General features: G+C 57.1%; 45 protein-coding genes, 1 tRNA gene and 2 riboswitches (2 of these 48 running past the window's edge). Of the genes, 9 read left to right on the forward strand and 37 right to left on the reverse strand.

Features of this window, described 5'->3' with window-relative positions; all coding sequences use genetic code 11:
- The 3 genes in view from rplD to rpsJ are tightly spaced (at most 14 nt apart) and all read right to left on the reverse strand, a layout consistent with a single transcriptional unit that may run on beyond the window.
- Nucleotides 1-259 carry the 5' end (the start) of a 50S ribosomal protein L4 gene (gene rplD / locus VVR27_RS00310; protein WP_251379241.1) on the reverse strand. 365 nt of this gene lie to the left of the window's left edge, so only the first 259 of its 624 coding nucleotides appear in the window; it begins with the start codon at nt 257-259; the stop codon falls past the left edge of the window.
- A gap of 6 nt (nt 260-265) precedes the next feature.
- Entirely contained in the window at nt 266-922 is a 657-nt protein-coding gene (gene rplC, locus VVR27_RS00315) for a 50S ribosomal protein L3 (RefSeq protein WP_237202277.1), read from the reverse strand.
- 14 nt (nt 923-936) lie between these two features.
- Nucleotides 937-1,245, reverse strand: a complete 309-nt coding sequence (gene rpsJ / locus VVR27_RS00320; protein WP_168614567.1) for a 30S ribosomal protein S10 — start codon at nt 1,243-1,245, stop codon at nt 937-939.
- A 582-nt stretch (nt 1,246-1,827) separates the two neighbouring features.
- On the opposite strand from rpsJ, the gene VVR27_RS00325 reads away from it, so the two are divergent.
- Nucleotides 1,828-4,866: a hypothetical protein gene (locus VVR27_RS00325; RefSeq protein ID WP_368546582.1), complete on the forward strand. Its 3,039-nt coding sequence runs from the start codon at nt 1,828-1,830 to the stop codon at nt 4,864-4,866.
- A gap of 180 nt (nt 4,867-5,046) precedes the next feature.
- Here VVR27_RS00325 and tuf read toward each other — a convergent pair whose 3' ends face one another.
- The 5 genes from tuf to VVR27_RS00350 form a co-directional block, all read right to left on the reverse strand.
- Entirely contained in the window at nt 5,047-6,237 is a 1,191-nt protein-coding gene (tuf, locus tag VVR27_RS00330; protein ID WP_208887317.1) for an elongation factor Tu, read from the reverse strand.
- A gap of 191 nt (nt 6,238-6,428) precedes the next feature.
- Complete coding sequence (gene fusA / locus VVR27_RS00335) at nt 6,429-8,543, reverse strand: elongation factor G (protein ID WP_346923547.1); 2,115 nt, start codon at nt 8,541-8,543, stop codon at nt 6,429-6,431.
- 77 nt (nt 8,544-8,620) lie between these two features.
- Nucleotides 8,621-9,091: a 30S ribosomal protein S7 gene (rpsG, locus tag VVR27_RS00340; protein ID WP_251379244.1), complete on the reverse strand. Its 471-nt coding sequence runs from the start codon at nt 9,089-9,091 to the stop codon at nt 8,621-8,623.
- Nucleotides 9,091-9,465, reverse strand: coding sequence for a 30S ribosomal protein S12 (gene rpsL, locus VVR27_RS00345; protein WP_368546583.1), 375 nt, complete (start codon nt 9,463-9,465; stop codon nt 9,091-9,093). The genes rpsG and rpsL overlap by 1 nt, the downstream gene beginning before the upstream one ends.
- Before the next feature lie 505 nt (nt 9,466-9,970).
- Complete coding sequence (locus VVR27_RS00350) at nt 9,971-10,231, reverse strand: neutral/alkaline non-lysosomal ceramidase C-terminal domain-containing protein (protein WP_368546584.1); 261 nt, start codon at nt 10,229-10,231, stop codon at nt 9,971-9,973.
- 108 nt (nt 10,232-10,339) lie between these two features.
- On the opposite strand from VVR27_RS00350, the gene VVR27_RS00355 reads away from it, so the two are divergent.
- Nucleotides 10,340-11,245: a shikimate dehydrogenase gene (locus tag VVR27_RS00355; RefSeq protein ID WP_346872148.1), complete on the forward strand. Its 906-nt coding sequence runs from the start codon at nt 10,340-10,342 to the stop codon at nt 11,243-11,245.
- A 73-nt stretch (nt 11,246-11,318) separates the two neighbouring features.
- On the opposite strand, the gene VVR27_RS00360 is transcribed toward VVR27_RS00355, so the two are convergent.
- From VVR27_RS00360 to modA, 17 genes are all read right to left on the reverse strand, one after another.
- On the reverse strand, nt 11,319-15,212 hold the full coding sequence (locus tag VVR27_RS00360) for a DNA-directed RNA polymerase subunit beta' (RefSeq protein ID WP_368546585.1): 3,894 nt from the start codon (nt 15,210-15,212) through the stop codon (nt 11,319-11,321).
- Between the two features lie 72 nt (nt 15,213-15,284).
- Complete coding sequence (locus tag VVR27_RS00365; protein WP_368546868.1) at nt 15,285-18,785, reverse strand: DNA-directed RNA polymerase subunit beta; 3,501 nt, start codon at nt 18,783-18,785, stop codon at nt 15,285-15,287.
- A 574-nt stretch (nt 18,786-19,359) separates the two neighbouring features.
- A complete protein-coding gene (locus tag VVR27_RS00370; RefSeq protein WP_368546869.1) occupies nt 19,360-20,805 on the reverse strand; it encodes an L-serine ammonia-lyase in 1,446 nt (481 codons plus the stop codon).
- 168 nt (nt 20,806-20,973) lie between these two features.
- Complete coding sequence (gcvT, locus tag VVR27_RS00375) at nt 20,974-22,092, reverse strand: glycine cleavage system aminomethyltransferase GcvT (protein ID WP_368546586.1); 1,119 nt, start codon at nt 22,090-22,092, stop codon at nt 20,974-20,976.
- A gap of 204 nt (nt 22,093-22,296) precedes the next feature.
- Nucleotides 22,297-25,131 carry an aminomethyl-transferring glycine dehydrogenase gene (gene gcvP / locus VVR27_RS00380; protein ID WP_368546587.1) on the reverse strand — a complete coding sequence of 945 codons (2,835 nt, stop codon included), beginning with the start codon at nt 25,129-25,131 and terminating at the stop codon, nt 22,297-22,299.
- Between the two features lie 57 nt (nt 25,132-25,188).
- Nucleotides 25,189-25,306, reverse strand: a riboswitch (glycine riboswitch).
- Nucleotides 25,307-25,417, reverse strand: a riboswitch (glycine riboswitch).
- A gap of 227 nt (nt 25,418-25,644) precedes the next feature.
- A complete protein-coding gene (locus VVR27_RS00385; protein ID WP_368546588.1) occupies nt 25,645-26,868 on the reverse strand; it encodes a nitrate/nitrite transporter in 1,224 nt (407 codons plus the stop codon).
- 42 nt (nt 26,869-26,910) lie between these two features.
- Nucleotides 26,911-27,693 (reverse strand): respiratory nitrate reductase subunit gamma, encoded by a 783-nt coding sequence (gene narI / locus VVR27_RS00390; RefSeq protein WP_368546589.1) that lies wholly within the window; start codon nt 27,691-27,693, stop codon nt 26,911-26,913.
- Complete coding sequence (gene narJ / locus VVR27_RS00395; RefSeq protein WP_368546590.1) at nt 27,690-28,508, reverse strand: nitrate reductase molybdenum cofactor assembly chaperone; 819 nt, start codon at nt 28,506-28,508, stop codon at nt 27,690-27,692. Before narJ ends, narI begins: the two co-directional genes overlap by 4 nt.
- A 6-nt stretch (nt 28,509-28,514) precedes the next feature.
- Nucleotides 28,515-30,149 carry a nitrate reductase subunit beta gene (gene narH, locus VVR27_RS00400; protein ID WP_368546591.1) on the reverse strand — a complete coding sequence of 545 codons (1,635 nt, stop codon included), beginning with the start codon at nt 30,147-30,149 and terminating at the stop codon, nt 28,515-28,517.
- A complete protein-coding gene (locus VVR27_RS00405; protein ID WP_409349906.1) occupies nt 30,149-33,868 on the reverse strand; it encodes a nitrate reductase subunit alpha in 3,720 nt (1,239 codons plus the stop codon). Before VVR27_RS00405 ends, narH begins: the two co-directional genes overlap by 1 nt.
- 110 nt (nt 33,869-33,978) lie before the next feature.
- Nucleotides 33,979-35,220 carry a ThiF family adenylyltransferase gene (locus VVR27_RS00410; RefSeq protein ID WP_368546592.1) on the reverse strand — a complete coding sequence of 414 codons (1,242 nt, stop codon included), beginning with the start codon at nt 35,218-35,220 and terminating at the stop codon, nt 33,979-33,981.
- A 21-nt stretch (nt 35,221-35,241) separates the two neighbouring features.
- Nucleotides 35,242-35,739: a molybdenum cofactor biosynthesis protein MoaE gene (locus VVR27_RS00415; protein WP_368546593.1), complete on the reverse strand. Its 498-nt coding sequence runs from the start codon at nt 35,737-35,739 to the stop codon at nt 35,242-35,244.
- Nucleotides 35,729-36,235 (reverse strand): MogA/MoaB family molybdenum cofactor biosynthesis protein, encoded by a 507-nt coding sequence (locus tag VVR27_RS00420; protein WP_409349916.1) that lies wholly within the window; start codon nt 36,233-36,235, stop codon nt 35,729-35,731. Before VVR27_RS00420 ends, VVR27_RS00415 begins: the two co-directional genes overlap by 11 nt.
- Nucleotides 36,235-36,726 carry a cyclic pyranopterin monophosphate synthase MoaC gene (gene moaC, locus VVR27_RS00425; RefSeq protein WP_346872199.1) on the reverse strand — a complete coding sequence of 164 codons (492 nt, stop codon included), beginning with the start codon at nt 36,724-36,726 and terminating at the stop codon, nt 36,235-36,237. The genes VVR27_RS00420 and moaC overlap by 1 nt, the downstream gene beginning before the upstream one ends.
- An 82-nt stretch (nt 36,727-36,808) precedes the next feature.
- Nucleotides 36,809-38,164, reverse strand: a complete 1,356-nt coding sequence (locus VVR27_RS00430; protein WP_368546595.1) for a molybdopterin molybdotransferase MoeA — start codon at nt 38,162-38,164, stop codon at nt 36,809-36,811.
- The gene (locus VVR27_RS00435) at nt 38,161-38,991 is read right to left on the reverse strand and encodes an ABC transporter permease (RefSeq protein ID WP_368546596.1); all 831 of its coding nucleotides are present in this window, start codon (nt 38,989-38,991) and stop codon (nt 38,161-38,163) included. Before VVR27_RS00435 ends, VVR27_RS00430 begins: the two co-directional genes overlap by 4 nt.
- 9 nt (nt 38,992-39,000) lie before the next feature.
- On the reverse strand, nt 39,001-39,753 hold the full coding sequence (gene modA / locus VVR27_RS00440) for a molybdate ABC transporter substrate-binding protein (RefSeq protein WP_368546597.1): 753 nt from the start codon (nt 39,751-39,753) through the stop codon (nt 39,001-39,003).
- Between the two features lie 193 nt (nt 39,754-39,946).
- Between modA and moaA the strand changes: the two genes are divergently transcribed.
- The 5 genes from moaA to VVR27_RS00465 all read left to right on the forward strand — a co-directional run bounded on the left by moaA (nt 39,947) and on the right by VVR27_RS00465 (nt 44,334).
- On the forward strand, nt 39,947-41,110 hold the full coding sequence (moaA, locus tag VVR27_RS00445) for a GTP 3',8-cyclase MoaA (RefSeq protein WP_368546598.1): 1,164 nt from the start codon (nt 39,947-39,949) through the stop codon (nt 41,108-41,110).
- A 1-nt stretch (nt 41,111) separates the two neighbouring features.
- A complete protein-coding gene (locus VVR27_RS00450) occupies nt 41,112-41,378 on the forward strand; it encodes a MoaD/ThiS family protein (protein ID WP_368546599.1) in 267 nt (88 codons plus the stop codon).
- Between the two features lie 2 nt (nt 41,379-41,380).
- A complete protein-coding gene (locus tag VVR27_RS00455) occupies nt 41,381-41,977 on the forward strand; it encodes a molybdenum cofactor guanylyltransferase (protein ID WP_368546600.1) in 597 nt (198 codons plus the stop codon).
- A gap of 24 nt (nt 41,978-42,001) precedes the next feature.
- Nucleotides 42,002-43,234 (forward strand): molybdopterin molybdotransferase MoeA, encoded by a 1,233-nt coding sequence (locus tag VVR27_RS00460; RefSeq protein WP_368546601.1) that lies wholly within the window; start codon nt 42,002-42,004, stop codon nt 43,232-43,234.
- A gap of 89 nt (nt 43,235-43,323) precedes the next feature.
- A complete protein-coding gene (locus VVR27_RS00465) occupies nt 43,324-44,334 on the forward strand; it encodes a LacI family DNA-binding transcriptional regulator (RefSeq protein ID WP_368546602.1) in 1,011 nt (336 codons plus the stop codon).
- A 4-nt stretch (nt 44,335-44,338) separates the two neighbouring features.
- Here the strand turns inward: VVR27_RS00465 and VVR27_RS00470 are convergent, their stop codons facing one another.
- From VVR27_RS00470 to VVR27_RS00525, 12 genes are all read right to left on the reverse strand, one after another.
- Nucleotides 44,339-44,983 (reverse strand): N-acetyltransferase family protein, encoded by a 645-nt coding sequence (locus VVR27_RS00470; protein ID WP_368546603.1) that lies wholly within the window; start codon nt 44,981-44,983, stop codon nt 44,339-44,341.
- 166 nt (nt 44,984-45,149) lie between these two features.
- Nucleotides 45,150-47,096, reverse strand: a complete 1,947-nt coding sequence (locus VVR27_RS00475; RefSeq protein WP_368546604.1) for a sucrose-specific PTS transporter subunit IIBC — start codon at nt 47,094-47,096, stop codon at nt 45,150-45,152.
- 213 nt (nt 47,097-47,309) lie between these two features.
- Nucleotides 47,310-47,870 (reverse strand): PTS glucose transporter subunit IIA, encoded by a 561-nt coding sequence (locus VVR27_RS00480; protein WP_368546605.1) that lies wholly within the window; start codon nt 47,868-47,870, stop codon nt 47,310-47,312.
- 146 nt (nt 47,871-48,016) lie between these two features.
- Nucleotides 48,017-49,492 carry a glycoside hydrolase family 32 protein gene (locus VVR27_RS00485; protein ID WP_368546606.1) on the reverse strand — a complete coding sequence of 492 codons (1,476 nt, stop codon included), beginning with the start codon at nt 49,490-49,492 and terminating at the stop codon, nt 48,017-48,019.
- Nucleotides 49,493-49,694: 202 nt separating this feature from the next.
- Entirely contained in the window at nt 49,695-50,072 is a 378-nt protein-coding gene (gene rplL, locus VVR27_RS00490; protein ID WP_346872171.1) for a 50S ribosomal protein L7/L12, read from the reverse strand.
- A 119-nt stretch (nt 50,073-50,191) separates the two neighbouring features.
- On the reverse strand, nt 50,192-50,701 hold the full coding sequence (gene rplJ, locus VVR27_RS00495; protein ID WP_251379269.1) for a 50S ribosomal protein L10: 510 nt from the start codon (nt 50,699-50,701) through the stop codon (nt 50,192-50,194).
- Nucleotides 50,702-50,963: 262 nt separating this feature from the next.
- On the reverse strand, nt 50,964-51,971 hold the full coding sequence (locus VVR27_RS00500; RefSeq protein WP_368546608.1) for an ABC transporter ATP-binding protein: 1,008 nt from the start codon (nt 51,969-51,971) through the stop codon (nt 50,964-50,966).
- Between the two features lie 158 nt (nt 51,972-52,129).
- Nucleotides 52,130-52,825 (reverse strand): 50S ribosomal protein L1, encoded by a 696-nt coding sequence (gene rplA, locus VVR27_RS00505; RefSeq protein ID WP_368546609.1) that lies wholly within the window; start codon nt 52,823-52,825, stop codon nt 52,130-52,132.
- Nucleotides 52,826-52,962: 137 nt separating this feature from the next.
- Nucleotides 52,963-53,391, reverse strand: a complete 429-nt coding sequence (gene rplK / locus VVR27_RS00510; RefSeq protein ID WP_251379272.1) for a 50S ribosomal protein L11 — start codon at nt 53,389-53,391, stop codon at nt 52,963-52,965.
- A 244-nt stretch (nt 53,392-53,635) separates the two neighbouring features.
- On the reverse strand, nt 53,636-54,382 hold the full coding sequence (gene nusG / locus VVR27_RS00515) for a transcription termination/antitermination protein NusG (RefSeq protein WP_368546610.1): 747 nt from the start codon (nt 54,380-54,382) through the stop codon (nt 53,636-53,638).
- A 100-nt stretch (nt 54,383-54,482) separates the two neighbouring features.
- Entirely contained in the window at nt 54,483-54,746 is a 264-nt protein-coding gene (secE, locus tag VVR27_RS00520) for a preprotein translocase subunit SecE (protein ID WP_346872176.1), read from the reverse strand.
- 74 nt (nt 54,747-54,820) lie between these two features.
- A tRNA-Trp gene (locus tag VVR27_RS00525) sits at nt 54,821-54,893 on the reverse strand.
- A 265-nt stretch (nt 54,894-55,158) separates the two neighbouring features.
- Between VVR27_RS00525 and VVR27_RS00530 the strand changes: the two genes are divergently transcribed.
- Complete coding sequence (locus tag VVR27_RS00530) at nt 55,159-56,361, forward strand: pyridoxal phosphate-dependent aminotransferase (RefSeq protein WP_368546611.1); 1,203 nt, start codon at nt 55,159-55,161, stop codon at nt 56,359-56,361.
- Between the two features lie 399 nt (nt 56,362-56,760).
- Nucleotides 56,761-57,671, forward strand: the 5' portion of a protein-coding gene (locus VVR27_RS00535) for a 6-phosphofructokinase (protein WP_368546612.1). The gene runs 121 nt beyond the window's last position; 911 of the gene's 1,032 nt are visible here — the first part of the coding sequence; it begins with the start codon at nt 56,761-56,763; its stop codon lies off the right edge, out of view.

Raw genomic sequence — 57,671 nt, forward strand, 5'->3', positions numbered from 1 at the left:
TACGCGGGGTCGGGCCGTGTACAACGCCGCCACCGGTCATGTGCGGTGCGCGGATTGAGCCCTGACGTGCGCGGCCAGTGCCCTTCTGCTTGAAGGGCTTACGACCTGCACCGGAAACTTCGCCGCGGTTTTTGGTCTTGTGGGTACCCTGACGTGCTGCAGCGAGCTGAGCTACGACAACCTGGTGAAGGAGGGGTACTGATGCCTGCGCGTCAAAAATATCTGCGGGCAGGTCTACCTTTACGGTCTTGACAGCCATGATGTACTAGGCTCCCTTCACAGCGGTGCGAACCAGAACAACGCCGCCCTTAGGACCGGGGATAGCACCCTTGATCAGAAGAACGTTGTTTTCTGCGTCGACACCCTGAATGGTCAGGTTCATGGTGGTGTGGCGTGCAGCGCCCATACGGCCTGCCATGCGCATACCCTTGAACACGCGTGCGGGGTAGGATGCGCCACCGATTGAACCGGGCTTACGGTGGTTCTTGTGTGCACCGTGTGATGCACCAACACCGGAGAAGCCGTGACGCTTCATTACACCGGCAAAGCCTTTACCCTTGGTCTTGCCAACTACGTCAACCTTCTGGCCAGCTTCGAAGAGCTCAACGGTCAGTTCCTGACCGAGTGAGTATTCAGCTGCGTCTGAGGTGCGGAGTTCAACGAGGTGACGGCGAGGAGTTACGCCTGCCTTCTCGAAGTGGCCTGCCAGAGGCTTGGTTACCTTGCGAGCTTCGATGGAACCGAAACCGATCTGGATAGCTTCGTAGCCATCGGTTTCAGCGTTGCGGAGTTGGGTAACAACGTTCGAATCGGCCTTGACGACAGTGACGGGCACGAACTTGCCGTTTTCATCCCAAATCTGGGTCATACCAAGCTTGGTGCCTAGCAGGCCCTTAACCTGGCGCTCGATCTTGTTAGTCATTTAGATGCGATCCTCTACAGCTTGATTTCGATGTTTACGTCTGCCGGAAGGTCTAGACGCATGAGGGCATCAACAGCCTTAGGGGTCGGATCAACAACGTCGATCAGACGCTTGTGCGTGCGCATTTCAAAGTGCTCGCGGCTGTCCTTGTACTTGTGAGGTGAACGGATAACAACGTATACGTTCTTTTCGGTGGGCAGCGGCACCGGGCCAACTACCGTCGCACCTGCACGAGTTACTGTCTCAACGATTTTCCGTGCTGATGAATCAATGACCTCGTGGTCATATGACTTCAGACGGATGCGGATTTTCTGTCCCGCCATCTGTCGGACTCTCTTTCTGTCTACTTCCCTGTAACGGAGCGGTTGCTCCTTTATGTGATGCTTTAGGTTAAGAAACTCATAGCTTCTCTTGCACCACCTCGAACAGACTGAATCCGGTGAAACCGGGTTCCTCACCCTGCCGAGGCACCGACCCCCGAACTCGGGCGTGTCGCGTACTTTGTGATGAATTTGCGCTTCACAGCCCTTGAACTGATCGATTGGGTCATATTTGGGCTTACTCTAGAATCCAGAATCTTGAACGATTCATAGCCTGCTTAAAGCGGTAAGCGCTTGAACAACGTCTTCTATTCTACAGGCTCAGTTATCACTTGCAACCCCCAGAATTGATTAGTGCTAGCTCTCACATGAGCCCCTCGGTGAGCTCTGAACAGTACCCCCGCTCTTAACATACGGGAAAGCGTCAAAGGATCTTAGTCTGACTGGTCTAGCATGAAAAATATGAGCCTGCCATCTCCCCCACCTGAATACCCATCAAACCCGTGGGATCCGCCTGCTTCAGTGCTGGCTGCCAGAGTAAATCCGCCGGTATCGCTTCACCCGCCGCGACAGGATCGTCGAGCCTTGGAAAATATCTTCCTAAATCTCGGCCTTTACCTGGGTAGCCTTCTCATTATCAGCGCTTCCTCCCTTTTAGTGAGCTCAGTAGCAACGGCTCCTATGCAGGGTGTTCTTCTATGCGCACTCACCTTACTCGTCTACGTCGCGGGTTTGGTCAGCTACCGGTGGATTCCAAAACTACGCCTGGCGTCCTACTCTTTTACGGCGACGGGGTTGGCACTCATTCCCCTGTGCGGTCTTGCCGTTTATCACCTGATGTGGCCCCTTTCCGGGGCTTTACTCTGGCTACTGGTATCACTGGTAGGCACCGCAGCCGTCTTGGGAGCCCTGGCTCTCATGAAAGCACGGGTCATGATCTACCTGGCAATTGCCTTCATAGTCTCCGATGTACTTGCTGTCTCTAAGACAATGCAGGTGGGGCTGATTTGGTACTTTGTGTCTCTTTTGCTGCTCGCAACAGCTCTGGCCCTGACACAACGATTCGCATCAGCACAGTTACCTGTGCAGCTTACTCGCGGGATCAACGACTCTGCCCGCGTCTTTGTCCCGGTCACCATGTTTGCTTCGATGATGATAGGAACACGGTTGCATTTTTGGGAAACGGCACTCATCTTTGTGCTCGGTACCCTCTACGCGGTTACTTTTGTTGCTCTGGATCGAAGTTTTTACTTCTATGTGCAGGCCCGCGTCTATTCGCTGCTGGCTACTCTTTACTTCACGCTCTGGCTTTGTGAGTACTTGAATAACTATGTATATGTTCTGCTCCCAACTGCGATTCTGTCGCTGATATCTTGTTTCATCTTAGGTTTGGTCAATTTGCCGGCTCTACCTTGGGCGCCTTCTAAAGATCTTATGGCGACCTGGTGTCTAGCCCAGCCCCCAGTGATTTTCTCTGTTGCAGCAGTAATGGTGGATGCTCACGCGGAACCCACCTTATTCGGCAACTCTTCCGGCGGTGTGGGGGCCACTCTGGTTCTTTCCCTGCTGGTCACCCTTAATGCGGCCGCCTTAGGGTTGGTGGGCAGAAGCCGTCTAAAAACTTATATCCCAGCTTTAGCCTTCATCGTGGGAATCTTAGGTTTTATTGCTCTACCCACCATCCCATTAGTAGTTCTACTTCTTGGCCTAGCAGCACTGCACGTCATGCCTAAGCCCCTCAGTCACGGGGCACAGCTGCCTGGTGTTGCAGGCGGTTTAGCTCTCCCCGCTCTACTTCTACTGCTCTTGCAGATCACAGACTCCCACAGTTATTGGGCTCTATTATTTTTAGGTCTATCCGGTGCAGTTTGCTACCTCTATAGTGAGCTGGCAACCCCCAAGACGGCAGAAACTCCCTCCAACGCCCGGATCTTCTCAGCTATCACTCTGCTGGCATCGGGTGTTATCACCCCAGTACTTCTGTCTATAGGTGTTGATGTTGCCTACAGGTACCGGGTCATCCCTGGAAGTCTCGAGTACAGCGCTTTATCCGTGGGCATTGCTTCTTATCTTGGACTGATTGTTGCCGGGGCACTTTTGACACTTGACCGCACCTATCGAGCTCTTGATGCCAGACCGATTCATCAGAAAGCCCCAGTTTCAGGCCAGATATATACTCTTTCTCCCCTGCAAACCCCCTACCTGCTCCTTACGGCTCTCTACGTTTCAGTTAGTCTCATCCTTATCACCACGCCAGCGGTTCTAATGAGCCACCGGGACTATTTGGTGTATGCAGCGCTGTTGCTGAGTACGCTAGCAATCTTCTGGAAGACCAGCCCCAGAACTTTCAGTCACCTAGGTATCTTGATTCGCCTTTACCTACTGTGGGCTGCTGTCCAGCTAACGATTACTAGCTCACTGTTCTCTCTCCATACCGCCCTCATCATCACCTTCTTGACGGCCCTGCTCTCTGCTTGTTCTCTTCTGCTCATCCGATTCCACCAGCTCAGCAGATCAGCCAATACAGAACTCATCACCGGTCTTGTATTTGGCTGGATAGCTCTTCTAGCTGCGCTCCCCCTTATCCGAACAGACATCAGAGTCGCAGCCCTCCTCGGTGCTCTGCTTCTTACCGGTTTAGCTCTTCTCTGGCAGATTACGTCACGTCGCCCGGCGGTATCCGCGTTGCAGGTAGCGCTTGCCGCCGGTGCCCTCACTCTTCTGGGCTATCCTCTTCTTACCGGCAGCTTGAGGCTTTCGGACGCGCTGAGTCTCTTGCTCCTGGGAATGTTGAGCCTTGCCGGGAGTAAAACCTGGGCCGCTCTCAGCGTCTCGACTCAACCAGCACATGTCAGTAACCCCAACCAGGAGGACTATTTGGGTCGTTGGGGATACGCCTATAACGTCACCACTGCCCGAACAGGTCTTGCCCTTACCCACGTCTATCTCTTACACCCGGTATGGGCAGAACCTCTAGCTCTCTCCTGCCTTGCCATCCTGATTCTTACTGCAGGTTGGTGGGTCCAGGTAGCTCCGCAGATGCGCCTCTACCCACCTCTAGTGGGTATCAACCTCCTCATGTTCCGTATTCTCGTAGAGAACGAGATGCGGGAAGCGTTCCTCTATTTGTCACAGGCCCTAGTTTTCAGCTTCAGCCTGCTCCTCGTCTTCAGCATCATTAGGAGACAGAAACCCTCCCTGATTCTCTACAGTATTGCTCTTGGGATACAAGCCTTTGGTACCCTCTATTTGACGGTGGCTGGCTGGTCTCTTACCTGGAGCGACCGGCTCATCATCGTGCTAGTCACCCTGGTGCTACTCGTCGCTACAGTACTCCTGAAACCTAAGATCCTGGTGATTCTTGTAGTGGCTATGCTGTCCTACCAGATTCTCTACATCGTCGGTGGACTCAACATCTTCTCGCTCTTCATCCTGGGCTTCGCCCTCATTGGCTTAGTCATCTGGCGTCTACTAGCCCGCGATGAAACTATACAAACACAACCCCACCTGCCCCGCCGGCCTTGTGGCTCCCAGCCAACTGCGCCACCGGCTACAGGAAGCAACCCTAGCGGGACCCAACAAACATCAATCCCAGCCTGGCAGAAATCAGACCATACACCTTAAAAGGCAATAAGTCTCCTTGGCCACCCGACGCTCTAGGACCGGCTCTCTATCGGGCTAGTTAGCTTTCAGGCTGGACGGTTTCTTTTGGGTATAGCAGAGGGCCCCCGGCATTGCCGGGGGCCCTCTGCATGGGTTCGTTACCGAGGTCAAAGCCTGGTTAGAACATCAGGTAAGCAGTACTTACTTGATGATCTTGGTAACGCGACCTGAACCAACGGTGCGGCCGCCTTCGCGGATTGCGAAGCCGAGGCCCTCTTCCATAGCGATTTCCTGGATGAGCTCAACGGTCATCTCGGTGTTGTCGCCAGGCATAACCATTTCGGTGCCCTCGGGGAGGGTGATAACGCCGGTTACGTCAGTGGTACGGAAGTAGAACTGAGGACGGTAGTTCGAGTAGAAGGGGTTGTGGCGGCCGCCTTCATCCTTGGAAAGGATGTAAACGTTAGCCTCGAACTGGGTGTGGGGGGTGATGGAGCCGGGAGCTACAACAACCTGGCCACGCTCTACGTCATCGCGCTTCAGACCGCGGAGCAGAAGGCCACAGTTTTCGCCTGCCCATGCTTCGTCGAGCTGCTTGTGGAACATTTCGATACCGGTAACGGTGGTCTTCTGGATGGGACGGATACCAACGATTTCAACTTCAGAGTTGATCTTGAGGGTACCGCGCTCTGCACGGCCGGTAACAACGGTACCGCGACCGGTGATGGTGAAGACGTCCTCGATGGGCATGAGGAAGGGCTTGTCCTTATCGCGGACGGGGTCCGGGATGTACTCATCGACTGCGTCCATGAGTTCCTCAACCTTAGCAACCCACTCAGCGTCGCCTTCAAGAGCCTTGAGAGCTGAAACGCGAACTACGGGAGCTTCGTCGCCGTCGAATTCCTGTGATGAAAGAAGTTCACGAACTTCCATTTCAACGAGGTCGAGGAGTTCTTCGTCGTCAACCATGTCTGACTTGTTGAGTGCAACAAGCAGGGTGGGAACGCCAACCTGGCGAGCCAGCAGAACGTGCTCGCGGGTCTGAGCCATGGGACCGTCGGTAGCAGCAACAACGAGGATTGCGCCGTCCATCTGAGCAGCACCGGTGATCATGTTCTTGACATAGTCAGCGTGGCCGGGAGCGTCAACGTGTGCGTAGTGACGCTTCTCGGTCTGGTACTCGATGTGAGCAATGTTGATGGTAATACCGCGCTGGCGCTCTTCGGGAGCGGAGTCGATAGCACCGAAGTCGCGCTGCTCGTTCAGATCGGGGTACTTGTCAGCAAGAACCTTTGAGATTGCAGCGGTCAGGGTGGTCTTACCGTGGTCAACGTGACCAATGGTACCAACGTTTACGTGAGGCTTGGAGCGCTCGAACTTAGCCTTAGCCAAGAGTATTCCTCCTATAGAGAAGTTATGAAAACGTGCACTCGGGTTTCACACCGGCGCAATCCGCCAAAAAGCGGTCTAGCTACCACAATAGCGGATAACGCCGGTGAGTTGAAACCCTAGAACGGTTTCACGGATATGGTTTTTTCAAAAAGAGGTGCGACTCACTTGCGGTGAGTTACGCGGGGACGAAATTACTCGCCGCGGCTCTTCTGGATGATTTCATCAGCAACGTTCTTGGGAACCTCTGAGTAGCTGTCGAACTCCATGGAGAACACAGCGCGACCCTGGGTCTTTGAACGGAGGTCACCGATGTAACCGAACATTTCTGACAGCGGAACAAGAGCGTGAACGATCTTGACACCTGCTGCGTCTTCCATTGACTGGATCTGACCGCGGCGTGAGTTGAGGTCGCCGATAACGTCGCCCATGTACTCTTCCGGGGTACGAACTTCAACAGCCATCAGCGGTTCAAGCAGAACCGGGTTAGCGCGGCGTGCGCCTTCCTTGAAGACCATTGAGCCTGCGATTTTGAACGCCATTTCTGACGAGTCAACATCGTGGTAAGCACCATCGATCAGGGTTGCCTTCACACCAACAACGGGGTAGCCAGCGAGGATACCGAGCTGCATTGCGTCCTGGATACCGGCGTCAACAGAGGGGATGTATTCACGGGGAACACGACCACCGGTGACGGCGTTGCTGAACTCGTAGAGTTCTTCTGAATCGAGGGGGATGGGCTCGAAGGAAACCTGAACCTTAGCGAACTGACCTGAACCACCGGTCTGCTTCTTGTGGGTGTAATCCACCTTATCAACAGCCTTGCGGATGGTCTCGCGGTAAGCAACCTGAGGCTTACCAACGTTAGCTTCAACCTTGAATTCACGCTTCATACGGTCAACGATGATGTCGAGGTGAAGCTCGCCCATGCCACCGATTTCGGTCTGGCCGGTTTCTTCGTTAAGTGAAACGGTGAAGGTGGGATCCTCTGCAGAAAGCTTCTGGATCGCGGTTGACATCTTTTCCTGGTCACCCTTGGTCTTGGGTTCAATTGCCACGAAGATCACGGGAGCGGGGAAAGTCATCGACTCAAGGACAATCGGGTTAGCGATATCACAGAGGGTGTCACCGGTGGTGGTGTCCTTCAGACCAATCGCTGCGTAGATGTGACCTGCCTGAATCTCATCAACCGGGTTCTCCTTGTTGGAGTGCATCTGGAAGAGCTTACCGATGCGCTCTTTCTTGCCCTTAGTTGAGTTGAGAACCTGCTGGCCTGATGAAGCCTTACCCGAGTAAACACGGATGTAGGTTAGCTGGCCGTAGAAGGGGTGAGCTGCAACCTTGAACGCCAGAGCTGCGAAAGGCTCGTCAGCTGAGGGGGTGCGGGTCAGTTCAACTTCTTCATCGTTGGGCTTGTGACCAACCATTGCGGGAACGTCAAGGGGGGTGGGCAGGTAATCCAGAACAGCGTCAAGCATAGGCTGCACACCGCGGTTCTTGAATGCTGAACCACAGAAAACGGGGTAAGCCTCGTTGTTCACGGTCAGCTTGCGTACGCCAGCCTTGATTTCCTCAATGGTGATTTCTTCACCTTCGAGGTATTTGTTCATCAGCTCGTCTGAAGCTTCTGCAACAGACTCAACGAGCTGCGAACGGTACTCTTCAGCCTTTTCCTTGAGGTCAGCAGGGATTTCCTGGATCTCGTAGGAAGCGCCCATGGTTACGTCACCCTTGGCATCGCCGGGCCATACGTAAGCCTGCATGGTGAGCAGGTCTACGACACCGATGAAGTCGTTTTCAGCGCCGATGGGCAGCTGCATCACGAGGGGGGTGGCACCAAGACGCTTGATGATGGTATCTACGGTGAAGTAGAAGTCAGCGCCCAGCTTGTCCATCTTGTTGACGAAGCAGATGCGGGGAACTTCGTACTTGTCAGCCTGACGCCAAACGGTCTCAGACTGGGGCTCAACGCCTTCCTTGCCGTCGAAGACTGCAACAGCGCCATCGAGGACGCGCAGTGAACGCTCAACCTCAACGGTGAAGTCAACGTGGCCGGGGGTGTCGATGATGTTAATCTGGTTGTCTTTCCAGAAGCAGGTGGTAGCCGCGGAGGTAATGGTGATACCGCGTTCCTGTTCCTGAGCCATCCAGTCCATGGTTGACGCACCGTCGTGGGTTTCACCGATTTTGTGATTAATACCGGTGTAGAAGAGGATGCGTTCGGTGGTGGTGGTTTTACCGGCGTCAATGTGCGCCATAATACCGATGTTGCGGACCTTGTTCAGGTCGGTAAGCACGTCTAGTGCCACTTTGTTCTCCCTTGTGAGAAACTTCGAAAGCCTGCCACCTTACACGGAGTGCAAAAGGTCGGCAGGCTGCGAAGAAATTACCAGCGGTAGTGTGCGAAGGCCTTGTTGGACTCGGCCATCTTGTGAGTGTCTTCGCGACGCTTCACAGCGGCACCGAGACCGTTAGATGCATCCAGGATCTCGTTCATGAGACGCTCGGTCATGGTCTTCTCGCGGCGAAGCTTTGAGAAACCTACGAGCCAGCGGAGTGCTAGGGCAGTTGAACGGCCCGGGCGAACTTCTACGGGAACCTGGTAGGTTGCGCCACCGACGCGGCGTGAGCGAACCTCAAGAGCAGGCTTGATGTTGTCCATAGCCTTCTTGAGAGTTGCAACGGGGTCTTCACCGGACTTGGCAGCAACACCCTCAAGTGCACCGTAAACGATGCGCTCAGCGGTTGACTTCTTGCCGTCCAGCAGAACCTTGTTGATGAGCTGGGTAACCAGCGGTGAACCGTAAACGGGATCGTTTACGAGGGGACGCTTAGGAGCGGGACCCTTACGAGGCATTACTTCTTCTCCTTCTTTGCGCCGTAGCGTGAACGAGCCTGACCGCGGCCCTTAACGCCCTGGGTATCCAGTGCGCCACGAACGATCTTGTAACGAACACCGGGGAGGTCCTTCACATGGCCACCGCGCACGAGCACGATGGAGTGTTCCTGAAGGTTGTGACCTTCACCGGGGATGTAAGCCGTTACTTCTACGCCGCCGTTGAGCTTAACACGTGCGACCTTACGCAGTGCTGAGTTCGGCTTCCTGGGGGTGGTGGTGTATACACGGGTGCATACGCCACGCTTCATGGGGTTGCCCTTAAGTGCGGGCGCCTTGGTCTTTACGACCTTGGGTGCACGGCCCTTACGGACCAACTGCTGAATTGTAGGCACTTGTTCTCCGTTTGGTTTCGGTCGCTCCGCTAGGTGCGACCGGTTACTGTATCTTGCGGCTAGACTCTAGCCCCTCAAGTATTTGCAGGTGATGCTGTTTGAACAACATCTCCTCCAGGTGGAAAAGGTGTTGCTCCTGCGGTTTCACCTGCACAACACGTGCTGTATTGGGCGAGCTTTTATATAACGCGCAAAAGAATCACATTGACTTAGCTGTTTTTACCCAGACATGACGAAAAATGGCATTTAGGCCTCAAGATCGCTGACCAACAAAAGTTGGGGCGAACAAGGCCAAAGGACGGTGTCCGTTCTGCCATTGGTATTCCGTACGATGCCAGCTGGGAAGAGCTAGCTAAGTACTCCACATAGAACTATAGCCGGTTACCGTGGTTTTAATCCACCCCGATAACCGACTATTTAAGCCTTTAATCCCTCAAAACAGGTGATGTCAGGCACGTAGGTAGCCTCATGCGTCGCGGTGAGTGATAGCTTGGGGCGCCTGGGTCTACGCCAAGATTTTCAATTCAGCCTTCGAGCGGACCGTGAAAGGGTTAGTTACTTCGGTAAAGGGGGTGAGAGCCTCTGATGCCACCTTGGTGTCCACGTTGTAGACCAGGCGGTAGTGGCCCGGAGTAGCGGTGGCAGAGGCTCTCCATTCAATGGTGACCCTCGACTGAGCCGCCAGGTGACGCTTCCACTTGAAGCTGGTATCAGGGTCATTATCAGCAGGTACCTTAACCCAGCGTCCACGCTTGTAGGCCTGCACCAAGATGACCCGGGAGTCGTCCGCTGGTTAGGACGCCGGTTTGTGCCCCAGTACCTCTCTGTCTAGCCTAGGACTCAGTGCAGTTATCGGGCCGGAAAGAAGGACGCTGTGAGCAGGATTGATGAATCGTTTTTGGTGGGCCTCCTGGGCAGCGGCATCAATGCCTCTCTCACTCCCCCGATGCACGAGATGGCTGCTGACCAATTAGGGATCCGTTACCTTTATCGCCCCCTAGACATTGATGCCCTGGGCCCTCATCAACGAGCCTTCACTGCCGACGACTGCGGCACTCTCTTGAGCTACGGGCTGGCCCTGGGTTATAACGCTTTCAACATTACTTACCCCTGCAAGCAGCTCATTATGCAACACCTCGATCAGGTATCTGAACATGCTCTGCAACTCGGCGCGGTCAATACGGTAGTAATCGAAGACGGCGCAACGGTAGGCTACAACACCGATTACTCAGGCTTTTCTTTCGCTTTAGACAGCGGGCTAGCACTAGCACCTGAGGACCTAGATACGGTGCTCCAGTTGGGTGCCGGTGGCGCTGGCTCTGCCACTGCTTATGCTCTGCTGAGCCGCGGAGTCAAAACGCTCTTCCTCTTCGATATTTCAGCTCAACAAGCCCAAGCGCGGGCCAGCCAGCTACAAGACCTCTTCCCCTCCCAAAAAATCGTGGCGTTAACTCCAGAGCAGCTAGCTTCCGCGCTGGCATCCTCCCGTGGTTTGGTAAATGCTACCCCCATCGGTATGCATCACCACCCCGGCGCTCCCCTAGACCTCTCGCTCCTACGCGCTGACCTGTGGGTTGCCGACGTTATCTACCTGCCCCAGGACACCCCTCTGATCACCGCAGCCCGCGCACTCGGGGCGCGCACCCTACCCGGCGGCCTCATGGCGGTAGGCCAAGCCGTAGATGCCTTCACGCTCATTACCGGCCAACGCCCCGATATTCCAGAACTCCACCGTTTTTTCTTACAAGAAACCGGCAATGAGCTCCCTCTTAGTTTTTGAGCACAGCAAAGGGCGCTTTCCCACGAAGAGTGAGAAAGCGCCCTTTGGCTTAGCCTAACGGCTCAAGAACGGTTTACTTACCGAACTCGTAGTCATCCAGCGGAATCGCCTGGAACTCGGGGCTAATAGCACCCTCGTTGGTCTCGGCGTAGCTGAAATCGTTATAGGGGGTCGCGGTCTGCGCAAACATCGCTTCGCGAGCCTCGTCGGTGGGTTCAACCTCGATATCGTTGTAACGAGCGAGACCGGTACCGGCGGGGATCAGCTTACCAATGATGACGTTTTCCTTGAGGCCAACCAGCGGATCAGACTTACCTTCCATAGCCGCCTGAGTCAGAACTCGGGTAGTTTCCTGGAAGGAAGCAGCTGACAGCCAGGACTCGGTGGCCAGTGACGCCTTCGTGATACCCATCAGCTCGGGGCGGCCCGCAGCAGGACGCTTACCCTCAGCCAGAGCAGCGCGGTTAGCGCGCTGGAAGGCAATGTTCTCAACCAATTCACCGGGTAGCAGTGCGGTATCGCCGGAATCAATCACGGTAATACGGCGCAGCATCTGGCGGACGATAACCTCAACGTGCTTATCGTGAATGCCTACACCCTGTGAACGGTAGACGCCCTGAACCTCATCCACCAGGTGCTTCTGAGCCTCACGGGGGCCACGAATACGCAGCACCTCCTTGGGGTCAACAGCACCGGCAACGAGCTGCTCACCGACCTCGATGTGATCGCCTTCAGTAACATTGAGGCGGGCACGACGCAGGACGGGGTAGGCGATGGGCTCATCGCCATTATCCGGAGTGATGACAACCTTCAGTGACTTCTCAGTGTCCTCAATCGACACGCGACCGGTGACCTCTGAAATCGGAGCTACGCCCTTGGGGGTACGTGCTTCGAAGAGTTCCTGAATACGGGGCAGACCCTGGGTAATATCATCCGCTGATGCGACACCACCGGTGTGGAAGGTACGCATGGTTAGCTGGGTACCGGGTTCACCGATGGACTGAGCAGCGATAATACCGACAGCCTCACCAATATCGACCAGGTTGCCTGATGCCATAGAACGGCCGTAGCAGAGTGCACAGACACCAACAGCTGATTCACAAGTCAGGACCGAGCGGACCTTAACTTCCTGAATGCCAGCCTTGTAGAGATCATCAATGACGATATCTGACACGTCAGCGCCGGCAGCCGCCAAGACGGTGCCGTCTTCAGCCTTCACGTCAACAGCCAAAGCGCGGCCGTGGATTGAAGACTCAACGTTCTCGTGCAAGGAAACGGCGCCGGTGTGCTCGTCCACCTGGGTAAGAGGCAGAGTCAGACCGCGGCGGGTGCCACAGTTGTCTTCGCGCACGATGACATCCTGAGAAACGTCCACCAGACGGCGGGTTAGGTAACCCGAGTTAGCGGTACGCAACGCGGTATCAGCCAGACCCTTACGTGCACCGTGGGTTGCAATGAAGTACTCCAGAACCGATAGGCCTTCACGGTAAGAAGACTTAATCGGGCGGGGCATAATTTCACCCTTGGGGTTAGACACCAGACCACGGATACCGGCAATCTGACGAACCTGCATCCAGTTACCACGTGCACCCGAGGTGACCATGCGGTTGATGGTGGTGTTCTTCTCAGCCAGGTTTTCCTTCATAGCCTCAGCAACCTCATCGGTTGCCTTGGTCCAGATGTCGATGAGCTCGGTACGACGCTCAACGTCGTCAATCAGACCCATCTCGAACTGGGATTCGATGTCAGCTGCCTGCTTCTCGTAGCCTTCCATAATGGCGGGCTTGGTGGGGGGCGCTGCGATGTCAGAAACAGCAACGGTCACACCTGAGCGCGAAGCGTAGTAGAAGCCGGTGTTCTTCAGGTTATCCAGTGAACGGGCAACTACGTACATGGGGTACTTCTCAGCAAGATCGTTGATCAGTGCACCCAGTGACTTCTTGTCTGCAACACCGGTGTACCAGGGGTAATCGGCGGGCAGAGCCTGGTTGAAGATAACCTGGCCGACGGTGGTTTCAACGAGAACGGGCTGACCTACCTCGTAACCTTCAGGAGCCTCAAAGCCCTCGTAGGGTACGAAGTCATCAAGAATAATCTTGACCTTGGTGTAGAGCTCAATCTCGTGACGGTCCATCGCCATAATCGCTTCAGCGTAAGACGAGAACAGGCGACCTTCGTTCTTTTCACCTTCACGTGCGGTAGTGAGGTGGAAGAGACCGATGATCATATCCTGGTCAGGTACCGCAACGGGACGGCCGTCTGAGGGCTTTAGGATGTTGTTAGAGGACAGCATCAGAATGCGAGCTTCAGCCTGCGCTTCGGGTGACAGCGGCAGGTGAACTGCCATCTGGTCGCCGTCGAAGTCAGCGTTGAATGCTGAACATACGAGCGGGTGCAGCTGGATAGCCTTACCTTCAACCAGCTGGGGTTCGAAGGCCTGGATACCCAGACGGTGCAGGGTAGGTGCGCGGTTCAGGAGCACGGGGTGCTCGGTGATGACCTCTTCGAGAACGTCCCACACCTGGGGGCGGAAACGCTCTACCATGCGCTTAGCGCTCTTGATGTTCTGAGCATGGTTGAGATCAACCAGACGCTTCATCACAAAGGGCTTGAAGAGCTCAAGCGCCATCTGCTTGGGCAGACCACACTGGTGCATTTCCAGAGTGGGGCCACCGACAATAACGGATCGACCCGAGTAGTCAACGCGCTTACCCAGAAGGTTCTGACGGAAACGACCCTGCTTACCCTTCAGCATGTCTGAAAGGGACTTAAGAGGACGGTTACCGGGGCCAGTGACAGGGCGACCGCGACGGCCGTTGTCAAAGAGTGAGTCAACCGCTTCCTGCAGCATGCGCTTTTCGTTGTTCACGATGATCTCGGGGGCACCGAGTTCCAGCAGACGCTTCAGACGGTTGTTACGGTTGATCACACGACGGTAGAGGTCGTTGAGGTCGGAAGTCGCAAAGCGGCCACCGTCCAGCTGCACCATGGGGCGCAGTTCTGGCGGAATCACAGGGACGTGATCCAGGACCATGCCCAGCGGTGAGTTATCAGTGGTCAGGAAGGCGTTAACAACCTTCAGACGCTTCAGGGCGCGGGTCTTACGCTGGCCCTTACCGGTCTGAATGGTGTCCTTCAGAGACTCAGCTTCGGCTTCCATATCGAAGGTCTCAAGACGCTTCTTGATAGCCTCAGCACCCATGGAGCCTTCAAAGTACATACCGTACTTATCGACCATGCCACGGTAGAGCGCCTCATCACCTTCAAGATCAGCGACCTTGAGGTTCTTGAAGCGATCCCAGACGCGCTCTAGCTGCTCAATTTCGCGTTCTGCGTTCTTGCGAACCGACGCCATCTGACGCTCAGCGCTATCACGGAGCTTACGCTTCTCGGCAGCCTTGCCACCTTCAGCCTCAACACGAGCGAGTTCCTCTTCGGTTTCGCGGGCAATGAGGTTGATGTCGGCATCCAGCTGATCCTGCAGAACCTTCTTCTCGCGGTCGTGCGCGGCCTGAAGATTGGGCAGGTCCTCGTGGCGAGCGTCCTCGTCCACAGCGGTAATCATGTAGGCGGCGAAGTAAATGATCTTCTCAAGATCCTTCGGAGCCAGATCCAGCAGGTAGCCCAGGCGTGAGGGCACGCCCTTGAAGTACCAGATGTGAGTCACGGGAGCAGCAAGCTCAATGTGACCCATGCGCTCGCGGCGCACCTTGGCGCGGGTTACCTCAACACCACAGCGTTCACAGATAATGCCCTTGAAGCGTACACGCTTGTACTTACCGCAGTAGCATTCCCAGTCGCGGGTGGGGCCGAAGATACGCTCATCAAAGAGGCCTTCTTTCTCCGGCTTGAGGGTTCGGTAGTTGATGGTTTCGGGCTTCTTAACCTCGCCGTACGACCAGCTCAGAATATCTGCTGAGGTCGCAAGGCCAATTCGCATCAAACCAAGTGAAGATTCGTTGGACATGTGGTCCTTATCTCTTTCCTAGTGTTATGAAGTCTTAGTTCTGGGCAACGATGAGGGTAAACCTGCAAAGGTTTAGACCTCTTCTACGGAGTTGGGTTCCGCGTGAGACAGGTCAATACCCAGCTCACCTGCTGCCCGGAAGCCTTCATCTTCTACATCGCGCATTTCGATGGTCTTACCGTCAGTTGAGAGAACCTCAACGTTCAGGCAAAGTGACTGCATTTCCTTGATCAGGACCTTGAAGGACTCGGGGACGCCGGGTTCGGGGATGTTCTCACCCTTAACGATCGCCTCGTAGACCTTCACGCGGCCGTGAACGTCATCGGACTTTACGGTCAGGATTTCCTGCAGGGTGTAAGCAGCACCATAGGCTTCAAGCGCCCACACTTCCATCTCACCAAAGCGCTGACCGCCGAACTGAGCCTTACCGCCCAGGGGCTGCTGGGTAATCATGGAGTAGGGGCCGGTGGAGCGTGCGTGAATCTTGTCGTCCACCAGGTGGTGCAGCTTCAAGATGTACTGGTAACCCACGGAAACGGGCTCGGGGAAGGGCTCGCCAGAACGGCCATCGAGCAAGCGTGCCTTACCGGAACGGTTGATCAGACGATCACCGTCACGGTTGGGGTTAGCATGATCGAGCAGTTCGAAGAGTTCATCTTCGCCCGCGCCGTCGAAGACCGGGGTTGCCACGGTGGTGGGGCCGGTTTCCTTGGGGAAGTTATGCAGCTTGTCGATCCAGGCGGGGTTGCCGTCAATCTTCCAACCCTGCTTAGCGAGCCAGCCGGTGTGAACTTCGAGTACCTGACCGATGTTCATACGACCGGGGACGCCGAGGGGGTTAAGGATGATGTCAACGGGGGTACCGTCTTCCATGAAGGGCATATCTTCAACGGGAAGGATCTTGGTAATAACACCCTTGTTACCGTGGCGGCCTGCCAGCTTATCGCCAACAGTGATCTTGCGCTTCTGAGCAACGTAGACGCGCACCAGCTGGTTAACACCGCTGGGCAGATCATCTTCGTCAGTATCGCGGTCAAAGATGCGCACGCCGATAACAGTACCTGATTCACCGTGAGGGACCTTCAGGGAGGTATCGCGGACTTCGCGTGACTTCTCGCCGAAGATAGCGCGCAGCAGGCGCTCTTCGGGAGTCAGCTCGGTCTCACCCTTGGGGGTGACCTTACCCACCAGGATGTCACCGGCTTCAACCTCAGCGCCAATGTGGATAATACCGCGCTCATCAAGAGCTGACAGTACTTCCTCAGAGACGTTGGGGATGTCGCGGGTAATCTCTTCAGCACCCAGCTTGGTGTCGCGGGCATCGATTTCGTGCTCTTCAATGTGAATTGAGGTGAGCACGTCATCAGAGATCATGCGCTGGGACAGGATGATACCGTCCTCAAAGTTGAAACCTTCCCATGACATGTAAGCCACGAGCAGATTCTTGCCGAGCGCCAGTTCACCCTTATCAGTTGAGGGTCCGTCAGCGATGAGGCCGCGGGTCTCAACACGGTCGCCTACCTTAACAACCACGCGGTGGTTGTAGCAGTTACCGGGGTTTGAACGCTGGAACTTCAGGATGGGGTAAGAGCTGGTAGTGCCGTCATCGTTACGCACAACAACCAGGTCAGCGGAAACCTCAGAGACAACACCGGGCTTCTTAGCCAGGACGGAGTCACCGGAGTCAATAGCTGCGTAGCGTTCCATACCGGTACCCACGACGGGAGCTTCAGACTCCAGCAGGGGCACAGCCTGACGCTGCATGTTGGCACCCATGAGCGCGCGGTTAGCGTCATCGTGTTCCAGGTAAGGAATCAGTGCGGTTGCCACAGAAACCATCTGACGCGGTGAAACGTCCATGTATTCGATGTGGGCTGCATCAACCAGAACCGCTTCGCCTGAGCCGTCGCCGGCACGGCAGAGAACCTGCTCTTCAGCGAAGGTCATATCGGGGTTCAGGGGAGCATTCGCCTGAGCAATGGTATTGCCCTTCTCATCATCAGCGGTGAGGTACTTAACCTCATCGGTGACCTTACCCTGGCGCACAATGCGGTAGGGGGTCTCGATGAAACCGAAGGTGTTAATGCGACCGTAGGTAGCCAGCGAGCCAATCAGACCAATGTTGGGGCCTTCAGGGGTTTCGATGGGGCACATGCGGCCGTAGTGGGAGGGGTGGACGTCTCGGACTTCCATGCCCGCACGGTCACGGGACAGACCGCCGGGACCCAGAGCAGACAGACGACGCTTGTGGGTCAAACCTGCAAGCGGGTTGTTCTGGTCCATGAACTGCGAGAGCTGGGAAGTACCGAAGAACTCCTTCATGGAGGCAACAACCGGGCGGATGTTGATCAGGGTCTGAGGGGTAATTGCCTCAACGTCCTGGGTAGTCATACGCTCACGCACCACGCGTTCCATACGGGACAGGCCGGTGCGGATCTGGTTCTCGATGAGTTCGCCTACCGCGCGGATACGGCGGTTACCGAAGTGGTCGATGTCATCCACGTCAACGCGCAGCTCAACTTCTTCACCGTCGCGAACACCCTTGATGGTGCTACCACCAGCGTGCAAGGTGACCAGGTAGCGAATCATCGCAGCGATGTCGTCCTGAGACAGTACTGCTGCTGATGGATCATTCACGGGGGTGTCGATACCCAGCTTGCGGTTGACCTTGTAACGACCGACCTTTGCCAGGTCGTAGCGGCGGGGGGTGAAGTACATGTTGTCCAGCAGTGACTGAGCAGCATCAACCGTGGGCGGTTCGCCCGGGCGCAGCTTGCGGTAGATATCAAGCAGGGCCTCTTCACGGGTGTGAACGGTGTCCTTCTCGAGGGTGGCGCGGATGGAGTCGAATTCGCCGAACTCGGCGAGGATCTTAGCTTCGCTCCAGCCCATAGCCTTCAGCAGGGTGGTGACGGACTGCTTGCGACGGCGGTCTAGACGCACACCAACCTGGTCACGCTTATCAATTTCGAGCTCGAACCATGCACCACGTGAGGGGATGATACGGGCCGAGTAGATGTCCTTATCGGAGGTGCGGTCCTGGGTCTTTTCAAAGTAAGCACCGGGTGAACGCACCAGCTGGGAAACAACAACGCGCTCTGAGCCGTTAACGACAAAGGTGCCAGACTCGGTCATGAGCGGGAAATCGCCCATGAACACGGTCTGCTGCTTGATTTCGCCGGTGTTGTTGTTCATGAATTCGGCCTTGACGTACAGCGGAGCTGAGTAGGTCGCATCGCGATCCTTGCACTCTTCCATGGTGTACTTGGGGTCAGCGAATTCAGGTTCTGAGAATGACAGGGACATGGTGCCCTGGAAATCCTCAATCGGTGAGATTTCTTCAAAGATTTCAGCCAGACCGGAAACGCGGGGGACGGAGGCGTCACCCGTTTCTTCGGCGACTGCTACCTTCTCTTGCCAGCGTTCGTTGCCTACAAGGCGGTCAAAGCTGTCCAGCTGCAGAGCGAGCAGGTTTGGGACCTGCAGGGGTTCCGCAATTTTTGCGAATGAGATTCGGCGCTGCGAATCTGCGCCGTTAGCGGCTTCGGTATGTGAGGTGCTCGAGGCGACCAAGATATTGGATCCTTCCACAGACATGTCTGTTCGTACCCGCTCCCCCACCAGGGTGCACGCCTCTTCTTCCCTTAAATACAAAAAAGCCCTTCTCGGACACCTGTGCTGTGCCGGTGAGACTAGATTGCGAAAGAGGTTAGAAACGTACGTTTTATCCTGTTACAACCAGCCCACCGCTATATGAAGGCACAGAAGATTAGGGAAGCGCAAACATTCACATTACAGCAATGTGTGCACGTTTGTCTATATCTAATAAAGTCGCTTTTTGCAAACTTCGGATGCAGACTCTTAGCAGAATGAGGGCACGGACGGGCATGCTCATTTCTAACTACAACGTGAGGAGGGTGTGCTCTCGCCACATGACTGTCGGCGGTTAGCTGTAGCCGTGCAGGGCCCAGTAACCGCTACAGAAAGCTGGCGGACGCACGCAGAGCCAGCTGGCTCGGGGCTGGCGTGAATTGCAGCAATGGGCAAAAGAGTCTGAGCTTGCGAGGCTTTCTCTTTGCTCATCACTGCAAGAGGGTCAGCTGGTGTGCGTGCGTCCGCTTACTTTGCACCTAACAGAACTAGAGCACTAGCACTCGACGACGTTGACCGCCAGACCGCCCATGGAGGTTTCCTTGTAGCGGTGGGACATATCCTCACCGGTTTGCCGCATCGTCTCAATGACCTGGTCCAAGGAGACGCGGTGGTGTCCGTCGCCGCGTAGCGCCATTTTAGCGGCGGTAACGGCGTTGGAGGCTGCCATAGCGTTGCGTTCGATGCAAGGAATCTGCACCAGACCGCCGACGGGGTCGCAAGTGAGGCCGAGGTTGTGTTCCATGGCAATCTCTGCAGCGTTTTCAATCTGTTCATTGGTACCGCCCATGACCTGGGCAAGCCCGGCAGCGGCCATAGATGAGGCGGTGCCTACTTCGCCTTGGCAACCGACTTCGGCGCCTGAGATCGAAGCGCGTTTTTTGTAGAGGGCTCCGATGGAGGAAGCGGCGAGGAAGAAGTCCACCACGGCATCGTCGATGACGTGTTGACCGCGGTGGCGGATGGTGGGGAGGTAGTTGAGAGCGTAGTGCAGCACGGCGGGGATAATGCCGGATGCACCGTTGGTCGGTGCGGTGACGATGCGCCCGCCGAAAGCGTTTTCTTCGTTGACGGCTAGGGCTATGAGGTTGACCCAGTCGATGGCGAATTCTGGTGACTTACGGGGGTCTTCTGCTAAGAGCTCGCGGTGCCAGGCTCCGGCGCGGCAACGGACTTTGAGGGGGCCCGGCAGGTAACCCACGCGCTCTAAGGATGAGCCGATGCACTCTTTCATGACCTGACGGATGGCGAGGATGCCCTGGCGCACTTCGTCTTCGGTGCGTTCGGTTTTTTCGTTTTCCATCTTGAGGGCTGCAATGGAAAGCCCAGCAGTGTTTGCCATATCCAGCAGTTCAGCGCCAGATCCAAAGGGGTAGGGGGCACTGGTGAGGCCGCTTGCCCCGGCGGCGTCCTCGTGTTCTTCGATGATAAAGCCGCCGCCGATGGAGAAATAGGTGCGCTCTAGCAGGGTGCGCTCCCCCGCGTAGGCAGTGACCTTGATGCCGTTGGTGTGCCGGGGTAGCACGGTGAGTGGACGTAGGGTGATGTCAGCTTCTCGGTAACTGATGTTGGGCCCGGTAGTCTGAGGAAGGTCGGTGGCGGGGGCGCCGTTAGCAAAAGCTTCAGAGGGGTAGCCTGCCAGGGGCAGGGTGCTATCGACCGAGTTGCGGTCGAGGAACAGCTCGGAATCAGCGATGTTGATGGTTTCTGGCACGAAGCCTGCCAGTCCTTTGATGGCGGCGCTCATAGTGCCGTGCCCGGCGCCGGTGGCGGCCAGGGAACCATAGAGGTCGATGTGGATGCCGGTGACCTGGTTCAGGGAGCCGGTGTCAATGAGTTCGGCGATGAAGCGGTTGGTGGCTCGCATAGGGCCCACGGTATGGGAGCTGGAGGGGCCGATACCGATTGAGAAGAGATCAAAGACGCTGATGTCATAGTTCAGTGCTTCAGCCTGGCTCTGGGCGTTGTCAGCCTCCTGGTGGGCGGTCGGTGAGAAGTCCGGTACGAAGTCGATGTCCACGGTGAAACCTTTGGTGTGATGCGGGAAAGGGTAGCCAAAAGTGCGCCTATCGGTGGGCTGATAGGCGCGCTTTAGGTGAGCGTTGAGGGCTTATTTTTCGCGCTGGTAGAAGGGGGTCGGCACGATATCGAAGGGGGCTGCCTTACCACGAATATCAACGTTCACCGTGGTGCCCTGGTGTGCGTGCTCGGTGTTTATCAGAGCGAGCGCGATGGGGTATCCCAGGGTGGGTGAGGGAATGCCGGAGGTAATTTCTCCGATGGAGTTGCCTGCTTCGTCGATGATGTTCGAACCGGCACGGGCGGGGCGCTTACCCTGGGCTTTGAGACCAATGAGGGAGCGGGCGGGGGCATTCTCTGCCTGTGCTGCTACTGCTTTTTTACCTACGAAGTCGGCGGTTTTCTTGGTGAGGGCGATTTCTACCAGTTTGCCCATGCCTGCTTCTGCGGGTGCGACGTCTAGGCCAAGTTCGTGGCCGTAGAGGGGCATGCCGGCTTCAAGGCGCAGGGAGTCGCGGGCTGCCAGACCGGCGGGGAGGGCGCCGTGGGCTTCACCGCGAGTGGCTGCCAGGTTCCAGAGGGTCTCGGCATCCTGGTTGGGTACGTAGATTTCGAAGCCGTCTTCGCCGGTGTAGCCGGTGCGGGCGACCAGGGTCTGAATGTTCCCGAAGAGTACCGGGGCTGCCGCGTAGTAGCCCATGGAGGTGATGGTTTCGGGAGAGTCCGGTGCCATGTCCAGCAGGATGGCTTCTGCTGCCGGGCCCTGTACTGCGACCAATGAGGTATCAGCGGTTTCATTGGTGAGGGTGACATCAAAGTCGCCCAGACGTTCTTGGAAAGCCTCAAAGTCTACCTCGACGTTGGCGGCGTTGGGGACGACGAGGAATTCGTCCTCTGCCAGGCGGTAGGTGATGAGGTCATCGATGACCCCGCCATTGTCGTTGAGCAGCAGGGAGTACTTCGCCTTGCCAACTTTGAGGATGGACATGTTGGAGAGCAGGACGTAGTCCAGGTAGGCGCCGGCGTCGGCACCCTTAACGCGGAATTCGCCCATATGGGAGAGGTCGAAAAGGCCGGCTGCGTTGCGTACGGTTTTGTGCTCTTCAACGTCGTTGGTGTATTTCAGGGGCATATCCCAGCCGCCGAAGTCGGTGAAGGAAGCACCAAGCTGTTCGTGGACGGTGTAGAGAGCTGTTTTTTGGGGAGTCATGGTTGAACCTTTCGGGTCTGAAGAATAATTGAGACGGTTCACAGGTGTGGGAGCTGACAGAGAGGGCGGCGGCAAGCTGGTCGGGTCTGGCGTGAATCGCCTCATGAGCGCTAGCGAACCGGGCGAGAGGTTCTGGCGTGCCGCCGCCCTCTCTGTCAGCGAAGTATTAGTACCTGCGAAAAGCCATATCCAAGGGTTGGATACCTAGTTGGCTTCGAGGTCGAAGGCTTCCATGGGCGGGCATTCGCAGACGAAGTTGCGGTCGCCGCCGGCGCCGTCGATGCGGCCTACGCTGGTGAAGTACTTGTTCAGGCGTAGGGCGGGCACGGGGTAGGCTGCCTGGGAGCGGGGGTAGGGGCGGTCCCATTCGTCTGCGGTGACAACCTCGGCGGTGTGGGGCGCCTGGCGAAGAACTGATTCTTCAGCGGTAACAGTCCCATCGATGACTTCCTGGATTTCGGCGTGGATGTGTTCCATTGCTTCGATGAAGCGGTCTAGCTCTGCCAGGGATTCTGACTCGGTGGGCTCGACCATGAGGGTGCCGGGTACGGGGAAGGACAGGGTGGGGGCATGGAAGCCGTAGTCCATGAGGCGCTTGCAGACGTCCTCGGCAGTGATACCTGAATCCGCGGTAAGCGGGCGCAGATCAAGGATGCATTCGTGGGCTACCAGGCCGGTTTCACCTGCGTAGAGTACGGGGTAGAGGCTCCCTAGTTTCTTGGCGATGTAGTTGGCAGAAAGGATGGCGATTTCGGATGATTCGCGCAGGCCTTCTGCGCCGGTCATAGCGATGTACATCCAGGAGATGGGAAGTACACCGGCCGAGCCGAACATTGCCTGGGAGATGGGCAGGGGTGCTGCCAGGTTGCCATCTGCATCGGCCTCGAAACCGTTACCGGGCAGGTACTTCTCCAGGTGGGCGCCGACAGCTACGGGGCCGACGCCGGGGCCGCCACCACCGTGGGGAATAGCGAAGGTCTTGTGCAGGTTCAGGTGGGATACGTCGCCACCGAACTTACCGGGCTGTGCCAGACCCATCTGAGCGTTGAGGTTAGCGCCGTCAACGTAGACCTGTCCGCCGGCGTCGTGAACCAGCTGGCAAACCTCTACGACCTGCTCTTCGAAAACACCGTGAGTAGAGGGGTAGGTGATCATGATACCGGCGATGGTGTCGCCGTACTTTTCGATCTTTGCCTTAAGATCCTCCACGTCAATGGAGCCGTCGGGGGCGGTAGCAACGCCGGCAACTCCCAGCCCTGCTAGCGCAGCGGAGGCAGCATTCGTGCCGTGAGCCGAGTTGGGAATCAATACGACGGTGCGTTGGGTGTCCCCATTGGCCTCGTGGTAGGCGCGGATAGCGCGCAGACCGGCGTATTCGCCAGAGGCACCGGAATTAGGCTGCAGGGAGATAGCATCGTAGCCGGTGATTTCAACCAGCCAGTTAGACAGCTCGTCAATGAGCGCCTTCCAGCCCTGAGCCTGATCAGCGGGTACATTGGGGTGGATACCTGCGAGTTCGGGCCAGGAAATGGGTTCCATCTCAGCTGCGGCGTTGAGTTTCATGGTGCAGGAACCTAGTGGAATCATGGTGCGGTCCAGCGCAAGGTCCTTGTCAGAGAGTGCGCGCAGGTAGCGCATCATGGAGGTCTCTGAACGGTAGAGGTGGAAGACCGGGTGACTCATGTAGTCATCGGTGCGCAGCAGTTCGCTGGGCAGCTCGTAGCCTTCAGCCTCGCCCAGGGTTCCACCCAGGGCACTGACCAGAGCTTCCAGAACCTCTTCGGAGTGGGATTCACCGATGGATAGGCAGATGCGGTCAGCGGAAAGCTTGCGGATGTTCACGCCAGCTTCTAGTGCTTTGGCAACCAGTTCGTCAGCGCGGCCGGGAGCCTCGAATGCAACGGTGTCAAAGAAGTTCTCGTGGACCAGGGTGAGACCAGTGGCGACCAGGGCAGTCGCCACGCGGGCTGCATTATCGTGCAGGCGGTTGGCGATAGCGCGCAGACCTTCGGGGCCGTGGTAGACCGCGTAGGCGCCAGCTGCGATGGCGAGCAGTGCCTGGGCGGTACAGATGTTGGAGGTCGCCTTCTCGCGGCGGATGTGCTGCTCGCGGGTCTGCAATGCCAGACGGTAGGCGGGCTTACCTGCAGAATCCTTAGAGACGCCGACCAGACGGCCGGGCAGGTTGCGTTCCATACCCTTGGTGACCGCCATGTAAGCAGCGTGGGGGCCGCCGTACCAGAAAGGCAGACCGAAACGCTGAGTGGAGCCCACAGCGATATCGGCACCCAGGGAACCGGGGCTGGTCAGCAGGGTGAGAGAAAGCAAATCAGCGGCAACAGTAACCAGTGCGCCGCGCTCCTTGGCTTCCTTAATCAGAGGTTCAATATCGCGCACTTCACCATCGTGACCGGGGGCTGCGAGGATGACGCCGTAGAGGTCACCTTCGGGAAGCCCCTGGCTGAAGTCAGTGACTTCAAAAGGAATATCAAGAGCTTCAGCACGGCCTCGAACTACTGAGAGCGTCTGGGGCAGAGCGCGGGAGTCAATGGCGAAGAAACCGTTCTTTACCTTGCGGTTAGCCCGGTGCATGAGCACGGCAGCCTCAGCAGTGGCAGTAGCTTCATCGAGCAAGGAGGCATTGGCTACTGGCAGACCGGTCAGTTCCATGACGGTGTTCTGGAAGTTCAGCAGAGCCTCCAAGCGACCCTGAGAAATTTCTGGCTGGTAGGGAGTGTAGGAGGTATACCAACCGGGGTTCTCCAGAATGTTGCGGCGAATGACCGCAGGGGTGACGGTGTCATAGTAGCCGGCACCAATCATCTGGTGCTTCACCTGGTTCTGAGCGGCATAGCTAGCAATTTTCTTCTGAGCTTCTAGCTCGCTCAGGGGAGCTGGTAAATCTAGGTCGCCGTCCAAGCGAATGTTGGAGGGAATCACCTCGTCGATGAGGTTAGCCAATGAATCGTAGCCCAGGGCGCTGAGCATGGTTTCGGTCTCGCGCCCACGGGGGCCAAGGTGACGGTCGATAAATGACATGGGACACTCCAAAGCGTTCTCGGTAAGCCTGCCTACCCTGCTTGGGTAGGTGGGTGTCCTCCCCGCTCTGTTAAAACCTGAGAGTTTTAGTCTGCGCACTACCCATCACGCGCGGGTGTGCAAGCAGATTTTGCCCCTTCGGTGGGCGCCAAACGAGCGCCGTCTCCAGAGTTGCCATATCTAAGCGGTACATTTGCCTGAGAGTTTCCCGGGGAGGGTTTGCTCCTTCGGCGCCGGGGCGCAGTCCCTCAACCACGACTCTTCCGGTCTCTCCCGCATCAGCATAACGGCTCTATTTGTTTCCCTCCTTATTGTGCCACATGTTACAGGCCCGCACCATACGGGGCGCCTTCCAAGGATTTTGCTCCAGGCAGGCTTATCCCCTTTTGGCTAAGCCACCTCAAAACCGCAACAAAAAGGAAAACAGAAAAGACAACGGGGTGCCGCTCCCCTACCGTAGAAAGGGAGGTGACACCCCGCCGTCCTTATCAGAACGAGCCGGGAAGCATCAGATTAGGCGGCAGGTACTGCCTTCTGGCGATCGTTTTCCATCCAGAGGGATACCAGTACAGAAACTACACAGGCTCCAACGAAGAACATAATGCCCCAGAAGTAGTCGCCGTAATCAGTAAAGACTGCGCCCATGATGAGCGGCGGGAAGTAACCACCCAGGCCACCAGCGGCCGAGACCAAACCGGAGATGGTACCGGTGTCCTGCGGGCGGCAGGCCTTACCCAACCAGCCGTACATGGTACCGGTAGAGAAGCCTACGCAGAGTGCCAGCGCAATGAAAAGCACGGTGTTCACGGTGGTTGAAGCGGGAGCCTGAGCCACGAAGAAACCAAGGACAGCCATAGCGATGAAGACCAGGATGGTGGTGTTCTTGCCGCCAAACTTATCTGCTGCCACACCGCCGAAGGGGCGCGCAATCACAGCGCAGACAGCGAACATAGCCGCAAAGGTGCCACCAGCTACCGGGTCAAAATCGTAGATTTTCTGGGTGTAGGTGGAGAGGAAGTTAGAGAAAGCAACGAAAGCACCGAAGCCGACGGCGTAGATAAAGCAAAGCTGCCAGGTGATGAGCTTCTGAGAGACGTTGATAATCTTGGGCACTACAGGCTCAGGGGTGCGAGCTTTCATGACCGGTGAGTCGCGGATAAAAATCCAGACGATGACGGCGTAGGTCAGGGCGACACAAGCCATGATGAGGTGGGTTGGGAAGTAGCCAAAAGCGTTGAGCATGCGGGGGTTGAAGAATGCAGCACAAGCAGTACCCACCATACCCATACCGAAGATACCGGTTGCAAGGCCCTTGCGATGGGGCTCAAACCATGCGGCAGAGAAGGGAATACCCACAGCGAAGATTGAGCCGCCGATACCAAGGAAGAAAGCAGCAATTAGCAGCAGGTTAAAGTTACCCATCTGACCTACCAGACCGGTCACCAGCACCATGGAGCCTGTGAAGATCAGCATGATGGTGAACATGATGCGTCCGCCGTAGCGGTCAGTCAGGGCACCTACCGGGATACGGGCGATAGAGCCTACGATAACGGGCATAGCGATGAGTAGGGAACGCTGCCCTTCGGTCAGGCCGTAGGTTTCGGTGTAGTACTTAGCCAGGGGGCCAATCATGGTCCACCCCCAGAAACCAATCATAGAAGCGCAGGCTGCCATGATGACGTACTTCAGCTGACCTTTGAGCTGCGGGTCGCGTTCTGCGACTGCGGGAGTGCTCATAGTGTATAGATCCTTAGGAACAAATGGTGTGTATGAAATTTTTTAAGAGTGGTGATGCTGACGCTCAACACGCTTGGCGTCTTTGTTCACCGAATCCGCGGTGCCTACCGGTGACCAGCCGCGCTGGTGGTTGCGCTTGCCGCGGGAACGGTAAACGATGTAGGGGCGGAAGATGTAGTGGAGCGGCGCTGTGAAGGCATGCACCAGGCGGGTAAAGGGCCAGAGGCAGAAGAGGAGCAGGGCAACAATCACGTGAATGTGGAAGGAGGTGGTTGCGTTAGCCATCGCCTCAACGTTGGGGTTGAAGTAGAAGATGGAACGGAACCAGACCGACACGGTCTCACGGTAATTATGCTCGCCCTCAATCTCCATAGCGTTGAAGAGGGTTGCTACTGAACCCAGCACAATGGCGCTAGCCAGTGCCACGTACATCAGCTTATCGTTCCAGGTGGTAGCCCGGAAAACGGTAGCTGAGGTGCGGCGGCGGTAAATCATGGCGAAGAGGCCAATGAGGGTAGCTATCGCTGCGATAGAGCCAAGCCACAGAGCGTTCAGGTGGTAGAAGTGCTCGGAGATGCCCACAGCGTCGGTCCAGGACTTAGGAATTACCAAGCCAACGATGTGCCCTACCAGAACGACCAGGATGCCGTAATGGAACATGGGCGAAGCGATACGCAGCAGTTTGGATTCGTACATCTGCGATGAACGGGTGGTCCAACCAAACTGGTCTGTCTTGTAGCGCCAGATGGTGCCACCAATGACGATTGCTAGGGTGATGTAGGGGAAGATACCCCAGAGGAAGTAATCAAGGGGTGTTAGGTTCACTGGTGGGCTCCGTTCTGTGATCGCTGTGCGGCGAAGGGGGCTGTTTTATCGGCGCCCACCCGGGCACCGGGTCTCTGCTCATGTGGCAGAAGAAGGGGTAGGAGGCGCGGGTCGCTAGCAGGAAGCTGAGCTAGACCGACGTCCTCTTTGGGAGGTCCAACGTTGACCATATTTTGAACCTCAGCCTGGGTTTCGGGTGAAACCCCGGGCAAGCTCTGGCATACTGCCTCAACTAGCCCATAGTAGGGCAGCTCATCATCGCGTAGCGCCAGACGCAGTAGCTCTAAGGATGGGCGGTAGGCTTGCAGGGCTGCTCGGCCAGCTCGGGCGTCCACCAGTGCGGTGAATTCCAGCACCATGGGCAGGTAGTCGGGCAGCTCCCCCTGCAGATTGGTAACCATACCTGAGTCACGGTACATCTGCTTGAAACGGGTCAGGGCTTCACCGCGGCGGCGGGTATCGCCCTCAGTCCAGTAGGACAGATGGAAAGAATGGCGGCGTGAAAGGTCGTACTCCTGCACGTAGTGCGCCTGCATCTCTTCTAGGGATGAGGTAGCGTACCAATCTTGTACAGCGCGGACGCCGGTCAGGAACTGCTCGTTGCCGGTCTCTGCTGCCAGTTCGAGAAGTTCTGGTAGCACCGCCCGCGTTTCTTCACTGGGGTAGCGGAGCAGAACGGAGGTGACCTGGTAGGTCACCGCGTCCAGCTCTTGGCCGCTCCCCCAGTCCATGTCAAAGGGGTCGCCCGAGGCGGGTAGCTGAGGTAGGGCCTCAACTGCATTCCGCTTCAGGAGTTGAGAGAAAAATCCAGCCATGAAGAACTAGACCCTCTTGCTGCCGCTGGTATCGGGGAACATACCCTCAGGGTGTGTCTTACCGTCCCACATGAAGATATTGACCTTGCCATCCTGGCGTGCCTGATTAGCGTAGCTACCTGCCGAGACGGGGACGGGGCGGTCACCAGGATCGTTGAAGGCGCTATCGTAGAGCATGCCGGGGCCACCGTCAGTATCGAGCGAGCAGCCGGTTTCTTCGAGGTTATGGGCATCTTCCATGTGTGCAGGGGGGATGACGTAGCGCTCTTCGTACTTGGAGATCGCCATGAGACGGTACATCTCGTACATTTCAGCGCCGGTCATACCTACCTGAGAAGCAATTTCTTCGTTGCCGGTGCCACCGAGGGTGATGTCACGCATGTAGGCACGCATGGCAGCCAGCTTCTTGAGCACATCGGTAATGATGGTGGTGTCGCCAGCGGTGAAGAGCTCTGCCAGGTATTCCACGGGAATGCGCAGGGAGTCGATGGCACCAAAGAGGTTGGTTTGACTCTCAGCATCATGGCCCTGTTCCTTGAGGAGGTCGATGATGGGTGAGAGCGGAGGAACGTACCAGACCATGGGCATGGTGCGGTATTCGGGGTGCAGAGGAAGGGCAATCTTCCATTCTTTAGCCAGCTTGTAGACCGGTGACTTCTGAGCTGCCTGAATCCAGGAATCAGGGATATCCTGCTCCTTGGCCGCACGAATGACCTCGGGGTCAAAAGGATCCAGCATGATGTCTAGCTGAGCCTGGTAGAGCTGCTTTTCATCGGGCACTGAAGCAGCCTCGGTGATGCGGTCGGCGTCGTAGAGGAAGATACCGATGTAGCGCATACGGCCAACACAGGTCTCAGCACAGACGGTGGGAATACCGTGCTCGATGCGGGGGTAGCAGAAAGTACATTTCTCTGCCTTGCCGCTCTTGTGATTGAAGTAAATCTTCTTATAGGGGCAGCCGGTGATGCACTGACGCCAGCCGCGGCACTGGTTCTGGTCCACGAGAACGATGCCGTCCTCTTCGCGCTTGTAGATAGCGCCTGAAGGGCAGGATGCCATGCAGGAGGGGTTGAGGCAGTGCTCGCAGATACGGGGCAGGTAGAACATGAAGGTGCGTTCGAATTCGAACTTAATCTTCTCTTCTGACTGCTGGCGTACCTTCTCAACCAGCGGGTCAAGGTGACCGTTTTCGCTGGAGCCACCCAGGTTATCGTCCCAGTTGGGACCCCACTCAATCGAGGTGTCCTCACCGGTAATCAGCGACTTAGGCCTAGCGGTGGGGAAATCATCCCCCAGAGGTGCACTGGTCAGGTTCTCGTAGTCATAGGTCCAGGGCTCGTAGTAGTCCGAGAGCTCGGGCTGAACCGGTGAGGCGAAGAGGGTAAAGAGCTTTTTGAAACGGTTACCGCTCTTGAGCTCCAGGCGTCCGCGCTTATTCAGCGTCCAGCCGCCCTTCCACTTCTCCTGGTCCTCGTAACGGCGAGGGTAGCCCTGACCCGGGCGGGTTTCAACATTGTTGAACCAGACGTATTCGGTGCCAGCACGGTTGGTCCATGCCTGCTTACAGGTCACAGAACAGGTGTGACAGCCTAGGCACTTGTCGAGTGCCATAATCATAGAAACTTGTGCCATGACGCGCATTAGTAGGTTACCTCCTGTTTGCGGCGGCGAATTCGGGAAACAATATCACGCTGGTTACCGGTGGGGCCCAGGTAGTTGAAGGCGTAGGAAAGGTGAGCGTAACCACCGATGAGGTGGGTGGGCTTGACCAGGATGCGGGTGACGGAGTTGTGAATACCGCCGCGGCGCCCGGTACGTTCTGCCTTGGGCACGTTGACCAGGCGTTCCTGGGCATGGTGCACGTAGACAACGCCTTCGGGCATTCGGTGGGAGACAACAGCGCGGCCAACGAAGACACCGTTGTTGTTCTCGCACTCGATCCAGTCGTGGTCCTTGACGCCAATCTTCTCTGCATCCTGCGGGCTCATCCAGGCGTGGGTGCCACCGCGTGAAAGGGTCTGCATGTAGAGGTTGTCGTGGTAGGAGGAGTGGATAGCCCACTTATTGTGAACCGTCACGTAACGAACAGCCACTGACAGGTCACCGGTTTCGCCCAGTTCGGGCTCACCGAAGAGGTTGTGCATATCCAGCGGCGGGCGGTAGAGCGGCATCTGCTCGCCCATCTCGCTCATCCAGTCGTGATCTAAGAAGAAGTGCATACGACCGGTGAGGGTGTGGAAGGGCTTGAGCTGCTCGATATTGAGGGTGAAGGGTGCGTAGCGGCGTCCGCCGGTTTCGCTACCTGACCACTCGGGTGAGGTAAAGACGGGAACGGGGCGGTCCTGGGTATCGCGGAAGCGGATGCGCTTCTCTTCGTTACCTTCTGCCAGGTGGTGCATTTTCTTGCCCACGCGCTTCTCCAGAGCCTTGAAACCCTTGATGGCCACGGGGCCGTTGGATGTGCCGGAGAGAGCCAGGATGGTATCGGCCAGTTTGACGTCGGTATCCAGGGCAGGAAGACCTGCGCCCTTACCGGTGCCCATCACGCCGTGCTCTTCAGCCAGGGCTGCTAGCTCGTCGTTGACGTCCACGGTGACAGCCTTGGTAGTGGTGCCCAGCTTTGAGAGCAGAGGCCCTACCGAGGTGTACATATCGTAGAGGGCACCGTAGTCACGCTCAACCACTGCAAAGACCGGCATATTCTTACCGGGAATACCCTTAATCCCCTTGTTCTTCCAGTCGGGGGCATGGCCACCGGGCTGGGCAATCTGGCCGGGGGTATCGTGCTGCAGGGGCACCGAGACCAGGTCCTTGCGCACGCCCAGGTGCTTCTTAGCAACCTTCGAGAAGACGTAAGCCAGTTCCTTGAAGACCTGGTGGTCAGTCTTGGTTTCCCAAGGCGGGTCGATGGCCGGTGAGAAGGCATGGATGTAGGGGTGCATGTCGGTCGAGGAAATATCGTGCTTCTCATACCAGGTGGCAGCGGGGAAAACGATGTCAGACGACAGGGTGGATGAGGTCATGCGGAAGTCGGTGGTAACCAGCAGGTCCAGCTTGCCGACCGGGGCGTCCTCTTCCCAGCGCACCTCTGAGGGGCGGGTTTCAGCGTCCTCGGCGATATTAGAATTCTCATTGCCAAGCAGATGGCGCAAGAAGTACTGCTCACCCTTAGCTGATGAACCCAGCAGGTTGTTACGCCAGAGCATGAGGGTGCGGGGCCAGTTGGCCGGCGCATCGGGGTGCTCTACCGAGAATTCCAGGTCACCTGAGTTCAGACGCTGAGCTATGTAGTCAGCAGGTGATTCGGCTGTGCCAGCTGCAGCGGCAGCGGCGCCCTTTTCTGCCAGCTCCAGAGGGTTTTCGGGGAACTGGGGGTAGAAGGGAGTCCAGCCCATGCGTACGGCGCGGGCCAGAAGGTCAGCGGTGTGAACACCCTTGAGTTCGCCCTTAGCAAGTGGGGACTGCATGGCCTCGGATGAGTAGCCGTCCTGACGGAACTGATCGGTGTGCATGTACCAGAAACTGGTGCCAGCCTGGGTGCGGGGCGGGCGGCACCAGTCCAGTGCGTTAGCCATGTGAGCCCAGCCGGTGATGGGGCGAGCCTTTTCCTGGCCCACGTAGTGAGCCCAGCCGCCACCGTTACGCCCCTCAGCACCGCACATGATGAGCAGAGCAAGGATGGAGCGATAAGTGGCATCGCCGTGGTACCACTGGCAGATACCTGCACCCATGATGATCATGGTGCGGCCCTTAGAGTCAATGGAGTTCTGGGCGAATTCGCGGGCGGTACGGATCACAGCTTCGGCGGGAACCGAGGTGATTTCTGACTGCCAGGCAGGGGTGTACTGCACGCTGGCATCGTCAAAACCGGTAGCAAACTGGCCGGGGATGCCGGCGCGGCCCACACCGTACTGGGCGAGCATGAGGTCAAAGACAGTGGTGACCTCAAAACCCTCAACGGTGATAGTGGGGACTCCACGAGTCATTACCTTACCGCGTCCCGAGGGCTCATCGAAGGCGGGGAGCAGAATCTCAACGTTCTTTTCGCTGCCGCTGGGCAGGTCAAGGATGGACAGAGCAGGCTTGACGCCCTGCAGATCCAGGTTCCACTTGCCTTCGTCTTCCTTGTTGTAGCGGTAGCCCATTGAACCGTTGGGCACAACGACCTCGCCGGTTACACGGTTGAGCAGGGCGGTCTTGAAGGCAGCATCTGCAACCTCTTTGTGCTCTACCAGGTTAGCTGCAGTTAGGAACTTGGAAGGCACCTTGGTGCCGTCTTCGCGGGTTTCCAAGGTCACCAGGAAGGGGAAATCGGTGTAGGTGCTGGTGTAGTCCTCGAAGAACTCCACACGGCGATCCACAAAGTTTTCCTTGAGGATGACGTGGCCCATAGCCATCGCTAGAGCGGCATCGGTACCGGGCTGGGCAGGCAACCATTCATCGGCGAACTTAGTATTATCGGCGTAGTCCGGGGAGACCGAGACGACCTTGGTACCGCGGTAGCGTACCTCAGCCATCCAGTGGGCGTCAGGGGTACGGGTGACGGGGATGTTGGAGCCCCACATCATCAGGTAGGTGGCATCCCACCAGTCACCTGATTCGCGCACGTCGGTCTGGTCGCCGAAGACCTGGGGTGATGCGACGGGCAGGTCGGCGTACCAGTCGTAAAAGGAGGTCATAACGCCACCCATCAGCTCGATGTAACGAGCGCCAGAGGCGTGGGAGACCATGGACTTAGCGGGGATGGGCGAGAAGCCGATGTTACGGTCAGGCCCGTAGGTTTTGATGGTGTGGATCTGAGCTGCAACTACCATTTCAAGGGCTTCTGCCCAACTGCCGCGCACCAGACCACCCTTACCGCGTGCTGAGGTGTAGCGGCGGCGCTTTTCAGGGTCAGAAACGATAGAGTGCCAGGCGTCCACAGGGTCGTTCAGGCGGGCGCGGGCTTCACGGTACATTTCGAGCAGGACACCGCGGACGTAGGGATACTTCACGCGGGTCGGTGAGTAGGTGTACCAGGAGAAGGCTGCGCCACGGGGGCAGCCGCGGGGCTCATACTCAGGGCGGTCAGGGCCAACGGTCGGGTAGTCAGTTGCCTGGGCTTCCCAGGTGATGACGCCGTCCTTGACGAAGACCTGCCAGGAGCAGGAGCCTGTACAGTTCACGCCGTGGGTGGAGCGGACAACCTTGTCATAGCTCCAGCGGTTGCGATAGAAGATATCGCCCTGACGACCGCCCTGCAAGAAAGCTGCACGGCCGTCGTCGGTTTCGTCCCACTTAGTGAAGAACTTACCGAATTTAATCAGTTTGTCGGTGAGAGGGCCGTCAGGGCCCGCGGTGTGTGATGCCTGCTGAGTCATGAACATCACTCTACCGAAATATTCGCACAGAAAATACCGAATAAAAATCTATCCTAATTCGGGAACAAAGGGGCGAATATTTTACAGTTCAAGCTTTGGGAACCTCTCCTCTAACGGGCAAGCCAGGCTGAGAGTCCTCCTTCGAGGCTATAAAGACTGCCGTAGCCCAGGGTGAGAAGTTTTTGTGCGGCGGTGCGCGAGCGGACGCCGGCAGCGCAGTAGAGGGCATAAGCGGCCAGTTTTTCCGGCAAAACCCGCTCTATTTCTTGGTCAATGCTGCGGTTTTCGCCCAACGACTCAATAACCGACAGGGGCAGGTTGATGGCTCCCGGTATAGAAAGCGCTTCAAACTCATGCGGCTCACGGACGTCGATGAGAGGTACCCCGGCGAAGTCACCGCTGTCGAAATAGTCGTCAAAAGTAATATCTAGGCCATAGGGGCTGGCCTCACCCACCCTAAAAATGTTAGATATATCACTAATGTTTTTTGGTTGCTGGGTGGCGATCTGAGATGTGCCCTGAACCAGACCCTGAGTGGCGTTCTGAGGCTCATCGAGCGTAGGCCTCTCGTCTAGCTTCGGCTCAGGTGCCTTTGAGGTCTTAGCAGGCTCCCGAGGTGAAGCAACTAAGGGGATATACTCCCACCTGCCGGTTAGCCCGGTGTAGTAGCCAACCTGCCCGGTGAGTGGCTGGCCGACACCGGTGATGAGTTTGATGGTTTCCATCGCCATGGAGGTACCCACCACCCCGGCGAGCGCCCCGATGACGCCGGCAGTGGCGCAGTTGGGCACCGAACCGGGGGCCGGTTCTACCGGGTAAAGATCTTCATAAACAGGTGCTCGACCGTTCCAAAAGACGCTCATCTGGGCGTCAAACCCCAAAATTGCGCCCCAGACGTGGGGAATACCGGCTCGGGCGGCAGTTCGGGAGGCGGTGTAGCGGGTGGCAAAGTTATCGCTGCCGTCCACCAGCACGGTTGCTCCCTGTAGGAGGCTGTCTGCGTTAGCGCCGGTGAGGCGTTCTTTGATGACCTGCACCGTAATGGTGGGGTTAAGTTCGCGCATGGTTTGAGCAGCCGAGTCTGCCTTAGGGGTTCCCACCCGGGCGAAGGAGTGAATCACCTGCCGATGCAGATTGGAAATCTCAACTTCATCATCATCGATCAGCACCACGGTGCCCACCCCGGCACCTGCGAGGTAAAGCAGAGCAGGGGCGCCCAGTCCACCTGCGCCGATGACCGCCACCCTGGCGTCCTTAAGTTTCTGCTGCCCAGACTGGCCTAGCTCGGGCAGAATCATTTGCCGCCCGTAGAGCTTGTATTCGAGGGGGCTGAAGTCAGGGGGTACGGTCATGGTGTCTTATCTCCGTGGTGATTAGCGGGCGGCGGGTGGGGTGTCGATACCCACCCATTCCACGGCGCCGTCGGTCAGTTCCTGTTCTTTCCAGATGGGCACCTCTGCCTTGATACGGTCAGCGACCATCTCGCAGGCGGTGAACGCCAGGCCTCGGTGACCTGCAGCTGCTAAGACGGTCAGGGCTGATTCACCGATAGCAATGGGACCAACGCGGTGCACAGCCCAGAGACGCACACCTGACAGCTGATCGGCAACACCTTGCACGGTGCGCTCCATAAAGTCTTGGGCTTGCGGGTGGGCAGAGTAGCTGAGGGCAGCGACCGCTTGCCCGTGGTCGTGGTTGCGCACAATACCGTCGAAGATCACCAGTGCACCCATCTGCTGGGTCATGGTCTGACGCTTGGCTGTAGCGAGCAGGGGCTCAAGGGGTTCTTCGGTGATAGCGGTGTGTACCACGGTTGAGCTTTGAGGTTCAAGCGGGCTATCAGCGTAGGGGTGGGTGTCTTTAGTGGTCATGGTAGTCCTCCATCTGGCGGCAAATATGGGTGACCAGGGGGTCTAGTACGGTGCAGCCATCCTTCACCCCACCCTTAGAGCCGGGTAGGGTCATGATGAAGCTACGCCCAATTACACCGGCGACGCCGCGAGAGAGCACGGCGGCGGGAGTATTGGTCAGCCCCTGCGCCCAGAAGGCGTGCATCATGCCCGGCACTTCTTTATCCAGGTGGGCACGCACGGTCTCAACGGTCATGTCATCGGTATTTAGCCCGGTTCCACCGCTCGTCAGGATGAAGGTGGGCAGGTTTCCTGCGGCAACCAGCCCATCAAAATAGGGGCCGAAATCAGCATCAGCCACCACGACCGCTTCAGGGGTCTCAAAGCCTCGGGACCGCAACCAGTCAACCGCCACAGGTCCGGATTCATCGCGGTAGATTCCGCGGGCAGCTCGGGTTGAGGCAACGATGACTAAGCCGGTCAGCCCTTCGGGCAGGGTGTAATTTTTACTCATAATTAGCGCTCCACCGACCAATCGCCCGATTTTCCGCCGCTTTTCTCTAGCACTCGAAGACCGGTGATGGTGGCCTGCTTATCGACTGCCTTAATCATGTCAAAGACCGTGAGGGCGGCAGTGGATACAGCGGTGAGGGCTTCCATTTCTACACCGGTGACCCCGGTGGTCTTCACCAGCGCTTCAATCCGCACCCGGTCCTTCATCCGCTGAAAGTCCACCGTAATTTTGCCCAGGGGCAGGGGGTGGCAGAGGGGGATAATTTCGGGGGTCTTTTTGGCCCCCATGATGCCGGCAACGCGGGCTACGGGCAGGGCGTCCCCCTTGGGCAGGGCGGCGTCAAAGATTTGTTCGATGACATCGAGCCTGGTGATCACATAACCTTCAGCCACAGCGGTGCGGGTGGTAATCGCCTTGTCGGTGACATCTACCATGTGGGCGCTGCCGTCAGCGCGGACGTGGGTGAGGTGTGCCTGAGGTTCTGGGGTAATCATGGAGTCCTTAGAGCAGTTTGAGGTGGTCAGGCGGTGAAATTTAGTATTCATGATACTTCATTAGGGCAAGGGCGTTCCCGGGTCAGAGCGGGAGGTAGAAGGCAGCGTCCCCGCTACGGTAGGTGATCCCCGGGTCTAGCTGGACCAGCACCTGGGCGGTGGCTGCCCGGTGCAACAGGTGGGAGCCAGTCAACGGGTCAGGGGTCAGCAGAGTGCGCACCGTTCCGTCGCTCTCAAAGACCCGTTCAAGACGCGCTCGCCGGTACTGGGTTTTACCCTCCGGGGCTTCTAGTGCCTGCCCTTCCGCTAGTGCCAGGACGCCGTGGCGGGGCTGGGGCGTTACCCTACCGGTGAGTTGGGCTAGAGCTGGGCGCACCAGCTCTACATAGGAGACAAGGGTACTGACCGGGTTGCCTGGCAACGAAATCACCGGGACCAGGTGGGCACCGCCGTCCTGCTCCTGGGAGGTGGCCCGCAGCAGGGAAAGCCCCTGGGGGCCGCCAGGTTGCTGGGAAACGTGCCCAAACCAGGTGCGCTCTGCCTGCACCCGGGCGTCCTTAGTTCCCATCATGGCGGTGAGAGCTAGTCGTACCACCTCGTATTTGCCGTGGCTGATGCCGCCGCTAGTAATCATAAAGTCAGGGCGCCAGGTGAGCACTAGCCGGTTGAGAACTCCCACCAGCTGTTCAACAGAGTCTCCGATAGCCACCCGCTGAGTTTCAGCGCCGTCTGCCCCGGCGAGCGCGCAGAGCATGGGGCCGTTGGCGTCCAATATTTTGCCGGTTTCGGGGGCGGCTTCAGTATCCAGGGTGATTTCATCTCCACCGGTAATCAGCACCACTTTGGGGCTGCTGCGCACCCTGATGGAACCGATTCCTTGGGAGGCGAGTGCGCCAATCAGGGCCGGGGTGATCGGTGAGCCGGCTGCTGCCAGTAGCTCACCGGCTTTGATGTCTTCACCTACCCGGCGTACAAAGTCACCAAAATCTGCGCGCGGCAGGTCAATCTGACCGCCCCGCTGAGCAAAGCCTGCGGCGTCCGGCTCCCCCGTCAAGATCCGGGAGCGTTCCACCGGAACCACAGCATCATAACCGGCAGGTAGGGGCGCTCCGGTCATAATCGGGTAGGCGATATCGTCCCTGATGGGCAGGTCTTGAGCGTCAGACCCTGCGGGTACGTCTGCGCCCACGATGAAGGTGCGGTCTTCTCTGGCAGCACCCAGGGCGGTGAGGGCATAACCGTCCATTTGGGAGTTAGCGAAGTGCGGCACTGAGCGCAGGGCACGCAAATCTTGAGCTAGCACCTTACCGGAGGTCTCAACCAGGGGGAGCTTTTCGCTCCTGTGCTGCACGGTGGCAGTTAGGGTTGCTTCAACCAGGTGGCGGTAATCAGTAGGGCTCACCGTGCTCTGGCGGGGAAAGGTGGGCAGGGGTTTCACAGGCTAGCTCCTTTCAGACGGCGCAGCCAGGTGGCAAGCGCCAGGGTGCCAAGAATAAGGATGTAGAGACTAATCAGCATCAGAGCGGAGCCAAGTGCGGCGTCCATGTGGTTAGAGCTGAGTGCCAACTCAATATTGAGCGGGATGGTGCGGGTAGCACCAGCAACATTGCCGGCAAAGGTGACGGTGGCTCCGTACTCCCCCAGCGCCCTGGCGAACGAGAGCAAAAAAGCGGTGATTAAACCGGGGGCGGCCAGCGGCAACAGAACTTTGCGCGTCACCTCAGCGGGGCTGGCACCCTCAACCAGAGCTATTTCCTCATAGCTGACCGGCAGGGCACGCAAGGTGGTGACGGCGGTTGCCACGAAGAAGGGCAGTGCAACAAAAACCTGGGCAAGGATAACCGCAAGGGGGCTGAAGGCCACCGAGATTCCCATTTCGGTTAGCCAGGAACCCAGCACCCCGCGCCTGCCCCAAAAAAAGATAAGCGCCAGACCAGAAACCACCGGGGAGAAAATCACCGGCGCATAAATTAGGCAATAGAGGGGGAAGGTGAAGGAGGCGAAGCGGCTACGCGCCAGTACCTTAGTCAGAATCAAGGCGGTGGGTGCTCCCAGGAGACCACAGATAAGGGTTGAGACGGTGGCAGTCACAATGGATAACCGGGCCGCCTGCAGCATGGCCGGTTCAGCGAACAAAGCCGGGATGTCCGCCCAGGGTATACGGGCGAACAGGCCCAGCATGGGCCCCAGCACTACAAGAAAGGCAAGGAGTGATGGGGCTAGCAAGAATCCTGGTACGGATCTAAAGGCGATGGTTTTGCTCACGTTTCTAGTTTAGGCGGTGGTGAATCCGTAGTCGGTCAGGATTACAGAGGCCTGGTCAGAGTGTGCCAACCAGTCAGCAAAGCTCTTCGCGGCATCGTTGAGAGAACCGCTCTTGGTCACTGCCAGGGGGTAGGCGTTGCGTTCCACGCCGGGTAGCTCAAGCACGGTGATGTCCTGGCCTTGCATCTTGATGGAGGCGGCGTCGGTGGTGTAGATGAAGCCGGCATCTGCCTCACCGGTGGCGACCTTGGTGGACACATCGGTCACATTTGCCTCTTCGGTTACGGTAGCAGGCACAATATTTTTGCCATGTAGCTCCTGGTGGGCAAGTTTGCCACAGGGCACCTCAGCAGCGCAGAGGGCGGTAATGACTCCCTGGCGGGTGAGATCATCCAGAGCGCTGATGTCTGCAGGGTTACCGTGAGCGGTGGCAAGGACTAGAGCATTGGTGGCGATGACCTCGGTGCTGACCCCCTTCAGTTCCTCGGCCTTCTCGAGGGCGCCGATCATGGTGGAAGCATCAGCGGTCATCAGCATATCGGGGGTGGCACCTTCTTGAATCTGCTGTACCAGCTTGGAGGAACCTGCGAAGTTAAAGATGATATCAACCCCGGGGTTGGCCTTCTCATAGGTTGCTTCAAGATCGGCACCGGCGTTGTTGAGGGAGGCCGCGGCAAAGACCTCTACCGTCGCGCTCTGCTGTGCGCCGGCACCCTGATTACCCTGATCCGCTGAGCTGTTACAGGCTGAAAGTCCTAGCACGGTGACGGCGATAGTGCCGGCGAGCAGACGCGAATTTTTGAGCAGGGCGGAGGTTTCTATGGTTCTATCCTTGAAGGGTTATCTTGCGCCGGCACTGGGCATCCGCGGTAGGGTGGTATGAGGTGGTGTTGCGGCGCTAATTTAGCTAGGCTTTATTTTACATTCGCAATACCAGATTTATGAAAGCGCAGGTATGGCACACTTATCCGATGCTTCTACCGGGTCTGTCCCCCTGGGCACCAGCATCCCGGTTGTTAGGCGGGGATCCTCTACTCCGGGCGCACCCACCCGCGGAGGGTTAGCTGACCGCTGGGGCAGAGTTGCTACTGACCTACGTATCTCACTATTAGATAAGTGCAATCTGCGCTGTCAGTACTGCATGCCCGCAGAGGGTCTAGACTGGTTGCCTCGTGCCAGCCTTATGAGTGCCGATGAAATCTTCCGTATTGCTGATGTTGGCGTTCGGCTACTTGGCGTTGAAGAGGTACGTTTTACCGGTGGTGAGCCGCTGGTACGTGCAGATTTGGTCGATATTATTTCCCGGATCCACCGTGCCCACCCCAAACTGCCGATTTCTATGACAACCAACGGCATTGGGTTGGAAAAGAAAGTGGGTGCCCTTAAAAAGGCCGGCCTTTCCCGTATTAATGTTTCTCTCGATACCATCTGCCCTCAGACCTTTGCCGAGCTGACCCGCAGGGACAAACTGGCGGAGGTACTAACCGGTGTGGATGCCGCAGCGGCAGCAGGCCTGCACCCCATTAAAATTAACGCTGTACTCATGCCCGGTCTCAATGACACCCAGGGCGGGGAGCTTCTAGCATGGGCTCTTGCTGGTAACTACCAGTTGCGCTTCATTGAGCAGATGCCTCTGGATGCTGACCACAAGTGGACTCGCGAGGGCACGGTTACCGCCGGTGAGATTCGTGAGAAGTTGCTGGCTGACGTTGACTTGGCGCCCTTTGAGAGGCCGCGGGGTTCGTCTCCAGCCCAGTTATGGAATGTGTACCCCAAGGGCACCTTTACCGATACCCAGGCCGCGCTTGAAGGCAGCGAGACGACAGATGCACCGGCCCTAGGCCAGGTGGGGATTATCGCCTCGGTGACTGAGCCTTTCTGCTCCGCTTGCACCCGCACCCGCATTACCGCAGACGGTAAGATTCGATCCTGCCTCTTCTCGCTGACAGAAACCGATTTTCTGTCAGCGCTCAGAGCCGGCATCACCGATGAGGATTTTGCACAGATTTGGCGTGATGCCATGTGGGGCAAGCCCAAGGCTCACGGCAAGGACTCAGCCGGTTTTGAGTCAGCAGATTTTCAGCAACCCGCTCGCAGTATGAGCGCTATCGGAGGCTAAAATGCAGATTCATTTCTTTGCAGCGGCACGCGCTGCTGCCGGTGTGGCAGAAACCCAGTGTCAGATTTCTCAGTTACCTGAACCCACGCTGACAGCCCTGCTCAATCACCTGAGGCAAACACTGACCGGTACCACCCCCTCAGGCCAGAGTCTGGCAGATATTCTGCCCCAGTGCTCTTTCTTACTCGATGGGCGGGCTTCCCCGGCAGATGCATCGCTGGAGGGCGTCCAGCGTCTTGACGTCCTGCCTCCCTTTGCCGGCGGATAAACGTGCTCATTTTTAACGCTCTGATTGTTGCAGGTGGGCGGTCCTCCCGCTTGGGCAGTGTACCCAAAGCCCTGCTTTCCAATGGGCAACAAACCCTGCTGGCCTCCACTCTGGACGCTGCCGGTACGGCTGCTGCCCGTGTGGTCGTTGGCCCCTCAGACTTGCCCTTGCCCTCAGGTGTGTTACTGACCCGCGAAGAGCCGGCCTTCTCTGGCCCCGCTGCCGCTATTGGCGCGGGTTTAAACGCCCTGGCACATCATCGCGCACCCTGGACGCTCTTACTGTCGGTGGATGTTCCCGGGGTCGCAGGTGCCGTTGAACAACTGACTGAGGCGGCGGCCTCAGCTACCCCCGAGACCCTGGGGTTCTGGGGGGTTGCCGATGGCACCTTCCAGCCCCTGCTGGGTATCTACCGCACCGACCAGCTGGCGCAGGCTTTTGCCGGTGATACCGCCAACGCATCAGTACGCCGCTTTCTAGCGCCCCTTTCTCCCCAACCGGTGCAGCTCACCTCAGAGCTAGCTGCCGATGTGGACACTTGGCAACAGGCCCAGGCCAGTGGCTACACCCGCGATACGTCCACCGCACGGTCCGTCTAACTTCTCCCACTCTCAAGGAACCCTATGCAGCATGTTTCCTGGTTCGATGCCCGCACCCTTTTGCACGCTGAGGGCAGCCTGCATGCAGCTGCCACAGAGCAGGTAGCGCTGTCTTCAGCCATCGGCAGGGTCCTAGCGAAGCCCCTGAAGAGTCCGCTACCGGTGCCCCACTATGATTCATCTGCTATGGACGGCTATGCCTTGGCCGGCCGGGGCCCCTGGCAACTGCTTGCAAGCCAAGAATCCCAACCCGGCGAGAACGTTCACCGTAAAACCGTGCCACTTGAGGCAGGGCAGGCCACCCCCATTCTGACCGGTGGGCTACTGCCACCCGGTGCGGACGCCGTGCTGAGGCTAGAACATGCCCGGCTGTCTAATGACGGTGACCTGGTTATGATTGAAGCCCTCCCCCAGTTCTTTGAAAGATCCCCTCACCGGCAACCAGCAGTTGGCGACGATATTCGCCGCGCCGGTGAAGAACTAGCAGCCGGAGCCACAGTGCTAGCAGCAGGTATCCGCCTGGGTGCCCGTCATATCGGTTCACTGGCAACACTGGGTTTCGATAGCCTGCCGGTCTATACCCAACCCACCGTGGCGTTGGCTTACACCGGCAACGAAATCATCACCGGTGGTTTGCCAGGCCCAGGCGAAGTACGCGATGCCTTCTCGCCCCAGTTCCCATTCATCATTGAATCTTTCGGAGCCAGAGTAACCTCTACGGTTCGTCTGCAAGACAGCGCCCCAAACTTCCATCACTGGCTGGGCCACACAGCCGCCGATATCCTCATGCTCACCGGCGGTTCCAGCACCTCAGACGTAGACTGGGTACGCCGCGCCCTAACAGAACTAGGTGCTACCTACATCTTCGAATCAGTAGCCATCCGCCCCGGCCACCCGGCGCTCGCCGCCCTCCTACCGGACGGACGTCTGGCGTTAGGCTTGCCCGGGAACCCCCTGGCAGCCCACGTCGCCCTTTACTCTTACCTGCCCGCCGTCCTTGCCGGTATCTTCCGGCAACCACTACCGCAGTTACCCACCGGAACCCTCACCGCAGCGGTCCCCGGTTACAGCACAAAAGATTTGCGTCTGATACCTGTGACCATCGAGGCAACACCGGGGGGCATCCGTCTCACCCCACATAATAAAACCCGCTCCCACATGCTGACCGGCTTCGCTTCAGCTGATGCGCTGGCGCTGCTCCCTCCTGAAGGCGCAGAGGCAGAAAAAAACTGCCAATTTTTGGGGCTACTTGTCTAAGCAGATGAAGGTGCGGCCATACCCCCGTGCGTTCTCGGCATGCCCCTATACTGAAGAAGTACATTTTTTATCTATCAGCCAAGGGAGACATGTCTCAGCCCAAACTCAGTGATGTTGCTGCACTTGCGGGGGTTTCTCCCACCACGGTGTCCCGTGTGCTTAACAACCGCGGCTACCTCTCAGAAAAAACCCGTTCCAAGGTTTTCGAAGCAATGAAAACCCTGGGCTACCGGCCCAACGCGATCGCCCGTTCTTTGCAAGGCCGCAAGAGTCAGCTCATCGGTCTGGTTTTCCCTTCGGTTGCCCACCCCTTCTACGGTGAAATGGCCTACCGTCTTGAGTCCCACCTCGCGGAGGCCGGCTACAAAACCATCCTCTGTAACAGTGGGGAACGGCCAGAAGCTGAACAGCGCTACCTTGACATGCTATTAGCCAACCAGGTGGACGGTGTCATCACCGGCGCTCATTCTCAGTTGGTGGCCGAGTTCCCGCTCATGGGTGCGCCCCTAATCACCATCGATCGCGCTGAAACGGGCAAGGCCCCTAACGTGCGCTGCGATAACTACGACGGCGGTTACCGGGCCACTTCTCTACTGCTAGAACGCGGTGCGAAAGAGCCAGTACACATCACCTCAACTGCGTCTGAGGGTAACCTGCGACTGCGAGGCTACCGTGATGCCCTGGTTGAACACGGCATCGCAGGCCGCACTCTCGAACTGGGTTTTGATACTCCCCATGCCCACAAAATGGAAATGATTGCCAGCTATCTCGACCAATACCCCACCCTCGATGCGGTCTTTGCGTCTAACGATATATATGCGGCAATGGTACTCAGCTGTGCCCAGAGGCTGGGGCTAGAAGTTCCCACGGACCTACAGGTGATTGGTTTCGACGGGGCTCCCTATACCCGCGCCATGCTCCCGCATCTAGCCACCGTGATGCAACCTATCGATGAGATTGCCCAGCGCGCAGTTGCGCGCCTACTCCACGCTATTGCAGGGCAGGGGGGTGATCTGGACTGGGCTGACGTTCTACCGGTGAGCGTGTACGAGGGGAGTACGCTGCGCCAGAAGCAGCCCGCCCGGGTCTCTTTAGACTAGCCTTCTAGCGCCCTGCAGGGTTATTTTTGGAGACCTGGGTGACCGGCGCCGGGTGTAGCATTCCCAGAACCGGCTTACCACTCTTGAAGCGGAAGAGCTCCACAAAACCGTGCTGGGCGTAAAGTTTGGCGCTGCGATAAGTGGATGCTTCTAGGTAGGCAGGTAGCTCACCCAGCTGAAAGCGGCGGAAATCGAGCAAATGAGAACCGATAGAGTGCCCACGAGCGTCCTCGTGCACACCGATGGTGTAAAGGAGCCAGTGGGGGAAATTGGGCCGCGCGGCGAGAAGTTTTAGATCGACAATAGCGGCTCGTAGTAGGCCCGGCCCTAGGATTTTTGCATATTCGGGCAGTGCCCTGATCTCATCAATCAAGCCGCCTTTCTGCCCCTCCGGGGAGAGCCAGAGAGCTGCGCCCAAGATCTTTCCCTCCTCGGTCACGGCCACATCAACTGTGCCCTTGGGGCCATAGGTGTGACGGATCTGGAAGTCGAAGAGGTCCCGCACCTTCTGGCTTTTGCCGTCACCTCCCATGACGTTGTTCATCACTGGGTCATGTTCAAAAGCACTCGTGAGAGCGTCGATGACGCCGGGCCAGTCAGCTTCGGTTGCCTGACGGACGGTGAAGGCGTAGTGGTTTTCTTCTGCCATGGTTCTTTCCTCTGGTTCTCAAGGTGCACAAAATCCTATGAATATTTCTAATTATCCACGGAGGGACCGGGCTAGCGGTATGACGCGCAAAAAACAAACTGGGCCCGGCTGTAGTACAGCCGGGCCCAGTTCTTTACCGGTAAATAAGTAGTTCTGGCGGTGAAATCTAGGAGGCAGGAACCTGCTCGGGGGCAGTTACTGCGACCAGAATGTCATCTAATACAACAGTGCTACTGGGAGCAACCGCCAGTTCGACTGAACCAACAGACTTCTTGGCATTGGTTATGACCAAAGGAGTCGTCAGAGGGTAACCCGCGGCGGCGATGGCGTCCATATCGAACTCCACCAGCACGTCCCCGCGCTTGACCTCAGCACCCTTTTCTACCTTGGGGCTAAAGAACTTGCCGTCGAGCTCCACGGTATCAAAGCCGATATGCATGAGCAGTTCAACGCCCTGTTCAGTGCGCATACCGATAGCGTGACCGGTGGGGAAAGCTACAGTGACTTTACCGTCTGCAGGTGCGTAGAGCTTGCCTTCAGTGGGCTCAACAGCAACGCCGGGCCCTAGCGCGCCGGAGGCAAAGGTCTGGTCAGAGACAGAGGCCAGGGGCAGTGCAGATCCCTTCATATGGGAAGTCAGTTCGTAACCGGGGGTGCTACTCGCAAGCACAGGAGCAGCGGTGGTATCAGCGGTAGCCTTAGCAGCTACCCTCTTGCCGTAGACGAAGGTGGCAGCGGTTGCCAGAACGGTTGAAACTGCTATGGCAAGGAAAAAGCCAGGCCAGCCGGCACCATACTGAGTACCGATGGAAACAAAGCCGATCAAACCAGCAGCGCCGGGAGCTACCGCTTTAACGCCTAGCAACGCGATGATAGTTGAGCCAATTGCAGAAGAAACCATCGCGATGTAGAAGGGCCAGCGTAGACGCAGGTTAATGCCGAAGATAGCAGGTTCGGTAATACCCAAGAATGCTGAAGGCGCTGAGGCGCCTGCGATACCTTTGAGCTTTTCATCGCGAGTTGAAAGGTAAACACCCAGTGCTGCACCGCCCTGGGCTACGTTGGCAACTGCAGCAGTCGCGAAGATAAAGGAGCCGCCGTTGTCGAAGAGCATGAGCTCGATGGGCGGGAAGGACTGGTGCAAGCCGGTAATCACGATAGGTGAGTAAATAAGACCAAAGAGGAAACCGCCGATAGGGCCAGCGGTAGTGTACAGCCAGTTGATGCCGTCACCCAGCATAGTACCGGCTTTGAACATCACGGGACCAACAGCTAGGAAGGTAATAAAGCCGGTGATGAGCAAGGTGAGAGTGGGGGTAAAGATGAAGTCGATGACGCCCTTGAGAATCTTGTGGAAGAACTTTTCGACGTTAGCAAGAATGTACGCTACGAAAAGGATAGGCAGAACGGTGCCCTGGTAGCCTGCTTGTTGCACTTGGAGGCCGAAAACATCCCAGTAGGTCATGGTGCCATTTTCGAGGGCAGCGGCCACGTTGTAACCGTTGACGAGGGAGGGGAAGACCATGGCTGCTCCCATGGTGAGGCCCAGGTAGGGGTTACCGCCAAAGACCTTGGTAGCCGAGTAGCCTACCAGCACAGGCAGGAAGGCGAAAGCCGCTGCCGAAAGTAGGTTAACGATTTCTGCGAAACCAGCCCAAGAGGGGAACTGCTCCACCAGAGGAGCTGCGCCTTCACCCCAGAAGAGATCCTTTGAGGTTAACACGTTGTTCAGTGCCATCAACATACCCGCGCCTACCAGCACGGGGATGATGGGCAAGAAGATATCGGAGACGGTTTTGAGGAAACGGGTGCCCAGGTTACCCTTAGACGCCGCCACGCTCTTAAGCTCATCCTTGGACGCCTGCTTCATCCCTTTATTCACAAGATGCTTATAGACCTCATTGACGTCGCCGGGGCCCACAATGATTTGGAACTGGCCAGCGTTTTGGAAGGTGCCCTTAATATCGTCATCATTATCCAACGCGGTTTGATTGATCGCTTTAGGGTCTTTGAGCACGAGGCGCAGGCGGGTGGCGCAGTGGGCGCCTGCCTGGATGTTGTGGACGCCGCCGACGTTGGCCAGCACGCGTTCAGCCACGGATTGATGATCCATGCCGTCTCCTTGGTGTATGAGCCACCGAGGTCAACCTGGTGGCAGGTGTGGTGATGTGAGCCAGATAATATGCCAATCGTTTGACATATTAGCATCTTTAGCGCGGTGCAGACAGTGTTAGGACAGGAAATGAAAAAGCGCCGCTCCTTTCTACTTCTCAGAAAGGGGCGGCGCTTATGTGTAGGTTATATATCCCTATAACTAGGGATGGGGTTATCCCTTACGTTCTACGGTGAGGAAAGCATCGCCTGCGGCTACCTGGCTGCCCACGTTGAGCGCCTGCACCGATGAGATGGCGACCTTAGCGTTGGTAATAACCAGCGGGGTGGTAACAGGGTATCCCGCTGTCTTGACCTCTTCTAAGTCAAACTCCACCAGCACGTCTCCACGCTTGACGGCGGCTCCCTTTTCGACCTTAGCGTTAAAGAACTTACCATCGAGTTCAACGGTGTCAAAGCCTACGTGAATCAAGATTTCTAGGCCGTCAGTGGTACGGATGCCGAAGGCGTGACCGGTGGGGAAAGCGACCGTTACAATGCCATCGGCAGGTGCTACTACGGTGCCGCTGACCGGTTCGATCGCCACACCGGGGCCCAGGGCACCGGAAGCGAACATTTGGTCAGATACGTCCGACAGTTCTACCACGGTGCCTCCCAGGGGAGCACTGAGATCATTAGCAGCTACGGTCTGCACCGCAGGGGTTTCAGCCGGTAGTGCTGGCGCAGGCTCTGCCTGCTCGTTACCGCCAAAGAGTTTTTTGAAAAAGCCTGCCACGGTGCACCTCATTTTCTATGGTTTGTGAGCTACCGCCTATGCGGTATCTTCTGTCACACTATCATTACTGATAAAGGATTGCAGTTTTTAACCCGGCAACACTTGCCATAAAGTAACAAAAGTTTCGCCGGGCATCCACGAGGGGTCTACTCCGCGCGTCGAGCGAATTCTAACGAGAGCACCGCCCCCTGCACCCGGACGGTTCGCTTGCTACCGGTGAAGTAAACCCGGGATGCAAAGGCAGCGGTCCCTCCGTCAACAAAAAGCTCAGTAGCTGAGGCGTCAATGAGTAAATCGAAGGTACGTTCTGCGGCTTCTCCCAAGGTTCGGCGGCGGTCAGTGCCCCCCACCGTGTAGCGGGAACCTGCCCGGGAAAGGGCGGCACCGGTAGCATCTAGGGTGATGTCTAGAGCCTGCCCAGCGGCGTCTTCCACCGTGATATGGGCAGGGGTCTCTGCAACCCTCACGGTACCCCGCAGCCTAAAGACGCGAGCGTCCTTAGCTTCAACAATTTCTCCGCCGGACACCGGGGTCACAGGCGCTGGATCCAGTATGCTATCAAGCTGGCGCACAGGGTTTTGCAGTAGCTGCCCACCGCGCAGGGTCAGGGTGCGAGGGTAGGTCTGCATATGTACCCAGTAGTTTTCCCAGGAGGGCTGATCATCCTGGTCAGCATTACCCAGCCAGCCCTGCAAAACTGCGTGAGAACCGTCTGCTCCTACCCCGTGGAAGCACTGCGGGGCATAGAATTCGGTGCCAGAGTCCAGCTCGGTGAAGGGAGTCTCGACTGTGAAGAGCAGAGTATCAAAGTTGAGGGTGCCCACCAGGTAGCCGGTCTGGAAGATGTTGTTGTATTTCTCCCCGTCTGCTTCCATGCCCTGAGGGCTGAAGATGAGAACGTCCTTGAGTTGACCGTCGGTGTCACGCAGCTGAATCAGCCCCGGACACTCGTACATGTAGCCCATATCTGCCAGAGCAGGGTCGGTAAAGGAAATTTCGCCGGCGAAGACCCAGGTGCGGCGGTCCGTGGAGCGGTAAAGCACTACGGCGCCGGTTTCGTCCTCCCGCTGAGCACCGATAATGGCGTAGAAGAGTCCATCGCGTTCAAAGACGTGGGGGTCACGGTAGTGAGCGGTGTAGCCAGCCTCTGGGCCATCAATCAGCACCTGTTGCTTGGTGAAGGTGGCGCCATCATCCTCTGAGGTAAACAGCACCTGGTAGGCTTCACGGTTACCCTGCTCATCTTTGACGTTGCCGGTGTAGAAGAATTCGAGGGTTCCGCCCTCACCCACAAAACCAGAACCGGAATAGCAGCCGTTCTTGTCGAACCAGTCCGTGGGTGCGATGGTGGTGCCACGGTCTTCCCAGTGAGTGAGGTCAGTGCTGGTGGCCTGACGCCAGAAGACGGCGCGGGTGGGGTGTACCGGTGAGTACTGGTAGAAGGCGTAGTAGACCCCGTCTTTATAGATCAGCCCATTAGGGTCATTGAGGCGGCCTACCGGGGGGGCAAGGTGGAGCGCCGGATAGTCAGGGTCAGCAAGAACGGTTGCATGGTGGTCTTGGTAGGCTTCTTCCGCCGCTGCCAGTAGGTCGGCGGCATCGGGACGTCTGGGCTTTGTCACGGGGCTGGTCTCCTTGGTGCGGGCCAAGCTCCCTCAATGAAAAAGCAGCCCATATCTGTCAAACGATTGTTACAATCTAGCCTACAGGGCGCCCCCTCTAGCTCAGCCTTAGCCAGTGACCGGATTTTGCCTTAAATGCCGCAGGGGCGGCACTCCGAAAGGAGTGCCGCCCCTGCGCCAAAGATAAGAAAAGTTAGAAACTTTACTTGAGGGTAACGGTTGCGCCTGCGCCCTCGAGAGCTTCCTTAGCCTTCTCAGCGTCTTCCTTGGAAGCGCCTTCGAGGACAGCCTTGGGAGCTGAGTCAACGAGGTCCTTAGCTTCCTTCAGGCCGAGTGAAGTCAGTGCACGAACTTCCTTGATAACGCCGATCTTCTTCTCGCCAGCTGATTCGAGGATAACGTCGAATTCGGTCTGCTCTTCAGCTTCAGCAGCTTCGCCGCCAGCGGCACCAGCAACAGCAACGGGAGCTGCAGCGGTTACGTCGAATTCTTCTTCAAATGCCTTGACGAATTCTGAAACCTCAACGAGTGATAGTTCCTTGAATGCTTCAATGAGTTCTTCGATTGAAAGCTTAGCCATGAGATTGGCTCCTTCTTTTAATTCAGTTGCAAGCCTAAATTTTTCAGCCTGCGAGCTTGAAAATTATGCTGACCCATATGGGGCCAAAAGTCTATAAAAAGTGACAGACAACCGGGTGATTACTCAGCCTCGGGTGCAGCACCTTCCTGCTCTTCGAGCTTGATACGCAGAGCGTCAACGGTGCGAGCAACCTTAGCGATTGCACCCTTCGCGCCGCCTGCGACCTTTGCAAGAAGTACCTCGCGTGATTCGAGGCTTGCAAACTTGTTGATACCAGCTTCGTCGAGGGATTCACCCTCGAAGTAACCGCTCTTAACGATTAGCTGGGGGTTAGCCTTGGCAAAGTCACGCAGACCCTTCGCAGCATCAATGAAGTCTCCCTTGATGAATGCGATTGCACTAGGGCCGTGGAGCTGGCCATCGAATGCGTCGATGCCAACTTCCTTGGCCGCGATAGCGGTCAGAGTGTTCTTTACCACGGCGTACTCGGTCTCAGTGCCCAGCGCGCGACGAAGATCCTTCATCTGCGCAACGGTGAGACCACGGTACTCGGTGAGAATTACGCCGTTTGAAGCTTCAAGGAGTTCCTTGAGCTCGGAAACAGCAGCAATCTTTTCCTGTGTTGCCATGGTGTTCCTTCCAGTTCTTATCCCGCCGGGCTAACAAAAATGCCCCGACGCGCAGGCATCGAGGCATAATACAGACCAGAAAATTTTCTAGTAGGTATTGTTTTATCGGCACCTACGCAGGTGGCTCCTTGTGAGCCCTTACCGTGTTCTTCTGTGAAGAAGGCACAGACCGGCGGTCTTTGGTTATTCCATCTAACCACGGATTCCGGCGGCTAGGCAAGCTGTTTTCGTCCTTAAGCGGGCTTAATCACGTTCTTTAGCCCTATGCCGGGAAGATATGGAGGCCAGCGGGGTCTATTTCCCCATTAAGGCGATGCCCCGTCTCCACATGCCGTCTTCCGGTGAGCAGGGCTGCTAGTACGGTGCCCTTAGGGATAGTAAGTTCTCCTGCCTCGGTAGTGATCAGAGCATCATGAATGACCTCTATTTCTACCCGTAGGCCAGCTGTATGCTGCCAGCTGCTGCGGACCACAGCGGTGAGGCTCCCCAGCTGATTACCGGGTGAAAAAGCAAAGGCGTTCAGTCCCGCACGGACGGCCCGCCCCGCTAGCTGCGCATCAAACGAGTTGTAAAGAGGGAACACCAGGTGAGCTACCTCCGCAGAGGCAGGAGACGCCAGAAGCTGCTCTGGGGTGCCCACCTGGGCTAGACGTCCGCCCGATAAAACGGCTACCCGTTGGCCCATCTGGAGGGCTTCATTTTGGTCGTGGGTGACATATATGCCGGTAAAACCTAGTTGCGTATGCAAGAGCTGCACATCAGAGCGAATACTGGCGCTGCTTGTTTCATCAACACTTGAAAGTGGCTCATCGAAGAGGACCACCGGTGTGAGTCGCACCAGAGCGCGGGCGATACCTGCCCGCTGCGCCTGCCCACCCGATAGCTGAGCGGGTTTCTTCTTCAGATGGTCTCCCAACCCCAGGGTGTGCACCAGAGAGCTGTAATGCTCCCTGTCTAAAGGTGCAGACTTCTTGAGGCGAAAGGCAAAAAGAATATTCTCTTCAATACTCAGGTGGGGGTAGAGCACGGGTTTCTGAAAGACCAGGGCAGTCTGGCCCGGCTCTATAGCCTGCCCACCGAAGCTGATGACGCCTGCATCTGGCTCTTCCAGCCCTGCAATAAGACGAAGCAGAGTCGATTTACCGGCTCCAGAAGCCCCCAGCAGGGCTAGCATCTGACCGGTAGGCAAAGATAGGTCAAGACCGCCTAGAACGATGGTGCCGTCGTAGTTTTTACTGATACCGGCTAGGTGCAGCCCTGGTTTATTCATGGTCTCTATTATCCCCGCGTATGTGCACCTTATTGACGACTGTGCAGCTCTAAGAGGCACGTTGGGCGGCAAGGTGCACGATGACTAGCTCAAAACAAAGGCAGGCCCCCCGCCTGAGCGGAAAGCCTGCCTTAAAGACTAAGACTAGAAAACTAGACTTATGCAGCTAAGGTCGCGGGGTCAACAGGGATGCCGGGGCCGAAGGTGGTTGCAACGGTAGCCTTTGAGATGTAGCGACCCTTAGATGATGAGGGCTTCAGGCGGTTGATCTCTTCAAGAGCTGCTTCGAAGTTTTCGGTCAGCTGCTGCTCGGTGAAGGAAGCCTTACCGATGATGAAGTGAAGGTTGGAGTTACGGTCAACGCGGAAGTCAATCTTGCCGCCCTTGATGTCGTTAACAGCCTTGGTGACGTCCATGGTAACGGTGCCGGTCTTGGGGTTAGGCATGAGGTTACGGGGACCAAGTACCTTACCCAGGCGGCCTACCTTGCCCATAAGGTTGGGGGTAGCAACCGCTGCGTCAAAGTCAACCCAGCCGCCAGCGATCTTTGCGATGAGGTCATCTGAACCAACGAAGTCTGCGCCAGCTGCTTCAGCTTCTGCAGCCTTCTCGCCTTCAGCCAGAACAACCACGCGAGCGGTCTTACCGGTGCCGTTGGGCAGGTTTACGGTGCCGCGGACCATCTGGTCTGCCTTGCGGGGGTCAACACTCAGACGCAGTGCAACCTCAACGGTTGAATGGGGCTTCTCTGCTGCGATTTCCTTTGCAACTGCAATAGCCTCTGCGGGTGCGTAAAGCTTCTCCGCATCGATTTTTGCTACAGCTGCCTGGTACGCTTTGCTGCGCTTTGCCATCTGCTTTTCTCCTTTGCAGGTGTGGTCTCTTATGAGCCGCGCTCGGCTCTGCCACTTGCCTTCCCCGTGGCCGGGGTTAGGCTTCTAATAATTTGTCTTGGGTGAGGCGATAGCCTCGTCTCAGCGAGAGGCTGAGATTAGTCGATGGTGATACCCATTGAACGTGCGGTGCCCATGATGATCTTTGATGCTGCATCAAGGTCGTTAGCGTTCAGGTCATCCATCTTGGTCTGTGCGATTTCGCGTACCTGGTCCATGTTGAGTGAACCGACCTTCTGGGTGTGGGGAACACCGGAACCCTTAGGAACGCCAGCTGCCTTCTTGATGAGCTGCGCTGCGGGAGGGGTCTTGGTGATGAAGGTGAAGGAACGATCCTCGTAAACGGTGATTTCTACGGGGATGATGTTGCCGCGCTGTGATTCAGTTGCAGCGTTGTATGCCTTGCAGAATTCCATGATGTTGACGCCGTGCGCACCGAGTGCGGGGCCAACGGGAGGAGCCGGGTTAGCAGCGCCTGCCTGGATCTGCAGCTTAATGAGGCCTGAGACCTTCTTCTTGGGAGCCATTCTTGGTCCTTTTCTTAGCTGGTGTACCGGCGCACAGGAGTATGCGTCGGCCGGTGGCGGCCGTGGCGCGGTCGCCTGTGTGGAGGCACCAAGCGTAGGTGCACACACAAACTTATATCTTAGTAGTTTTGCCGCCCTTATGCCAGGTCGTCGCGGACGACCGGGGCTAGCTTTTGCTCACAGCGGGAGCAAAAGAGCCGCTCCCCCGACGCGGAAAGCGGCTCTTGAGCTACACCGAAAGGTCTTAGACCTTGGTGACCTGGGCGAAGTTCAGGGTCACAGGGGTTTCACGCTCGAAGACAGAGATGAGAACCACCAGCTGCTGTGAAGCAGCGTTGATTTCTGAAATGCTTGCGGGCATACCCTCGAAAGGGCCGTCCTTGACGGTAACTGCCTCGCCAATCTCGAAACCGGTTTCGACAACAGGCGCAGCTACCGGCGCAACACCGGCTTCAGCCTGCTCAGCTTCAAAGACAGGAGCCAGCATCTCAACAACCTCATCAAGGCGTAGTGGGACGGGGTTGTAGGCGTCCTGACCTACGAAGCCAGTAACACCGGGGGTGTGGCGCACAACGCCCCAGCTTTCGTCAGTAAGGTTCATGCGCACCAGTGCGTAGCCGGGAATACGAACGCGGCGGACCATCTTCTTAGAGGTATTCTTGACCTCCATGACCTCTTCCATGGGCACCTGAACTTCGAAGATATCTTCATCAGCGTTCAGAGTCTGCACACGGGATTCGAGGTTAGCCTTAACCTTGTTCTCGTAGCCAGCGTAGGTGTGAATAACAAACCATTCGCCTTCCTGGCGGCGAAGCTTGGACTTGAATTCTTCAAGGGGATCGACGGTGGGCTCATCGTTAGCCTCAGCCGCTTCAACTTCTTCAACCACTTCTGCTGCTGCAACTTCTACAGCTTCGTGGCCCTCATCGGTTGCCTGCTGGGCAGGTTCTACAACCTCATCGGCTTCGTGCTGCATTTCCTGCTCGGACACGCTTTCCTGCTTTCATCTGTTGTCTATCGCGCACGTGCGCGTTCGTCTTGGTAAATGATTTTACGGGGTTAAGGCTGCTTTAGCCCAACTAAGCGGGCCCTTAGGCTACGCCGTTACCGAAAATCCAGAAGGCTCCCTGACCGAAAAGGTAGTCAAGACCTGAAATTAGTAGGAGCATAAAGGCCACAAAGAGAAGAACAATAATCACGTACTGCACCAGTTCTTTGCCGGTGGGTGTGGTTACTTTTTTGAGTTCGGCGATAACTTCGCGGAGGAACTGGAAGATGCGCCCAAAGAAACCGGGGGTCTTTTCTGCGCCATTTTCGTGAGAATCGGCGGTCCGAGCGGCGATTGATTTAGCCATATAGGGCCCGCCCCTTTCTACTTCTTACCTATGAACAGATGTGTTCGGTTGAAAGAAAACCTGTGAGGCTTGAGCAGGGCGGACAGGACTCGAACCTGCAACCTGCGGTTTTGGAGACCGCTGCTCTACCAATTGAGCCACCGCCCTTTGAAAACATCTGTCTTCAAAGCGTCTGTACTTCTTAGGGCACAAACCAGTGTTGTTCGGTTGCGAACAACGGTACCTACTGTACATCATCTTTTCTTGCTTTGGCAAAAACGGTCTATCAGGGTCATAAGTTCGGTGTTTATTAGCCACAGCCTCTTATAAAGATGTACTCACCCGCTGGAACTCCTATGCTAGAGGTAGAGCCCCTCAGGCAAGCGACCACAACCCCGAGCCACCCTTTTATGGGATGAAAGCGAGATTCCCCATGTCTGCCCGCGTTTCACGCCGTATTGGCGCAATCGCCCCCTCAGCTACCCTAGCCGTTGACGCCAAAGCCAAGGCGCTCAAAGCCCAGGGCCGCCCCGTCATCGGTTTCGGCGCCGGTGAGCCAGACTTCCCCACCCCGGCCTACATTGTTGACGCGGCTCGCGAGGCCCTCAACGACCCCGCAAACTTCCGCTACACCCAGGCAGCTGGCCTACCCGCCCTTAAGCAGGCCATTGTCGAAAAGACCAGGCGTGACTCCGGCATCGACATCGACGCTTCTCAGGTCATTGTGACCAATGGTGGCAAGCAAGCGGTCTACCAGGCTTTCGCTACCGTCATTGACGAAGGCGACGAGGTCCTACTCCCCGCCCCCTACTGGACCACCTACCCCGAGGCTATCCGCCTAGCTGGTGGCAACCCCGTGGAAGTTTTTGCGGGCAGCGACCTGGAGTACAAGGTCACCCCGGACATGCTTGAGGCTGCCTACACCGAAAAGACTAAGGCACTGATCTTTGTCTCCCCATCCAACCCCACCGGTGCGGTCTACACCCCCGAGGAAACCAAGGCTATCGGTGAGTGGGCACTGGAAAAGGGAATCATCGTGCTGACCGATGAGATTTACGAGCACCTGACCTACGATGGCGTGCCCTTTACCTCTATTGTTGCTGCCGTTCCTGCTCTTGCCGAGAGCACCGTCATCCTCAACGGTGTTGCAAAGACCTACGCTATGACCGGATGGCGCGTGGGCTGGATGATTGCCCCTGCCGATATCACCAAGGCAGCGACCAACCTACAGTCCCATATGACCTCCAATGTTAACAACGTAGCCCAGATGGCAGCTCTCACCGCCGTTTCTGGTTCGCTGGACGCCGTCAACGAAATGCACACTGCATTTGACCGCCGCCGCAAGGCCATTGTCGAAGGCCTGAACGCCATTGAAGGTGTTCGCTGCCCCACCCCCAAGGGCGCTTTCTACGTCTACGCGGACGTTACAGCCCTGCTGGGCAAAGAAATTGCGGGCAAGCGCCCTGAAACTTCCGCTGAGCTGGCCGAAATTATTCTGGAAAAAGCCGAAGTTGCGGTAGTTCCCGGCGAGGCTTTTGGCCCCTCTGGCTACCTGCGCCTGTCCTACGCCCTGGGTGATGAGGACTTGGCTGAGGGTGTAGCGCGTATTCAAAAGCTGCTGGGCACCGCCAAGTAGGAGACAGAGGTCCAAGACCGCTGATCAGCACAGCAAAAAAGCAAGCTGGCTTGGGGCTGGCGTGAATCGCCTCGTGAGCGTCAGCGAACCGGGTGAGAGGGTCAGCTTGCTCTTGCTGTGCTGGTTAGCGGTCGAACTATTTAAATCTTGTGGGGGCGAGGTGCCAGCCTGCTTCTCAGCTTTAGCTCGCGACTTGCCAATAAAGTTGCTTCTGACCCTAAGGCAGAGGTTAGAAACATACAACCCAACCCAGCCCACAGCTACCCACTCAAGACCAAATTTACTAGAATAGAAACCAACAAAGACCAACATGTTTGAGGTAGGTTAACTGACTCGCCCCAATGCGTTGGTCATAGAAACCATCATTCCCTTTTCAGGAATATTTTAGGAGATCCTCCCATGAAGATCGGTCTGCTCACCTCCGGCGGCGACTGCCCCGGCCTCAACGCTGTTATTCGCGGTGCAGTGCTCAATGGCATCAAAACCTACGGTGACGAATTCGTTGGCTTCCGCGATGGCTGGCGTGGTGTTGTCGAGGGTGATTTCATGGACCTTCCCCGCACCAAGGTGCGCGGTCTAGCTCGTGTGGGCGGCACCATTCTGGGCACCTCCCGCACCAACCCCTTTGATGGCCCCAAGGGTGGTGCTGAAAATATTGAAATCATGATGGAACGCAACGGTATTGACGCCATTATTGCCATCGGTGGCGAGGGCACCCTGGCTGGCGCTAAGCGTCTGGCTGATGCTGGTCTCCCCGTAGTAGGCGTGCCCAAGACCATTGATAATGACCTGCAGGCCACCGACTACACCTTCGGTTTTGACACTGCGGTTTCTATCGCAACTGATGCTCTAGATCGTCTGCGCACCACCGGTGAATCTCACCACCGTGCCATGGTTGCAGAGGTCATGGGCCGCCACGTAGGTTGGATTGCTCTGCACTCAGGTATGTCCGGTGGCGCCCACGCCATTCTGATCCCTGAGGTCAAGGTTTCTATGGAAGAGGTAGCTGTCTGGGTTAAGGAAGTTCACGACCGCGGACGCTCTCCCCTGGTTGTTGTCGCCGAGGGCTTCATCCCCGAAGGCTTCGATGATGTTCTTGCAGACAAGGGTGAAGAGAAGGACGGCCGCCCTCGCCTGGGCGGTATTGGTGAGTACATCACTCAGGAGATTGAGCGAATCACCGGTATCGAAACCCGTAACACCACTCTGGGCCACATTCAGCGCGGTGGCGCACCTACCGGCTTTGACCGTGTGCTCTCCACCCGCCTGGGCATTCAGGTCGTGGATATGATTCACGATAAGGAGTGGGG

The sequence above is a fragment of the Rothia sp. LK2492 genome (genome assembly GCF_040946345.1).
GTDB lineage: Bacteria > Actinomycetota > Actinomycetes > Actinomycetales > Micrococcaceae > Rothia > Rothia endophytica.

Coding starts and splice junctions, on each gene's coding strand:
- VVR27_RS00500 (WP_368546608.1), bottom strand. CDS start 51,971: ATGAATAAACCAGGGCTGCACCTAGCCGGTATCAGTAAAAACTACGAC.
- rpsJ (WP_168614567.1), bottom strand. CDS start 1,245: ATGGCGGGACAGAAAATCCGCATCCGTCTGAAGTCATATGACCACGAG.
- VVR27_RS00470 (WP_368546603.1), bottom strand. CDS start 44,983: ATGGCAGAAGAAAACCACTACGCCTTCACCGTCCGTCAGGCAACCGAA.
- gcvT (WP_368546586.1), bottom strand. CDS start 22,092: ATGACTCCCCAAAAAACAGCTCTCTACACCGTCCACGAACAGCTTGGT.
- rplC (WP_237202277.1), bottom strand. CDS start 922: ATGACTAACAAGATCGAGCGCCAGGTTAAGGGCCTGCTAGGCACCAAG.
- VVR27_RS00530 (WP_368546611.1), top strand. CDS start 55,159: ATGTCTGCCCGCGTTTCACGCCGTATTGGCGCAATCGCCCCCTCAGCT.
- gcvP (WP_368546587.1), bottom strand. CDS start 25,131: ATGTCATTTATCGACCGTCACCTTGGCCCCCGTGGGCGCGAGACCGAA.
- rplL (WP_346872171.1), bottom strand. CDS start 50,072: ATGGCTAAGCTTTCAATCGAAGAACTCATTGAAGCATTCAAGGAACTA.
- moaC (WP_346872199.1), bottom strand. CDS start 36,726: ATGATTACCCCAGAACCTCAGGCACACCTCACCCACGTCCGCGCTGAC.
- VVR27_RS00465 (WP_368546602.1), top strand. CDS start 43,324: ATGTCTCAGCCCAAACTCAGTGATGTTGCTGCACTTGCGGGGGTTTCT.
- VVR27_RS00385 (WP_368546588.1), bottom strand. CDS start 26,868: ATGAGCACTCCCGCAGTCGCAGAACGCGACCCGCAGCTCAAAGGTCAG.
- narH (WP_368546591.1), bottom strand. CDS start 30,149: ATGCGCGTCATGGCACAAGTTTCTATGATTATGGCACTCGACAAGTGC.
- VVR27_RS00460 (WP_368546601.1), top strand. CDS start 42,002: ATGCAGCATGTTTCCTGGTTCGATGCCCGCACCCTTTTGCACGCTGAG.
- rplA (WP_368546609.1), bottom strand. CDS start 52,825: ATGGCAAAGCGCAGCAAAGCGTACCAGGCAGCTGTAGCAAAAATCGAT.
- VVR27_RS00475 (WP_368546604.1), bottom strand. CDS start 47,096: ATGGATCATCAATCCGTGGCTGAACGCGTGCTGGCCAACGTCGGCGGC.
- VVR27_RS00360 (WP_368546585.1), bottom strand. CDS start 15,212: ATGTCCAACGAATCTTCACTTGGTTTGATGCGAATTGGCCTTGCGACC.
- moaA (WP_368546598.1), top strand. CDS start 39,947: ATGGCACACTTATCCGATGCTTCTACCGGGTCTGTCCCCCTGGGCACC.
- narJ (WP_368546590.1), bottom strand. CDS start 28,508: ATGGCTGGATTTTTCTCTCAACTCCTGAAGCGGAATGCAGTTGAGGCC.
- VVR27_RS00450 (WP_368546599.1), top strand. CDS start 41,112: ATGCAGATTCATTTCTTTGCAGCGGCACGCGCTGCTGCCGGTGTGGCA.
- rplK (WP_251379272.1), bottom strand. CDS start 53,391: ATGGCTCCCAAGAAGAAGGTCTCAGGCCTCATTAAGCTGCAGATCCAG.
- VVR27_RS00410 (WP_368546592.1), bottom strand. CDS start 35,220: ATGACCGTACCCCCTGACTTCAGCCCCCTCGAATACAAGCTCTACGGG.
- rpsG (WP_251379244.1), bottom strand. CDS start 9,091: ATGCCTCGTAAGGGTCCCGCTCCTAAGCGTCCCCTCGTAAACGATCCC.
- VVR27_RS00415 (WP_368546593.1), bottom strand. CDS start 35,739: ATGACCACTAAAGACACCCACCCCTACGCTGATAGCCCGCTTGAACCT.
- rplJ (WP_251379269.1), bottom strand. CDS start 50,701: ATGGCAACACAGGAAAAGATTGCTGCTGTTTCCGAGCTCAAGGAACTC.
- secE (WP_346872176.1), bottom strand. CDS start 54,746: ATGGCTAAATCAATCGCCGCTCGGACCGCCGATTCTCACGAAAATGGC.
- VVR27_RS00405 (WP_409349906.1), bottom strand. CDS start 33,868: ATGACTCAGCAGGCATCACACACCGCGGGCCCTGACGGCCCTCTCACC.